The sequence below is a fragment of the Exiguobacterium sp. SH31 genome, from assembly GCF_001816105.1.
Lineage (GTDB): Bacteria > Bacillota > Bacilli > Exiguobacteriales > Exiguobacteriaceae > Exiguobacterium > Exiguobacterium aurantiacum_A.
Genome location: NZ_LYTG01000012.1, coordinates 1 through 56819, shown reverse-complemented (window position 1 = coordinate 56819; position 56819 = coordinate 1). Strand labels below are relative to the sequence as shown.

63 protein-coding genes (1 of these 63 running past the window's edge) are annotated in these 56819 nt (G+C 52.9%); 52 read left to right on the top strand and 11 right to left on the bottom strand.

Annotated features, from left to right (window positions below):
- Together A6395_RS02110 and A6395_RS02105 are read left to right on the top strand one after the other, a co-directional pair.
- On the top strand, positions 1-796 hold the 3' portion of the coding sequence (locus tag A6395_RS02110; RefSeq protein ID WP_071397681.1) for a peptidase U32 family protein. It extends 458 nt beyond the left edge of the window; 796 of the gene's 1254 nt are visible here — the last part of the coding sequence; its start codon lies off the left edge, out of view; its stop codon occupies positions 794-796.
- Between the two features lie 81 nt (positions 797-877).
- Positions 878-2260, top strand: coding sequence for an MATE family efflux transporter (locus A6395_RS02105; RefSeq protein WP_070327091.1), 1383 nt, complete (start codon positions 878-880; stop codon positions 2258-2260).
- Here the strand turns inward: A6395_RS02105 and A6395_RS02100 are convergent.
- Positions 2255-3124 carry a DMT family transporter gene (locus tag A6395_RS02100; protein WP_236633681.1) on the bottom strand — a complete coding sequence of 290 codons (870 nt, stop codon included), beginning with the start codon at positions 3122-3124 and terminating at the stop codon, positions 2255-2257. The two genes, A6395_RS02105 and A6395_RS02100, sit on opposite strands and share 6 nt — an antisense overlap.
- 127 nt (positions 3125-3251) lie before the next feature.
- On the opposite strand from A6395_RS02100, the gene A6395_RS02095 reads away from it, so the two are divergent.
- Positions 3252-5378: a DNA topoisomerase III gene (locus A6395_RS02095; RefSeq protein ID WP_071397680.1), complete on the top strand. Its 2127-nt coding sequence runs from the start codon at positions 3252-3254 to the stop codon at positions 5376-5378.
- A gap of 27 nt (positions 5379-5405) precedes the next feature.
- Here A6395_RS02095 and ytzI read toward each other — a convergent pair whose 3' ends face one another.
- The gene (gene ytzI / locus A6395_RS15850) at positions 5406-5576 is read right to left on the bottom strand and encodes a YtzI protein (RefSeq protein ID WP_141737204.1); all 171 of its coding nucleotides are present in this window, start codon (positions 5574-5576) and stop codon (positions 5406-5408) included.
- 161 nt (positions 5577-5737) lie between these two features.
- On the opposite strand from ytzI, the gene A6395_RS02090 reads away from it, so the two are divergent.
- Positions 5738-6850, top strand: a complete 1113-nt coding sequence (locus A6395_RS02090) for a PP2C family protein-serine/threonine phosphatase (RefSeq protein WP_071397679.1) — start codon at positions 5738-5740, stop codon at positions 6848-6850.
- A 47-nt stretch (positions 6851-6897) separates the two neighbouring features.
- On the opposite strand, the gene A6395_RS02085 is transcribed toward A6395_RS02090, so the two are convergent.
- Positions 6898-7833, bottom strand: a complete 936-nt coding sequence (locus A6395_RS02085; RefSeq protein WP_071397678.1) for a magnesium transporter CorA family protein — start codon at positions 7831-7833, stop codon at positions 6898-6900.
- 140 nt (positions 7834-7973) lie between these two features.
- Here A6395_RS02085 and A6395_RS02080 point away from each other — a divergent pair, with 140 nt between their 5' ends.
- Positions 7974-8351 carry an Hpt domain-containing protein gene (locus tag A6395_RS02080; RefSeq protein WP_071397677.1) on the top strand — a complete coding sequence of 126 codons (378 nt, stop codon included), beginning with the start codon at positions 7974-7976 and terminating at the stop codon, positions 8349-8351.
- A gap of 40 nt (positions 8352-8391) precedes the next feature.
- Here A6395_RS02080 and A6395_RS02075 read toward each other — a convergent pair whose 3' ends face one another.
- Complete coding sequence (locus tag A6395_RS02075; protein ID WP_084812901.1) at positions 8392-9267, bottom strand: chemotaxis protein CheV; 876 nt, start codon at positions 9265-9267, stop codon at positions 8392-8394.
- 228 nt (positions 9268-9495) lie between these two features.
- Here A6395_RS02075 and A6395_RS02070 point away from each other — a divergent pair, with 228 nt between their 5' ends.
- From A6395_RS02070 to A6395_RS02030, 9 genes are all read left to right on the top strand, one after another.
- On the top strand, positions 9496-10932 hold the full coding sequence (locus A6395_RS02070; RefSeq protein ID WP_071397684.1) for an NADP-dependent glyceraldehyde-3-phosphate dehydrogenase: 1437 nt from the start codon (positions 9496-9498) through the stop codon (positions 10930-10932).
- A 101-nt stretch (positions 10933-11033) separates the two neighbouring features.
- Positions 11034-12011, top strand: a complete 978-nt coding sequence (locus A6395_RS02065; protein ID WP_236633373.1) for an MBL fold metallo-hydrolase — start codon at positions 11034-11036, stop codon at positions 12009-12011.
- Positions 12008-12754 (top strand): SDR family NAD(P)-dependent oxidoreductase, encoded by a 747-nt coding sequence (locus A6395_RS02060; protein ID WP_071397674.1) that lies wholly within the window; start codon positions 12008-12010, stop codon positions 12752-12754. The genes A6395_RS02065 and A6395_RS02060 overlap by 4 nt, the downstream gene beginning before the upstream one ends.
- Positions 12755-12773: 19 nt before the next feature.
- Positions 12774-13946 carry an ABC transporter substrate-binding protein gene (locus tag A6395_RS02055; protein WP_071397673.1) on the top strand — a complete coding sequence of 391 codons (1173 nt, stop codon included), beginning with the start codon at positions 12774-12776 and terminating at the stop codon, positions 13944-13946.
- Positions 13933-14709, top strand: a complete 777-nt coding sequence (locus tag A6395_RS02050; protein ID WP_070327101.1) for an ABC transporter permease — start codon at positions 13933-13935, stop codon at positions 14707-14709. Before A6395_RS02055 ends, A6395_RS02050 begins: the two co-directional genes overlap by 14 nt.
- The gene (locus tag A6395_RS02045; RefSeq protein WP_071397672.1) at positions 14706-15407 is read left to right on the top strand and encodes an ABC transporter permease family protein; all 702 of its coding nucleotides are present in this window, start codon (positions 14706-14708) and stop codon (positions 15405-15407) included. The genes A6395_RS02050 and A6395_RS02045 overlap by 4 nt, the downstream gene beginning before the upstream one ends.
- Positions 15404-16288, top strand: coding sequence for an ABC transporter ATP-binding protein (locus tag A6395_RS02040; RefSeq protein ID WP_071397671.1), 885 nt, complete (start codon positions 15404-15406; stop codon positions 16286-16288). Before A6395_RS02045 ends, A6395_RS02040 begins: the two co-directional genes overlap by 4 nt.
- Complete coding sequence (locus tag A6395_RS02035; RefSeq protein ID WP_071397670.1) at positions 16288-16869, top strand: CDP-alcohol phosphatidyltransferase family protein; 582 nt, start codon at positions 16288-16290, stop codon at positions 16867-16869. Before A6395_RS02040 ends, A6395_RS02035 begins: the two co-directional genes overlap by 1 nt.
- Positions 16866-17801: an NAD(P)/FAD-dependent oxidoreductase gene (locus A6395_RS02030; protein ID WP_071397669.1), complete on the top strand. Its 936-nt coding sequence runs from the start codon at positions 16866-16868 to the stop codon at positions 17799-17801. The genes A6395_RS02035 and A6395_RS02030 overlap by 4 nt, the downstream gene beginning before the upstream one ends.
- A gap of 26 nt (positions 17802-17827) precedes the next feature.
- On the opposite strand, the gene A6395_RS02025 is transcribed toward A6395_RS02030, so the two are convergent.
- A complete protein-coding gene (locus A6395_RS02025; protein WP_071397668.1) occupies positions 17828-18142 on the bottom strand; it encodes a thioredoxin family protein in 315 nt (104 codons plus the stop codon).
- Between the two features lie 126 nt (positions 18143-18268).
- Here A6395_RS02025 and A6395_RS02020 point away from each other — a divergent pair, with 126 nt between their 5' ends.
- Positions 18269-18808, top strand: coding sequence for a PadR family transcriptional regulator (locus A6395_RS02020; RefSeq protein ID WP_071397683.1), 540 nt, complete (start codon positions 18269-18271; stop codon positions 18806-18808).
- 3 nt (positions 18809-18811) lie between these two features.
- On the opposite strand, the gene A6395_RS02015 is transcribed toward A6395_RS02020, so the two are convergent.
- On the bottom strand, positions 18812-19642 hold the full coding sequence (locus A6395_RS02015; protein ID WP_233589551.1) for an aldo/keto reductase: 831 nt from the start codon (positions 19640-19642) through the stop codon (positions 18812-18814).
- A gap of 77 nt (positions 19643-19719) precedes the next feature.
- Between A6395_RS02015 and A6395_RS02010 the strand changes: the two genes are divergently transcribed.
- Together A6395_RS02010 and fur are read left to right on the top strand one after the other, a co-directional pair.
- Positions 19720-20250, top strand: coding sequence for an NUDIX domain-containing protein (locus A6395_RS02010; RefSeq protein WP_071397666.1), 531 nt, complete (start codon positions 19720-19722; stop codon positions 20248-20250).
- A 112-nt stretch (positions 20251-20362) separates the two neighbouring features.
- Positions 20363-20842, top strand: coding sequence for a ferric iron uptake transcriptional regulator (gene fur, locus A6395_RS02005; RefSeq protein WP_016509373.1), 480 nt, complete (start codon positions 20363-20365; stop codon positions 20840-20842).
- Positions 20843-20897: 55 nt separating this feature from the next.
- Here the strand turns inward: fur and A6395_RS02000 are convergent, their stop codons facing one another.
- A complete protein-coding gene (locus A6395_RS02000) occupies positions 20898-21278 on the bottom strand; it encodes a VOC family protein (protein WP_071397665.1) in 381 nt (126 codons plus the stop codon).
- 207 nt (positions 21279-21485) lie between these two features.
- On the opposite strand from A6395_RS02000, the gene xerD reads away from it, so the two are divergent.
- From xerD to A6395_RS01970, 6 genes are all read left to right on the top strand, one after another.
- Complete coding sequence (gene xerD / locus A6395_RS01995; RefSeq protein ID WP_016509359.1) at positions 21486-22370, top strand: site-specific tyrosine recombinase XerD; 885 nt, start codon at positions 21486-21488, stop codon at positions 22368-22370.
- 21 nt (positions 22371-22391) lie between these two features.
- The gene (gene deoB, locus A6395_RS01990) at positions 22392-23558 is read left to right on the top strand and encodes a phosphopentomutase (RefSeq protein ID WP_071397664.1); all 1167 of its coding nucleotides are present in this window, start codon (positions 22392-22394) and stop codon (positions 23556-23558) included.
- Between the two features lie 13 nt (positions 23559-23571).
- Positions 23572-24381: a purine-nucleoside phosphorylase gene (locus A6395_RS01985; protein WP_016509380.1), complete on the top strand. Its 810-nt coding sequence runs from the start codon at positions 23572-23574 to the stop codon at positions 24379-24381.
- A 28-nt stretch (positions 24382-24409) separates the two neighbouring features.
- Positions 24410-25711, top strand: a complete 1302-nt coding sequence (locus A6395_RS01980; RefSeq protein WP_071397663.1) for a pyrimidine-nucleoside phosphorylase — start codon at positions 24410-24412, stop codon at positions 25709-25711.
- A 106-nt stretch (positions 25712-25817) separates the two neighbouring features.
- The gene (locus A6395_RS01975; protein WP_035386247.1) at positions 25818-26258 is read left to right on the top strand and encodes a peptidylprolyl isomerase; all 441 of its coding nucleotides are present in this window, start codon (positions 25818-25820) and stop codon (positions 26256-26258) included.
- Positions 26259-26347: 89 nt separating this feature from the next.
- The gene (locus tag A6395_RS01970; protein WP_070327113.1) at positions 26348-26704 is read left to right on the top strand and encodes a GCN5 family acetyltransferase; all 357 of its coding nucleotides are present in this window, start codon (positions 26348-26350) and stop codon (positions 26702-26704) included.
- A gap of 10 nt (positions 26705-26714) precedes the next feature.
- Here the strand turns inward: A6395_RS01970 and A6395_RS01965 are convergent, their stop codons facing one another.
- Complete coding sequence (locus A6395_RS01965; RefSeq protein ID WP_070327114.1) at positions 26715-27185, bottom strand: DUF309 domain-containing protein; 471 nt, start codon at positions 27183-27185, stop codon at positions 26715-26717.
- 79 nt (positions 27186-27264) lie between these two features.
- On the opposite strand from A6395_RS01965, the gene A6395_RS01960 reads away from it, so the two are divergent.
- From A6395_RS01960 to A6395_RS01845, 24 genes are all read left to right on the top strand, one after another.
- Positions 27265-28032 (top strand): segregation and condensation protein A, encoded by a 768-nt coding sequence (locus A6395_RS01960; protein WP_070327115.1) that lies wholly within the window; start codon positions 27265-27267, stop codon positions 28030-28032.
- Positions 28010-28603, top strand: a complete 594-nt coding sequence (scpB, locus tag A6395_RS01955) for an SMC-Scp complex subunit ScpB (protein WP_173647368.1) — start codon at positions 28010-28012, stop codon at positions 28601-28603. The genes A6395_RS01960 and scpB overlap by 23 nt, the downstream gene beginning before the upstream one ends.
- On the top strand, positions 28604-29362 hold the full coding sequence (locus A6395_RS01950) for a pseudouridine synthase (protein WP_071397662.1): 759 nt from the start codon (positions 28604-28606) through the stop codon (positions 29360-29362).
- 136 nt (positions 29363-29498) lie between these two features.
- The gene (locus A6395_RS01945; protein WP_071397661.1) at positions 29499-30080 is read left to right on the top strand and encodes a redoxin domain-containing protein; all 582 of its coding nucleotides are present in this window, start codon (positions 29499-29501) and stop codon (positions 30078-30080) included.
- A 19-nt stretch (positions 30081-30099) separates the two neighbouring features.
- The gene (gene resB, locus A6395_RS01940) at positions 30100-31647 is read left to right on the top strand and encodes a cytochrome c biogenesis protein ResB (RefSeq protein WP_071397660.1); all 1548 of its coding nucleotides are present in this window, start codon (positions 30100-30102) and stop codon (positions 31645-31647) included.
- Complete coding sequence (gene ccsB / locus A6395_RS01935; protein ID WP_071397659.1) at positions 31647-32831, top strand: c-type cytochrome biogenesis protein CcsB; 1185 nt, start codon at positions 31647-31649, stop codon at positions 32829-32831. The genes resB and ccsB overlap by 1 nt, the downstream gene beginning before the upstream one ends.
- A 160-nt stretch (positions 32832-32991) precedes the next feature.
- Entirely contained in the window at positions 32992-33708 is a 717-nt protein-coding gene (locus A6395_RS01930; protein ID WP_070327120.1) for a response regulator transcription factor, read from the top strand.
- Positions 33708-35411, top strand: coding sequence for a HAMP domain-containing sensor histidine kinase (locus tag A6395_RS01925; RefSeq protein ID WP_071397658.1), 1704 nt, complete (start codon positions 33708-33710; stop codon positions 35409-35411). The genes A6395_RS01930 and A6395_RS01925 overlap by 1 nt, the downstream gene beginning before the upstream one ends.
- A 53-nt stretch (positions 35412-35464) precedes the next feature.
- Positions 35465-36016, top strand: coding sequence for a cob(I)yrinic acid a,c-diamide adenosyltransferase (locus tag A6395_RS01920; protein WP_070327122.1), 552 nt, complete (start codon positions 35465-35467; stop codon positions 36014-36016).
- 7 nt (positions 36017-36023) lie between these two features.
- Positions 36024-37262: an EF-P 5-aminopentanol modification-associated protein YfmF gene (gene yfmF / locus A6395_RS01915; protein WP_071397657.1), complete on the top strand. Its 1239-nt coding sequence runs from the start codon at positions 36024-36026 to the stop codon at positions 37260-37262.
- Positions 37259-38518: an EF-P 5-aminopentanol modification-associated protein YfmH gene (gene yfmH / locus A6395_RS01910; protein WP_071397656.1), complete on the top strand. Its 1260-nt coding sequence runs from the start codon at positions 37259-37261 to the stop codon at positions 38516-38518. The genes yfmF and yfmH overlap by 4 nt, the downstream gene beginning before the upstream one ends.
- Positions 38515-39210 (top strand): elongation factor P 5-aminopentanone reductase, encoded by a 696-nt coding sequence (gene ymfI / locus A6395_RS01905; RefSeq protein WP_071397655.1) that lies wholly within the window; start codon positions 38515-38517, stop codon positions 39208-39210. Before yfmH ends, ymfI begins: the two co-directional genes overlap by 4 nt.
- A gap of 99 nt (positions 39211-39309) precedes the next feature.
- The gene (locus A6395_RS01900; RefSeq protein ID WP_071397654.1) at positions 39310-40086 is read left to right on the top strand and encodes a YmfK family protein; all 777 of its coding nucleotides are present in this window, start codon (positions 39310-39312) and stop codon (positions 40084-40086) included.
- Between the two features lie 48 nt (positions 40087-40134).
- On the top strand, positions 40135-40989 hold the full coding sequence (locus tag A6395_RS01895; RefSeq protein WP_233589550.1) for a helix-turn-helix domain-containing protein: 855 nt from the start codon (positions 40135-40137) through the stop codon (positions 40987-40989).
- Between the two features lie 29 nt (positions 40990-41018).
- Positions 41019-41597, top strand: coding sequence for a CDP-diacylglycerol--glycerol-3-phosphate 3-phosphatidyltransferase (gene pgsA / locus A6395_RS01890; RefSeq protein WP_035386389.1), 579 nt, complete (start codon positions 41019-41021; stop codon positions 41595-41597).
- Between the two features lie 62 nt (positions 41598-41659).
- A complete protein-coding gene (locus A6395_RS01885) occupies positions 41660-42886 on the top strand; it encodes a competence/damage-inducible protein A (protein ID WP_071397653.1) in 1227 nt (408 codons plus the stop codon).
- A 76-nt stretch (positions 42887-42962) separates the two neighbouring features.
- Positions 42963-44012, top strand: coding sequence for a recombinase RecA (gene recA / locus A6395_RS01880; RefSeq protein ID WP_071397652.1), 1050 nt, complete (start codon positions 42963-42965; stop codon positions 44010-44012).
- A 188-nt stretch (positions 44013-44200) separates the two neighbouring features.
- On the top strand, positions 44201-45763 hold the full coding sequence (gene rny, locus A6395_RS01875; protein WP_370246299.1) for a ribonuclease Y: 1563 nt from the start codon (positions 44201-44203) through the stop codon (positions 45761-45763).
- Between the two features lie 48 nt (positions 45764-45811).
- The gene (locus A6395_RS01870) at positions 45812-46606 is read left to right on the top strand and encodes a TIGR00282 family metallophosphoesterase (RefSeq protein WP_071397651.1); all 795 of its coding nucleotides are present in this window, start codon (positions 45812-45814) and stop codon (positions 46604-46606) included.
- Positions 46607-46632: 26 nt separating this feature from the next.
- Positions 46633-46893 (top strand): stage V sporulation protein S, encoded by a 261-nt coding sequence (locus A6395_RS01865; RefSeq protein WP_016509762.1) that lies wholly within the window; start codon positions 46633-46635, stop codon positions 46891-46893.
- A gap of 169 nt (positions 46894-47062) precedes the next feature.
- Positions 47063-48139 (top strand): L-threonine 3-dehydrogenase, encoded by a 1077-nt coding sequence (tdh, locus tag A6395_RS01860; protein ID WP_071397650.1) that lies wholly within the window; start codon positions 47063-47065, stop codon positions 48137-48139.
- Between the two features lie 15 nt (positions 48140-48154).
- On the top strand, positions 48155-49336 hold the full coding sequence (locus A6395_RS01855) for a glycine C-acetyltransferase (protein WP_071397649.1): 1182 nt from the start codon (positions 48155-48157) through the stop codon (positions 49334-49336).
- 253 nt (positions 49337-49589) lie between these two features.
- Positions 49590-49862 (top strand): hypothetical protein, encoded by a 273-nt coding sequence (locus tag A6395_RS01850; protein WP_071397648.1) that lies wholly within the window; start codon positions 49590-49592, stop codon positions 49860-49862.
- Between the two features lie 35 nt (positions 49863-49897).
- Complete coding sequence (locus A6395_RS01845; RefSeq protein WP_159429442.1) at positions 49898-50344, top strand: hypothetical protein; 447 nt, start codon at positions 49898-49900, stop codon at positions 50342-50344.
- A 23-nt stretch (positions 50345-50367) separates the two neighbouring features.
- Here A6395_RS01845 and A6395_RS01840 read toward each other — a convergent pair whose 3' ends face one another.
- Positions 50368-50916 (bottom strand): DUF4256 domain-containing protein, encoded by a 549-nt coding sequence (locus tag A6395_RS01840; protein ID WP_071397646.1) that lies wholly within the window; start codon positions 50914-50916, stop codon positions 50368-50370.
- Positions 50917-51003: 87 nt separating this feature from the next.
- On the opposite strand from A6395_RS01840, the gene A6395_RS01835 reads away from it, so the two are divergent.
- Together A6395_RS01835 and A6395_RS01830 are read left to right on the top strand one after the other, a co-directional pair.
- Positions 51004-51819, top strand: a complete 816-nt coding sequence (locus tag A6395_RS01835) for a hypothetical protein (RefSeq protein WP_071397645.1) — start codon at positions 51004-51006, stop codon at positions 51817-51819.
- Positions 51809-52339, top strand: coding sequence for a hypothetical protein (locus A6395_RS01830; RefSeq protein WP_071397644.1), 531 nt, complete (start codon positions 51809-51811; stop codon positions 52337-52339). Before A6395_RS01835 ends, A6395_RS01830 begins: the two co-directional genes overlap by 11 nt.
- A 55-nt stretch (positions 52340-52394) precedes the next feature.
- On the opposite strand, the gene A6395_RS01825 is transcribed toward A6395_RS01830, so the two are convergent.
- Positions 52395-53552 carry an MFS transporter gene (locus tag A6395_RS01825; RefSeq protein ID WP_071397643.1) on the bottom strand — a complete coding sequence of 386 codons (1158 nt, stop codon included), beginning with the start codon at positions 53550-53552 and terminating at the stop codon, positions 52395-52397.
- Positions 53553-53712: 160 nt separating this feature from the next.
- Between A6395_RS01825 and A6395_RS01820 the strand changes: the two genes are divergently transcribed.
- Both A6395_RS01820 and A6395_RS01815 read left to right on the top strand, forming a co-directional pair.
- Positions 53713-54651 carry a zinc-dependent alcohol dehydrogenase gene (locus A6395_RS01820; protein WP_071397642.1) on the top strand — a complete coding sequence of 313 codons (939 nt, stop codon included), beginning with the start codon at positions 53713-53715 and terminating at the stop codon, positions 54649-54651.
- Between the two features lie 43 nt (positions 54652-54694).
- On the top strand, positions 54695-55243 hold the full coding sequence (locus tag A6395_RS01815; RefSeq protein ID WP_071397641.1) for a GNAT family N-acetyltransferase: 549 nt from the start codon (positions 54695-54697) through the stop codon (positions 55241-55243).
- Positions 55244-55281: 38 nt separating this feature from the next.
- Here A6395_RS01815 and A6395_RS01810 read toward each other — a convergent pair whose 3' ends face one another.
- Positions 55282-56277: a tyrosine-type recombinase/integrase gene (locus tag A6395_RS01810; protein ID WP_070327139.1), complete on the bottom strand. Its 996-nt coding sequence runs from the start codon at positions 56275-56277 to the stop codon at positions 55282-55284.
- A 104-nt stretch (positions 56278-56381) separates the two neighbouring features.
- Here A6395_RS01810 and A6395_RS01805 point away from each other — a divergent pair.
- On the top strand, positions 56382-56819 hold a 438-nt coding region (locus tag A6395_RS01805; protein ID WP_483297286.1), incomplete at its 3' end, for an HflX-like GTP-binding protein.

Sequence of the window (56819 nt, the reverse complement as noted above, 5' to 3'; positions counted from 1 at the left end):
GAAGCGTCAAGTCGACGTCGAGATCGAGGCGTTCGTCCATGGCGCGATGTGTATCTCCTACTCGGGACGTTGCACGCTGTCGAACCATATGGCGCTCCGCGATGCGAACCGCGGCGGCTGTGCCCAGTCGTGCCGCTGGAAATACGGCTTCTTCGAGGCGGATGAGTTGTTGACAGACGACATGGCAGCGCGCGATGAGGAACCGTTCTCGATGAGTTCGGTCGATCTTGCGATGGTCCGGCACATACCCGATTTGGTCGATGCCGGCGTCGATAGCTTGAAAGTCGAGGGACGGATGAAGTCGATCCATTACGTGGCGACCGTCTGTAACGTCTATCGTCAAGTCATCGATGCCTACTGCGCGGATCCTGAAGGATTCGTCTTCGACCCAGCATGGGAAGAAGAGATTTGGAAAGCGGCGCAACGGGAGCTCGCGAGCGGGTTCTATTACGGCATCCCGACCGAGAAAGAGCAACTGTTCGGCAAACCGCGTTCCATCCCGCAATATGCGTTCGCAGCGCGCGTCATCTCGTATGAAGCGTCGACAGGCATGGCGATGCTAGAGCAGCGTAACCATTTCCGCCGCGGAGAAGAAGTCGAATTCTTCGGCCCCGGGTTCGTCCGCTTCACGCAACGGATCGACGAGTTATTCGATGAGACCGGGATGCCGCTCGAGACGGCGAACCAGGCGATGATGACGGTACGCGTCAAAGTCGACCAACCTGTCGCGACCGACTTCATCATGCGAAAACGAAAAGTGGCAGCAGTGAAAGTTCCCGCTTCGAGTGCCCGTTGACACATCCGTCAAGGCAACATAGTCGACCGTTCCATCCAATCTTGCTACCCTATTAACATATACGAAAAAGGGGATGGAAGGATGAATCAGAACACGGAGCAACTCCGGACCGATCCGATCGGACGCCTGCTGTTCAAGCTGTCGCTGCCGGCGATGATCGGTATGCTGGTGACGGCGCTCTATAATATAATTGACACGATTTTCGTCTCGCGTGGCATCGGCCCTGCTGCCGTGGCCGCGATCGGGATCGCGTTCCCGATTCAAATGATTCTAATGGCCGTCTCGAGTGCGGTCGGTCTCGGCGGGGCCTCAATCAGTTCGCGGAAACTCGGCAAAGGAGATGACGCCGGTGCCGCCGTCACGTTCATGAACGTGCTCGTGCTCGTAGGCGTGTTCGCCGCGTTCGCGGTCAGTTCGGCCATCTTCATGCTCGACTCGATCTTGACTGTGTTCGGGGCGACGTCGGAGATCATGGAATTGAGTCGTCAATACTTATCGGTCACGCTGATCAGTTCGCCGTTCTTCATGTTCACGCTCGCGGCGAGCGCGATGGTGCGGGCCGAAGGACAAGCACCTTATCAGATGAAAGTGATGCTCACGACCGTCGTCGTCAACTTGGTGACGACGCCGCTGTTCATCTTCACGTTCGGATGGGGTATTTACGGGGCGGCCTGGTCGACGGCGCTCGCTCAAGTCGTCGGATCGGTGCTCATGTTACGCTTCTTCTTCGCAAAAAATCGCCGGACCGAGCTCAACTTCCAATGGCGGAAGTTTCGGCTGCGGTTCGGCGAGTTGAAGGAGATTATGGCAATCGGGTCATCCTCGTTCGTCATGATGGTGTCGCAATCGATCTTGTTCGTCTTCGTCAACATCATGCTCGGGACGTATGGTGGGACCCAAGAATTGGCCACGTTCGCCATTTTGAATAAGTTCATGGCGCTCGTCGGGATGCCGATCATGGGCATCGTACAAGGCATGCAACCGATAGTCGGCTATAACTTCGGGGCGCGACAGTTCGAGCGGATGCGCGAGACGATTTGGACGGCGCTACGGGCCGGAATCGCGATTGCGGTCTTCATCTGGCTGACGCTCCAGCTGTTCCCGGAACCGCTCATGCGCATGTTCACGTCCGACGCGAACTTGATTGCTGGCGGGGTGACGGCGATTCATGTCCTGTTCGCTGTCTCGTTTTTAACGAGCGTCCAAATGCTTGTCAACGGCATCTATCAATCACTCGGGAAAGCCCGGGTCGCGATGTTCTTGTCGTTGTCTCGACAGACGCTCTTTACGATTCCGCTCGTGTTTATCTTACCGAACTTCTTCGGTGTGTTCGGTGTTTGGCTCGCCTTCCCGATCGCCGACGGCTTGACCTTCCTGACAGCGGTCGGCATGGCGATTTGGGACCGGAAACTGCTGTTCCGTCCGTCAGAAGATGAGGTAGAAGCGAAAGCGACCAATTTATGAAACGACGTCCGTTCTTGTTGAACGGGCGTCTTCTTTTAGGAATAAGTAAATCCCACCGAGCAAGACGGCCGCGCCGATCCATTGCATCACGCCGAGCCGTTCCTCGAAGAAGACGAAGCCGAATAGCATGCCCCAGAGCGCTTCACCGAGGATGGTGATGCTGACGACGGTCGCACTGACGCGGGCGAGGGCGTAGTTGAACAAGTTATGGCCGAGGAGCGTCGGGAAGAAGGCGAGAGCGATGAAATACCACCAATTCACCGCTTCGAAGCCGACGAATGTCGTGTCCCGAACGAGCAACATGAAACCGAGAACGAACGTGGCGACGAGATAGACGCTGAACGAGTAGTCGTTCGTCTTCATCTCGGTCCGAATGTGTTGACCGACGAGCCAGTAGCCGGCGATCAGCAAGGCGGCGAGAAGCGCGAGCAAATCCCCGTAGAGCGCGTCGCGACCGATTTGGATATCACCGGCTGCGACGAGCATGCCGCCGAGGACGGCGACGAGCGCAAACGCCAAACCTTTTCGGGTCGGATGTTTTTTAAAGAACAGGGCGTTCCCGATGAGGACGAAAATCGGGCTCGACGTCACGAACAACGTCGAACTCGCGACGGTCGTGTAGTCGAGCGATAAAAACCAGAGCCAGAAATGGAAGGCGAGGAGCGTCCCGCTGAGCAAGATCGCGTAGCGGGTGTTCGAGCGTAACGAGAAGAGCGAGCGGTAATCGAGAAACGGTAACAACATGAGGCTCGAGAACAGCATACGGTAGAATGCGGCCGTCTCCGCCGGTGCGGACGTCCATTTGACGAACAAGACGCTCGTCGACAGGAAAAAGACGGCTGCAAATAAAATTAAATAAGACAACAGGCATCCCCCTTTGGTTTTGTACATATTCCTCTAATGATATAATGAAACATACGAGAAAAAACATTCTTTTTCGAAAGTGTCGTTCCGACGAGATCGTTCGAACGACAACGAAAGTAGGGATCACATGAGATTAATCATTGCGGAGAAACCGTCGCAGGCACAAAAGCTGGCGGCACCGTATCCATCAAAAAAGAGAAAAGACGAGATTGAAATCGCGGCATGCCCTCGTTTCCCGGAAGGTGCCATCGTCGTCTGGGCAGTCGGGCACTTATGTGAACTCCAAGAGCCGTCCCACTACCGCCCGGAGTGGAAGTCTTGGAAGTATGAATCACTTCCGATCGTCCCAGATCGGTTCGACTATCGCATCTCGCAGGGCAAGTCGAAGCCGTTCCAGACAATCAAAAAATGGCTCCACGACCGCTCGATCACGGACGTCATCATCGCTTCTGACGCCGAGCGGGAAGGGGAGGCGATCGTTCGTCTCATCTTGAGGCTCGCGGGCAACAAAAAACCGCTCGAGCGCTTATGGATCTCGAGTTTGACCGAGCAGGCGGTCGATCGCGGTTTCTCCCAGCTGTTGCCTGGTGACCAGACGATTCCGTATTACCACGAGGCGATGAGCCGCGCCTGTGCCGACTGGCTCGTCGGCATGAACGCATCAAGAGCGTATACGACGCTCTTGAAGACGATAGGGATTGAAGACGTATTCTCGCTCGGACGCGTCCAGACGCCGACGCTCGCCTTGATCGTCAATCGGGAGCGTGAAATCAAACAGTTCGTCCCGGAGCTTTATTTCGAGGTCGAAGCGACGCTCCAAAAAGGACGGGGCACGTTCAAAGCGAAATATACGCTCGGCAAGACGACGAAGTTGAAGACGCGTGAACAAGCTGACGCTGTCGTCAACCGAGCGACCGGGACGGCGATTGTAAAATCAATCGATAAAGAAGAGAAAGTGGAACACCCTCCGTTCTGGTTCAGTCTGTCGGGTCTCCAAGCTGAGGCCGGCAAACGCTTTGGTTTCGGGGCGAAGAAGACGCTCGATATCGCCCAGAAGCTGTACACGAAAGGGTGGATCAGTTATCCACGGACAGATTCTAGTTTCGTGACGCCCGACGAGGCAACGCTGTTCCCGCAGACGAAAGCCAGACTGTTGAAGTCTGCCGCTTACGCCGGGCTTGCGGCCGTCTTGACTGAAAATCCGTCCCGGAACAGCCGCTACGTCAACGCGAAAAAAGTGAGCGATCACTATGCGATCATTCCGACCGAAGCGTGCGGCGATGTGGGTCGACTTAGCGGGGATGAGGCGAAGCTGTATGACTTGATCAACCGCCGCTTTCTCGCAGCGTTCGCCCCCCCGGCCAAACTCGAGAAGACGACCGTCGACTTGATGGACGGGGAAGACTTATACCGGGCAAAAGGGACGGTCGTTGTCAGCCCAGGGTACCGTCAAGTCGTCGAGATGAAGTCAAAAGACGTCGAGCTTCCGGTGCTGACAACCGGTGAGCCGTTGACTGAAAAGAAAGTCGAAGTGTTATCGAAACAGACAGAGCCTCCAAAACGGTATACGGAAGGGGCGCTCATCATGGCGATGAAAGTCGCCGGGAAACAGCTCGACGACGAGGAACTGATCCATATCATGAAAGAAGTCGAGGGGCTCGGCACGGAAGCGACTCGGGCGAACATAATCGACGGCTTGAAGAAGCGAGGGTATGTTGAACTTCAAAAGAAAGAGCTCGTTCCGACCGATAAAGGTCGTCTTTTGATCGATGTGCTCGGCGACAGCATTCTCGCCTCGCCGGCCATGACCGCGAAATGGGAGAAGCGGCTCCATGAGATCGGGCAGGCGTCTGCGTCTGCGGCCGAATTCATCGACCAAGCGAAAAAGATGTCGATTCATCTCGTCGAAGAAGCCAAAGCGAGAGTCGCGGCGGCGAATCCGGAAGGCTATACGATTGAACCGAGACGCTTTGGTAAGAAAGCTGCCTCGCGGCCAAAAGCGTCGTTCGGCGTCTGCCCGAGCTGTGGCAAAGGACTTGTCGAGCATCCGAAGTTCATCGGGTGCAGCGGGTATCGTGAGGGCTGCAAGTTTACGATGTCGAAACAAGTGCTCGGCGTCGGACTCGCGAAAGACGAACTGAAACAGATGATCAACGGTGGGCAGTCGAATGTTCATGCGTTCAAAAAAGGCGACAAGACGTTTGATGCCACGCTCTATCTTGAAAAAGGGGCGTTACGCTTCGAGTTCAAATAAAAAAAAGAGTCGCCCGGCTGGACGGCTCTATTTTTTATCGGTCTGATCGTTTTCAGAGATTCGACGATTGATCTCATCGTAATCGAGGACGATGTCGTCTTTGTTGTCTTTGTAGGCGTATCCTTTTTGGATGACGACGACAGAGGCGACCAAGACGAGTAAAATAATCAATCCGCTCACGGCAAATATCCATCCCATAGCGCATTCCTCGCTTTCTTTCTTTTAGTATGACAAAAATCTGAGACGTTCTCCATGTTTGAGTCTCTCACAACTGTTACAGGTTTGAAATGGTTGGTCTCTTGATTAGATATGATACAATAACGTATAGAAGAACACTGACAGAGAAGGTAGGGATGACTATGGCGATTTTGATTGTCGACGACGAACCGGTCAATACGATGGTTCTCGAACAATTATTGCATCAACACGATTATGAGACGGTCTCGGTCTCAAGTGGTGAAGATGCTCTCGCGCTCCTCATGGACCCGCAAGCCCCGTCGCTGTATGACCTCGTCCTGCTCGATGTCGAGATGCCGGGCATCTCAGGGATTGAAACGTGCAAACGGATTCGACAAATGACAGGATATGAAGAACTGCCGGTAATCATGGTGTCGGGCCGGACCGAAGAGAAGCAAATTGCCGAAGGGCTAGACGCTGAAGCGTCCGACTATACGACGAAACCGATCAAGATCACCGAACTCCTCGCCCGGATTCGCTCGGCGCTTCGTTACAAAGCGGCCGTCGATGAACGGAAAAAATATGAGGCGCGTCTCCAATATGACCTGGATTTGGCCCAAAAGATTCAGCAGAGCGCACTGACCCCACCAATCAGTAGCGCGGAAATCGATATGAGGGCGCTGTACCTGCCATCTAAAAAATTGGCGGGTGACATGTACGCCTGGTTCCAAGTCGCGCCTGATCGTTACGGCGTCATCATCTTCGACGTGATGGGTCACGGTGTGTCTTCAGCCTTGATCACGATGGGAATCCGCTCGATCTTGCCGGGCCTTGTCGCCAACGTCCAGTACCCGGTCGACGTCATGACCGAACTGAACCGACAGATGACGTTCCTGTTTTCAGGCGACGATATGCAAAGTTATTTCACGGCCGTCTATTGTTACATCGATACGACGAATCAACGCATCGAGTACGTCAATGCCGGCCATCCGCCTGTGATCGTGACGTCTCCGGAAGGGATGACTCGTCTCGAGACGACTGGAGTGCCGGTCGGCATGTTCGAGGAACCGAACTATGAATCCAAAGAAATCAAGATCACGCCAGGTATGGTCCTGCATATGTATACGGACGGACTGATGGAATGTTACAGCAAAGACATCGATGACGGCATCCGTTGGCTTGAAAAAGACATCGCCACGTACGGCTTAGATTATTCCCGTCACGTTGCCGAACGGCTCGTCCCGAAAATCGAGATTGACGACGACTTGTGCCTCGTCACGGTAAAGCTTACTTAAACGACAAAAGGATGAGACCGTCGCTCGTGACGATTTCATCCTTTTGTCTAGAAATAACGTTTCCGCCATAAAATATAAAAGGCGAGACTCGAAAAACCGACCATCATGGCAAGTGCGAACACGAAACCGATTGATTGTCCTTCCCATGGGACTTGGACGTTCATCCCAAAGATCCCGGAAATCATCGTCGGAATACTGAGCACGATCGTGATCGACGCCAAGAACTTCATGACGAAGTTGACGTTGTTCGAGATGATCGACCCGAACGCATCCATCTTAATGCTGATGATGTCGTTATAAATCGAGGCCATCTCCATCGCCTGACGATGCTCGACGAATACGTCTTCTAACAAGTCTTCGTCTTCTTCATGCTTCTCAAGACTCGGCGTCTTGACGATGCGGTCGAGGACGCTGTCATTCGCTTTGAGCGACGTCATGAAGTAGACGAGCGACTTCTGTAAGTTCATCAACTGGAAAATTTCCTGATTTCGCATCGAACGTTGAAGTTCTTGCTCTAGCTCTTCCATTCGCCGGTCGATCTGGCGGAGGAACCGCAAGTACGTCATGCTGACTCGGTGCAAAATCTGGAAGACGAACCGGCTGCGATAGTTTGTCCGGAACAAGCGGGCTTTGCCGTTAGCGAACAAGTTGAGTACATCGAGGTCACGCGAACAGACGGTGATGAAATGTCGTCCCGTGACGATGATACCGAGTGGGATCGTATTATAGGCACGTCCCGTATCGTCTTCTTCGACGTATGGAACGTCAATGATCATGAGCAGGCCTTCATCATCTTTCTCAAAACGCGGCTTTTCTTCAATATCAAGTGGGTCGTACACGAAGTCTTCAGGAATGCCGGAGGCGGCAATGACTTGATCGGCCTCGTCTTTCGTCGGATTGACGAGTTGGATCCAGCTTCCTTTGTCAAAGTCTTCGATCTCGTGCACACGACCAGATGCGTCGGTACGGTAAATCGTTAGCATAATCTTCCTCCTACCTTAGCTCAACTTTATTATAGGTAGGCGAGTAGGAGAGTGCAATCGCAAAGAAGGAGATTTTTTGTTTTCTCTCGAAAACATACTACAGTGAGTTAGAATGTCAGAAGGAATGAGTAGAAGGAGGGATGGAGGTGACTCAAACACCCCAAAACGCTCTGTTTAACGAAGAGAAATTAGCAGAGCTCCATCAAATCGCAAGTGGAAATAAAGATTTTCTGAAAAAGATTGCAGAGACGTACGTCGCGCAGTTCGAGGCGAAGTTTCCTGAATTAAAGCGCGTAGTCGAGACGAAAGATCATGAACAAATCGAACAACTCGCCCACTTGTTAAAGGGCGCATCTTATTCGGTCGGACTCGACGAGACGGCGTCGCATTTCCAACAACTTGAACTCGCCGGTGAGACGAACGAGGTCGAGAACCTTGAACCGGTGCTTGAAGACATCGAGCGTCAAATGAAACGGTTCGCTGTCGAGTGGGACGCCTATTTCAATCGATTGGTGTAATGAAAGAGGGGCCGCAATTTTGCGGCCCCTCCGTTTGTCATTAGGCTAAAAACTCATCGAGCGTCGCGATCAACATGCCGATCTCAGGCTTCGTGATTTGTGCGTTCGCCCCGACGGCGTCACCTTTATGTTTCAAGTCGTTTGAGATGAGTGACGAGAAAATTACGATCGGTAACGTCGCGTAGCGGTCCATTTCGCGTAGCCGTCTCGTCAAATGTAACCCGTCCATTTGTGGCATCTCGATGTCGGTGATGAGCAGATCGCACTCAACACCATCTTGCTCGAACGCATCAAGCGCTTCTTTCCCGTTGTTGAAGATTGTCGTGTTGAAGTAGCCTGCCTCATCGAGCGTGTCGATGATCAAGGTGCGGAGCATCTCCGAATCTTCTGCGATCCACACTTGTTTGTTCGAGCGTTCCCTTGCACCGAGTCGTTTGACGGATTCACGAGCCATGATGTCTTTTCGTGACAACTCGAGAGCGATGCGCTCATAGTCGAGAAGAATGATCATTTGGTCTCCTGTTTTGACGACGCCGTTCGTGATGCCTTGGACACCGCGGGCGAGATCTGACGGTGTATCGATCTGTTCCCATGAGATGCGCTTGATCTCTGTCACTTGGTCGACTCGGAGCACCGATTTCTCACCGTTAAACTCACAGACGATCAAGCGATCCCCGTCTCCGGCTTCACGAGGATGGCCGATGACCATCGGGAGATCGATGACCGTCATGACTTCACCGCGTAGTTCGATCAACCCCATGATCGCCTCAGGCGTTCCAGGTAACGGGGTGAGTGGAAGCATCGTGATGATCTCGCGAACCTTCATGACGTTAATCCCGAAAATAAACGGGCCTGACTGGAAAATGACGATTTCTAACTCGTTCGTACCTGCTTCAAGTAAAATATTATGATCCATGCTCAATGGTGGTCCCTCCTATATCGCGTTCTCTCTTCCTCTCTATCGGTCAAATCGATCAAAGTCTTCAGTTGAAAAGTGTCAAAGTCAGGTCAAAAATCACGAAAAGTCATGGAGTAACCGTTTACATTACATAAACTGAATCTTTATAGTTGTTCAACGGAATTGATTTTGCATACAATGAGGGTGGCAACGAGATATCACAGCTTACTCAGGAGGCAGATAGAGATTATGAGTATGAACACATATCCATATTTAATTAACGGGCAATGGCAAGAATCAACAACAAATGAGACGATTGAACTCGTTTCACCTTATACAGAAGAAATCGTCGGACACGTCCAAGCGATGTCGCGCGACGAAGTCGACGAGGCGATTCACGGTGCTAAACGTGCACAACAAGAGTGGGCGGCGCTTCCGGTCAACAAGCGCGCCGAGCTGTTGTACGCATGGGCGGACAAACTCGAAGAACGCGTCGATGAGATCGGTCAAATCATCATGCGCGAAGTCGGGAAGAACTTGAGCGACGCGAAGAAAGAAGTCGTCCGCACAGCTGAGATTATTCGTTATACGGCTGAGGAAGGACTTCGTTTCACAGGTGGATTCATGCAAGGTGATTCGTTCCCGGGCGGATCAAAGAATAAAATGGCGATCATCAAAAAAGAGGCACTCGGTGTCGTTCTCGCGATCTCACCATTCAACTATCCGGTCAACTTAGCCGCTGCTAAAATCGCCCCGGCCCTTATTACTGGGAACGCGGTCGTCTTCAAACCGGCGACACAAGGTGCGATCAGTGGTGTCAAAATGGTCGAGGCACTGCAAGACGCCGGTCTTCCGAGCGGATTGTTGAACCTCGTGACGGGTCGCGGTTCGGTCATCGGCGACTACTTGACGTCGCACCCAGGTGTCGACATGATCACATTCACAGGCGGTACAGGAACCGGTCAACATTTGTCACAACAGGCATCGATGGTCCCGGTCGTCTTAGAGCTCGGCGGCAAAGACCCGGCGCTCGTCTTAGAAGACGCGGACATGACGCTTGCGGCGGATCAAATCGTCAGCGGTGCATTCTCTTACTCGGGTCAGCGTTGCACGGCGATCAAACGCGTCTTCGTGCTCGAAGATCAAGCGGACGAACTCGTCGCCATGTTGAAACAGCGTGTCGAGAAGCTCACGGTTGGTTCGCCAGTTGACAACAGCTTCATCGTCCCGCTCATCGACAAAAAGTCGGCTGACTACGTTCAAGGCTTGATTGACGACGCCGTCAACAAGCATGCGACGGTCGTCCACGGTAACGAACGTGACGGCAACCTGCTCCACCCGACGCTGCTCGACCATGTCACGCGTGAGATGCGTGTCGCTTGGGAAGAGCCGTTCGGACCAGTTCTTCCGATCATTCGTGTCAGTTCGCTCGACGAGATGATCGAACTGACGAACGAGTCAGAGTTCGGTCTTCAAGCGAGCGTGTTCACACAAAACGTGAACAGTGCGTTCACGGTCGCCGACAAGCTCGAAGTCGGCACGGTCCAAGTCAACGGACGGACGGAACGCGGTCCTGACCACTTCCCGTTCATCGGTGTGAAACAATCAGGTCTAGGTGTACAAGGGATTGGACGCAGTCTTGAAACGATGACACGCGATAAAGTGACCGTCATTAACTTATAAACGATTGGAGGGGAGAAATCCCCTCCTTTTTTTGTGCCATTGAAATCCCTTCTTTCTGACAGGTATAATGAATGAAGATAGGTGGAAGGGGTTGTGTGGACGTGGCGAACTGGATTTCAAGCCAACTGGCAAGACTCGATATTCCGACACCGTTTGAGGTCGGTAACGTGAACGTATACATCGTAGAGCATGGGGGCCGGTTTTTCATGGTCGACTGTGGCCCGGATACGGAAGAGGCATGGGCGTCCTTGAACGGCGAATTGGCTGAACTCGAACTGACGCTAGCGGATATCGATTTTCTATTTTTAACGCACCATCATGCCGACCATGCCGGTCAAGCTTGGCGGCTGCGGGACGCCTCGATTCCAGTCTACGGTCACGAGAAGCTCGTTCGTTATTTGGAACAGACACCGAACTTTATTAAAAAAGGCAATCACTTCTTATATGAACTGGCTCATTGGTTCGGGGCACCGGAGTCGATCATCAACAAGTTACCCGACTACCGGGAGGCGCTACGTTGGATCGGTCCGACGACCGTCACGATGACGTTCGAAGAGGGACAAGACGTGACGAGCGACGGGGCATGGAAGACGATTCATCTGCCGGGACACGCGAGCGATCAACTCGGACTTCTCGGACCGGGCGGCGTCTTGATTGCCGGTGATCATTTGATCGATGCGGTCGAACCGAACCCGTTGATCGAACAGCCGTATGAGGACGAAGGGTTTGCGTCACCGGTCTTACTATATCTCGACTCGCTTAGAAAGTTACAGGAGCTTGATATTAAGCTCGTCGTGAGCGGACATGGCAATCCGATTCAGCATCCGCGGGTACTCATCGAATCAAGGATCAGTCAACGCTATGAACGGAGCGAGCAGCTGCTGAACGACTGGGCCGACGGCTTGAGTGTGTTCGATTGGTCGATGCGGCTGTACGGGCGGAAGATGCGCCGGGCGATGCCGCTTGTCTTCAGCGAAGTGTTCGCGCGGTTGACATTGCTCGAGGAGCGCGGTCATGTCGTCAAGCAGTTAGCCGATGGCAAATGGATTTATGTGAGAGTGGAGGAAGCAATGGAATGAGACATATTGTGATCACGGGTGCGTCGAGCGGCTTTGGTGCCGCTTTGGCGCATTCTTTTTCGGCAGCGGGCTATAAGCTGACGTTAATTGCCAGAAACGAGACGCGCCTTCGAGAGCTCGGGACGAAACTATCTGCAGACTGGATGGTCACGGATGTTTTGACAAGTTATGAGACGCTCGTCGACGATGTCGTACAGAAATATGGACCAATCGACGGTTGGGTCAACAACGCCGGCGTCGGTGAGTTTGACCGGGTCGTTGATCAAACGACGGACGTCATCGAAGAGACGATGCGCTTGAACGCGATCGCGCCGATGGTGATGTCGCGTGACTGTGGGCGCCGGATGAAGCGAGGCGGGACGATCATAAACGTTTGCTCGCAAGCTGCCAAAGTGCCGACCCCGAAGTCGGCCGTGTACGCCGGATCGAAAGCGGCGTTGCTCCAGTTTTCAAACGCGCTCCGGCTCGAGCTGAAGCCGGCAGGTGTCCATGTACTGACAGTCAATCCTGGTCCGATCAACACGCCGTTCTTTGATCGGGCTGATAAGACGGGTCGCTATGAACAGAGTGTGCGTCGTATCATGCTCGACCCAGATCAGTTGGCACAGCGGGTCGTCTCAGCGTTTGAACAGTCGAAACGTGAAGTCAACGCCCCGTGGTGGATGGACTTAGGCGGAAAACTGTACGCAATGTGCCCGATTTGGTTCGAACGGTTGGCAAAACGGGGATTTGACAAAAAGTAGTAGAGAGAGGGGAAGTACGATGCGACGAATACGACAATTTGGGCTGCTGTTTGCGCTTGTTTTCCTCAGCGCCTGTGGGACGATGGGAGCAGACTTGGCCCCGACGTTTGACGAGGCGGTTCAAGAGGCTGAGCAAACGACGGTCAACTTTTACTTGTGGGGTGGGGACGACGGCATCAACCGTTACATCGATGACTACGTCGCACCGCGCCTGAAAGAAACATACGATATCGAGTTGAATCGCGTCCCGATGGACACGGCCGAATTTATTCGCCAACTATCACTCGATAAACGTTCGAACCGAGAGGCGGGCACGATCGACCTCATGTGGATCAATGGCGATAATTTTAGAAACGCGGCCGAGGCGGAGCTTCTACAAGGCGACCTGCTCGATAAAATCCCGAACGCAGCACTTTTGAACGAGACCGCGCAAGCGACCGACGCCGGGACGCCGACCGACGGACTCGAGGTGGCGTGGGGTAACGTTCAGTTCGTGCTGCACTATGATGCCGACAAAGTGACGAATCCTCCGGCGACGTTCGAAGAATTACATCGTTGGACCGAAGCAAATCCGGGTCGTTTCACGTATCCTGAAGTGACAGACTTCACCGGTAACGCGTTCGTCCGCCATCTGCTCTATGCCGAGTACGGGGAAACGATCCGGAGCGATCAAACGATCCCGGATGCATTTTGGGATGAACTCGCGACGTGGTCACCGAATCTGTGGAAACAAGGGGCGACGTATCCGAAGTCGCTCGCCCAACTCGATCAACTTTATGCGAAAGGTGACGTGTGGATGACGATGGGATTCAATGAGCGTCGTGCTGAGGCCGAGCGAAACGACGGCGTGTTTCCAGACGAGACGCGTGCACTCGTCCTCGACCATTCAATCGCCTCGACGCATTTTCTCGCGGTCCCGTTCAACGCAAGCAATCCGAACGGTGCCCTCGTCGTGATCAATGAATTGTTGTCACCGGAAGCTCAACTCGCCAAACAAGATGCGACGTATTGGGGAGACGGGACGTCGCTCGATTTGACGAAGCTTGAACGAGCGGACCGGGAAGCCTTCCTCAAGCTGGACACGGGCGTCACGTATCCAGACCCTGAACAACTTGCCGAACGTTCGATTGCCGACTTCGGACCGAGCGTGATCGATCAAGTTCGTGAGGGATGGTCCCGTGTCGCGAGGTAGCGTCGGCTTGAGCGTCATCGTCTTGTTGCTACCGCTCGCCGGTCTGGCGTTTCTAGCCGGTGAGACCGCTTCATTCGAATGGACGTCACTTTGGCGCGATGCGGCGTGGCGGGCGAGTTTAGCCGTCACGCTTTACGTGACGCTCGTCTCGACGACGATTTCGCTACTCATCGGGACGTGGTTGGCACGAACGGTCCGGATTCGAGAGGCGGTTTGGCTTTCAGCGCTGCTCAAATTGCCGATGTTCGTGCCGCATGTCGCAGGTGCGTATTTATTTTTGTTGTTGTTCTCGGGCGGTTTTCCGTTTTACGGGCTTGTGGAAGCGAACGAGCGCCATCACTTTGTCGTCATATTGACGTATGTGTGGAAAGAAGTGCCGTTCGTCTTTTTGATGATGCTCGGCACATACGGGCAACTGAATCGCGGCTATCTCGATATGGCGAAGACGCTCCAACTCACACGGTTCGAGCAGTTCAAAGTCGCGGAGTGGCCGTTTTTACTGAAGCCGCTCTTGGACTCGTTTTGGATTTTAGTGGCGTTCATCTCGTTCGCTTACGAGGTACCGGCCCTGCTCGGGGTCACATTCCCGGAGCTGCTCGGGGTGCTCGCATACGAACGGCTGACGACAGGGTTGTTTTTAAACGCGAATGAATCCTACGCGGTCGCACTCGTTTGGACACTATTGATCTCAGTCGGGGCTTTTGTATCGTATCTCGTTACGGCCAAACGAAGACGCCGGATTGAAAAAGGGGTGAGGCGATGAGTCGGGTCCTGATCATCAGTTTCATCTTGTTCCCGTTTCTCGGCTTACTCTTCGGTTTGCCTTCTCCGATCCGATTGGATGAAGTGCTCATGAACACGGTGTTCTACGTCATCAGTTTGGCCGTCATCAATGTCTGGCTCGGTCTTGGGACAGCGTGGTGGCTGATTTTTACAGAGTCGAGGTGGCGGACACTCGTCGAATGGCTCGTCTTTATCCCGTTGTTCATTCCGGTCATGGCGAGTATGTTCGGTATGTACATCGTGCTCGCGAACGTCGGGCTCGTCGGGACTTATGCCGGTGTCTTGCTCGTCTTGCTCGTCTCGACGCTCCCGTACTCGATCCGGCTCGCCTACAATGCGATGTATGTGATCGGACGCCCGCTCCTTGAGCAGACGATGACACTGCCGCCGCTGCCTCGATTTAGCATGGTGCTGTTTCCTTTGTTGGCGGCGACGATGCGGACGATCGTCTTGTTCTCGACGGTCATCGTTCTCGGTCAGTTCGTGCTCGTGCAATTGATCGGTGCAGGGCTCATCCCGACCGTCACGACACAACTGTATCAATCGTATGCGGGAAATGACGTTTCATTGGCACTACAAAACACGTGGGTCCTCATCTTGTTGCCGGTCTTGTTGTATATCGGTCTCGGAGGATTGTTTCGCGTATCGGTACGAATTATGAAGGAGCGGTTAAGATGAGTTTAGTCGTTACGGGAATACAAAAAAACTTTAAACAACGCGACGTGTTGAACGGGGTCGACCTGATCGTTGACAAGAAAGAGATCCATGCGCTTGTCGGGGTGAGCGGGTCCGGGAAGTCGACGTTGCTACGGATTATCGCTGGACTTGAGACGGCAGACACGGGGACGGTGACGTGGGACGGAGAGCCGCTCCTCGGGACGCCTCCTCACAAGCGGCGCATCACGATGCTGTCACAATCACCGCTTCTGTTCCCGCATCTGTCGGTCGGGGAGAACGTGACGCTCGCGACTCAAAATCGGTCCCGGGAGCAGGCAGAGGCGTGGCTTGACCGCGTCCGCCTTCCGGGCCGATATGACGATGACATCCACGAACTTTCCGGAGGCGAGCAACAGCGTGTCAGTTTTGCCCGTGCCCTTGCGGCCGAGCCGCGGCTCATTTTATTAGATGAGCCGTTCACGAATCTCGATCCGGATTTGAAGTACGAGTTGCAGCGGCTGATCCGGGACCTCGTCCAACAACTCGAGTTGACGGCGTTGCTCGTGACCCACGATCGGGAAGAAGCGATGCTCGTCGCCGATCGGGTGACGTTGCTCGAGGACGGCTTAGTCCTAGCGACGGGGACGCCAGGCGAACTATACGAGACTGAGCCGGCGTTTGGAGACTTTATCGAGCTTTCGGGTTCGTCTTATCCGGCGACGATGATGGAAGTGACGGAAGAAGTAGGCGAACCTGTCGTACTCGTCCGACAGTTGAATCGCTTCGGCAATCAGCTAGGCGAGTATCGCCTCGCGACGGGTACGTACATCATTCTCCCCCGGGATGAAGCGTTTCAGGTCGGGGAGACCTACTATTTGCGGAAGAAAAAAGGAGTGGTTTGATGCTAGACACGTACGGAAGCCGTTGGGTTCGTCCCATCGTTGAACGAGGGGCCGATCGGCTTCTAAAATGGAATTTCACACCGAATGAAGTGACAATCCTTGGAGGCGTCATTGGGATCTCGGTCGGGTTCTTTATTTATAATGACATGCTTTGGACAGCGGTCGCCCTGCTTTGGTTGTCGGGTCTTCTCGATGTCATTGACGGGACGATGGCGCGCCGCTCTCGGAAGACGGGGTTTGGCACAGTGCTCGACCTCGTCTTCGATCGCATCGTCGAGATCTCGGTCGTCGTCGCGCTGGCGCTTCGTTACCCTGAGCACATGCCGGTCTTTCTCTTCTTGCTCGGATCCTTCGTCGTTGCGATGACGCTGTTTCTCGCCGTCGGAGCCAGCAGTTCAAAACGTTCTGAGAAATCATTTTATTATCAACCGGGCCTCCTTGAACGGACGGAGTGCTTCATCTTGTTCACGCTCATGATTTTGTTCCCGTCGTGGATCGGGGTCGTCGCGACGCTGTTCCTCATCCTCGAAGTGTTCACGATCAGCCAACGCCTGTTGGAAGCACGGCGGATTTTACGATGAAGCCGCGGCTCGTCCTAGTCGGGCTCGGTCACGGACAACTTGAAATTTTAGCGCGGATCGAACAGTTGCGAGAACGGTACGAGGTCGGTTATGTCGGACTTGACGAAACGATTTATACCGGGGCGTTCCCCCAAGTGATCGCAAATGAGATGGCTTCGGCAGTCGTCAACTTGCGGCCGGACGTCACACCGGTCGCGAGCAGACTCGTCTCGCTCGACCCGGTCAAGCGAATCATCGAGACCGATCAAGGTATGATCGCTTACGATCATCTCGTGCTCGCGACAGGTGCGAAGAGCCGAGGGATCGGAACGGGATTGAAACCGATGACGGACGTAGCGATCGAACACATTCAAGCGAGCCGTGCGGTCACGATCGTCGGAGGGGGCAAAGCTGGTGTCGAGCTCGCTTTCGCTTGCGTGAGGTCGAAGCAACACGTCACGCTCTATGCGAAGCAGATTTTGCCCGACTTGCCGAAACGGGTCGGTCGTCACATTGCCCGTCGTCTCGTTGCAAGCGGGGTGACGCTGATCGCGCTACAGTATGAGGGTGGGGACGCACCAGACGGTCTTGTCCTTGACGCGACTGGAGTCGTGCCGGTCGAGTGGTGGCACCGCTCAGGCCTTGCCGAGGAAGGGTCGTTTATTCCGACCGACGCTTATTTGCGTCACACGACGTATCAAGATATTTACATCACCGGGGACATGGCAATGGGCTTGAACGGAGGCGTCGATGCGGTCCGATCGGGCCGTCACGTCGCGTCAGCGCTCCTCGGTGACGAAAAGCCATACAAACAGCGGACATCACTCAATATTTTATTGACGACCCCGGGACACGCCTTACTCACGTTTGGGCGCTTGACGTGGCACGGCCGGTGTTCGTACTGGATCAAGCGCCAAATCGACAGGCGCTACATGCAGAAATTCACGCACTAAAAAAGACGACCGCGGTCGTCTTTTGATTAGGCGTTCAACGTGTCGAGGAACGACCGAATTTGCATTTCCGTCTTCGCATGCGCCGAATGAAGGTGTTCTTGTTTGACGCCTTCTTTATAGAAGAGCAGTGACGGGATGCCACGGACTTCCTGCGTGTCAGACAGTTCAGGCAGTTCGTCGCGATCGACGACGTACCAGTTGAATTGCGGGTAGTCTTTGACGAGTTCGTCGACGTACATGTCGAGGCGGCGGCAGTCCGGGCACCACGACGTCGTGAAGATGACCATTCCTTTATCTTGAATGGCAGTTTGGAATTGTTGTTCAGATTGTATTGGTTTCATGATTGATCACTCCTTTATCTCATTGTCTGTGTCTTCGGTGCGCCCGTCAACCGATTGACATTCTCGGACTTACAAGAGATTGTGCTACACTTAAAAAAACTGAACTGCAAGGGAATGGTGATGGTTATGGCGTTACGTCATGCACTACTCGGGTTGTTGACCCATCAGCCTGCGACCGGCTACGCCTTGAACGCGACGTTCAAAGCGCAAATGATTCACTTTTGGCACGCCCATCATACACAGATTTATCGGGAGCTGTTAAAGATGGAAGACGAGCACCTCGTTTCGTCAGAGCATGTGACCCAACATGATCTTCCCGATAAGAAGATCTATTCGATCACAGCGACGGGACGTCAAGAGTTGATTGACTGGCTCAGACAACCGACGTCGTTTCAGCCGAAGATGAAAGATGAGAACCTGCTGCGCGTCAGCCTGCTGCAACTGCTCCCGCTCGACGAGGCGATCCGTTACGTCGAGGAGACGAAAACGCATCATGAACAAGTCGCACATCAAATTCGTGCGTTCCAAGCAGCCCATCAATCGGAAGCGGACACGCTCGGGTACTTATTGACGAGTGAATATGCGATCCGCATGATGGAAAACTATGCCGATTGGGCCGATTGGGCGATCGAACAAATGAAACAGCGCGATAAACATACGACCTGACGTTCAGGTCGTATGTTTTGTATACGGATGAATCGGTAGACGAGCCAGTAGTTTATCGAGTGCACGCTCATTGATGTCGTCATGATACGCGTCAATCGTCTGCTGCAACTGCTCAACAGAAGAAGCGCCAGGCAAGACGACGGCACACGTCCGTTTCGCGGCAGCGAGCGCATACGCTTGAATCGGGTGTGGCAACGTCGACAGGAGGTTGCGTAACTCGGGTTCGCTCCACGACTCGAAGCCCTTAGCGCTCAAGCGCTCGGACCATGCATCGGTCAACAGCCCTTTAGCGAGCGGTCCTCGACCGACGAGCGGAACGTCTTGCCCGAGTGATTCGATGCGGCGGTCGAGCAGTGAGTACGGTGTCATCAAGACATCGAGCTCCCCGTGCTCAAGCCAGTAGCGGATCACGTTCGGGCGAATCGAGGAGAGCCCGATTTGGCGGATGACCCCGGCCTGTTTTTGTCGGCGCATGAAATCGATCGTCGCGTCAAGGTCGTCTTCCATCGTTCCACCATGTACGTAATATAAGTCTAAGTAATCCGTCTGTAGTCGTTCGAGAGAACCGTGAAGCGCCTGTTCTAAATAGGAAGGGGCTGGGTTCCAGCGCATTCCGTCCTCGGTCCATTCATTCCCGCCTTTGCTCGTCAAAAACAAGTCGTCCCGCCGACCGGCGAACGTCTCACCGACGAGCCGTTCGACGTCGTGACGGTCATAGACGTCAGCCGTGTCAAAATGACGGATCCCTGACGTGTAAGCCGCCTCGAGAATCCGTCGGCCCTCATCGTCACCTTGTTTTAAAATCGACATCGTTCCTAGTCCGAGTTCTGCCATCGATAATTCCTCCTTGTTCCGTCGATTGATTTGACTCATAATTACAGTATATAAGAAAACGTGAGGAGTACATAACCATGGAAGAGAAAACGATTGAACGGGAAGTCATCTATCAAGGGAAGATTTTCGATGTCGAGAAGCATGTCGTCGCGCTCCCGAACGGAGGAACGTCGGTCCGAGAGCTTGTGTATCATAATGGGGCCGTCGCGATATTGTTGATCGATGAGGACGACAAAATTGTTCTCGTCGAGCAATACCGGAAAGCGTTCGAATCGATGTCACTCGAGATTCCGGCCGGGAAACTTGAAATCGGAGAAGAGCCGCTCGCGAGTGCGAAGCGTGAACTCGAGGAAGAGACCGGTTATAAAGCCGAGTCGCTTGAAAAGATGTTCTCGTTTTACGGGGCACCTGGATTTTGTAGTGAGCGCGTTGACGTGTTCGTCGCCAAAGGTTTGACGGCGGGAGCGATGAACCTAGACGAGGACGAATTTTTACAAGTCGAACGTTATACGTTCGAAGAAGCGGGCGAACTTTTAGCGAGTGGCCGGATCACCGATGCCAAGACGATTATGGCGATTCAATGGTGGCAATTATCTAAATTGAAATAATTCTAATCTGTAGTAGGTTGTGATAGACTTACATAGTAATGATTTTAATTTGAAAAATCGACGGAACTTCGGTATGCTTTGAATAGTGAATTATGTAAAGAGGGGGCGCCTTATGGAAACGCGAATTGAACGGATCAAACAGCAATTGAGCGCCAAAGGATATAAATTGACACCGCAACGAGAATCAACGGTCCGTATCTTGCTTGAGAATGAGACAGACCATCTAAGTGCAGAGAACGTGTTCATGCTCGTCAAGAGCATCGCACCCGAAATCGGTCTCGCGACCGTGTACCGGACACTCGAACTGTTGACCGAGCTCGGCGTCGTCGACAAAGTCAACTTCGGTGACGGTGTCGCCCGGTTCGACCTCAGACCAGAAGGGGCGAACCATTCGCACCATCACCTCGTCTGTGTCGAGTGCGGATCAGTCGAAGAGATCATGGAAGACCTGCTCGTCGACGTCGAGAAGAAAGTCGAGAGCAAGTATGAATTTTTAATCAAAGACCATCGTTTGACGTTCCATGGCATCTGTAAAGTGTGCCAAGCGAAAGGCGTCACGCTCGAAGGGCATAAAGCCGTCATTAACGGTTGACGAAACAAGGGAGGACAAGCCGAGCGGCTTGTCCTCCCTTATGTTCATCGTGCCGTCAAATCGTCAGTTCGATTTTGTTTCGTTCTGGATCGTGGACGACGCTCTCATAATAGCCGTCCCCGGTCAGACGCGGTCCATCGACGAGTTCATAGCCATCAGCCTGCAAGCGCGCCGTCAATTCGTCGACGGCCTCGGCGCTGCCTAATGCGAAGGCGACATGCGCCCAGCCGAGTGTCGGCATCGCTTCGCCTTGGATGTCCGACCGCGACATCAGCTCGAGGCGGCACGCTGATTCCGGAAACGTTAAAAAATACGATGCGAACTGTTTGTGCCGGTTCGTATATTTGTCGTTGGCGCTAGCACCAAAGTATGTCTCGTAAAAGCGACGCATCCGTTCGAGGTCATGGACCCATACGGCAACGTGTTCGATGTTCATCGTCATCACTCCTTTTCAACTACGTTCATCTTACCAGTGATACAGCGGGATTGTCAGTCGATTTCCTGGAGAAAACGGGCGTGAAATCGATGACAAAAAACTGTCAAAAAAACTTACAAAAAAATGAGGTCAGACGTCTTCACAACGGTTTACATAAGTGATATGATGTAAGCGTATTCAGGTGTAGCGAGGAAGGAGGGGGATGTCATGCGTTCGCAAGTCGAGTCGTTTTTACAATATATGACGGTTGAAAAAAGAATGTCCACCAACACGAGACAAGCCTATGCGAGCGATTTGACCCAGTACTTATCGACACTAACCCAACTTGGGGTGACCGAGTGGAATGAAGTCACGCGCTCACATATCGTCAAGCATTTAGAGGAACTGTCGCAAGCGGGTCGGGCCGCCTCGTCACTGCGACGAGCCGTCAGTTCGATTCGTACGTTTCATCATCATCTGAAGATGAGCGGCGGCGCCTCGACCGATCCGGCACTTTACTTAGAGACGCCGAAAGCGGAGCGGCATCTGCCGGACACGTGGTCGCAAGACGAAGTCGAGCGCTTGCTCGATAGCGTCCCGACGAACGATCCGCTCGCACTTCGGGATCGTGCCATGCTCGAACTGCTCTACGGGACAGGCATGCGCGTCAGCGAACTTCTCGGTCTTGATTTGGATGATTTACAGTTTGAACTGGGGTATTTACAGTGTGAAGGCAAAGGCGAGAGCGCCCGAATCATTCCGGTGTCGTCGGTCGCCCAAAATTTTGTCGAACGCTATATCCAGCAAGCGCGAAACGGCCTCGGTGGTCGGGAGACCGAAGCGTTGTTCTTGAACGGACGTGGCGGTCGGCTTAGCCGCCAAGGGTTTTGGAAAATCATCAAGCGACGGGCGAAAGACGCCGGCATCCCAAAAGAGATCACACCGCACGTGCTGCGTCACTCGTTCGCGACGCACTTGCTCGAGAATGGTGCCGATCTGCGCGCCATCCAGCAAATGCTCGGCCATGCCGATCTCTCCACCACTCAAATCTACACACATGTCAACAAGGCGCGGCTCCACGATGTGTACCGTAAGCATCACCCGCGGGCTTAGACGCTTAAAGGAGGAACTTTTGTGAAGAAATTTAAACGTATATTCTTAGTCGTCATGGACTCAGTCGGGATCGGGGAAGCCCCAGATGCCGACCAGTTCGGAGACGTCGGTTCAGACACGTTAGGTCACATCGCTCGTGAGCATGGCGGCTTGAACATGCCGAACATGGGCAAGCTCGGGTTAGCGAACATTAAACCGATCGAAGGCATCGAACCGTCAAGCGCGCCGAGCGCGTTCGGGCGGATGGAAGAAATTTCGGCCGGGAAAGATACGATGACTGGTCATTGGGAGATCATGGGTCTCCACATCGATACGCCGTTCCGTGTGTTCGAGGAATTCCCGGACGATTTAATCAACCGGCTCAAAGAGTTCAGTGGACGCGACATCATCGGCAACAAGCCGGCGTCAGGAACAGAAATTTTAGACGAGCTCGGTGAAGAGCATGTCACGACAGGCGCGTTGATCGTCTATACGTCGGCCGACTCGGTGCTACAAATCGCGGCCCACGAAGAAGTCGTCCCGCTCGAAGAACTGTACCGCATCTGTGAATATGCGCGCGACATCACGCGTGAAGATCCGTACATGCTCGGACGGATCATTGCCCGGCCGTTCCTCGGAACGCCTGGGGCTTGGGTCCGGACGTCAAACCGTCACGACTATGCGCTCAAACCGTTCGGCAAGACGGTCATGAACACGCTCGAAACAGCTGGCAAAGACGTGATTGCTCTCGGGAAGATCAGTGATATCTATGACGGAGAAGGCGTGACGAAAGCGGTCCGTACGAAGTCAAACATGGACGGGATGGACAAACTCGTCGCTTCGCTTGATGAGGAGTTCGAAGGGCTCTGCTTCTTGAACCTCGTCGACTTTGACGCATTGTTCGGCCATCGCCGGGATCCGGAAGGATATGCGGTCGCGCTCGAAGAGTATGACGCCCGTCTTCCTGAAGTGTTTGCTCGCTTGCGTGAAGATGACTTGCTGATCATCACGGCCGACCACGGTAACGATCCGACGGCACCAGGGACGGACCATACGCGGGAATATGTCCCGCTCATCGTTCATCACCACGGTTCGACTGCGGTCGACCTCGGCGTTCGCGCTACGTTCGCCGATATCGGCGCCACGGTGGCGGATAACTTTGATGTTGACGCACCAGCAATCGGAAACAGTTTCTTAAACGAAATTTGAGGAGGCACTACACATGGTAAATTGGAACGAAACAAAAGCATTTTTACAGGAACGCATGAACGGAACACCAGAAATCGGACTCATTCTCGGATCAGGTCTTGGCGTGCTCGCCGACGAGATTGAAAATCCGGTCGCGATTCCTTACGAAGATATTCCGCACTTCCCGGTCTCGACAGTCGAAGGTCATGCCGGACAGCTCGTCTTTGGTGACCTTGAAGGGAAACGTGTCGTTGCGATGCAAGGACGGTTCCATTTCTATGAAGGATATTCGATGGAACAAGTCACGTTCCCAGTCCGTGTCCTCAAATTGATCGGTGTCGAGACGCTCATCGTCACGAACGCCGCTGGTGCTTGCAACGAGGCGTTCAACCCGGGTGACTTGATGGTCATCACAGATCATATCAATTTCTTCGGCACGAGCCCGCTCATCGGCAAGAACGCGAGCGACTTCGGGACACGCTTCCCGGATATGTCAGAGGCGTACGACAAACAACTCGTCGCGTTGACAGAGCGGGTCGCGTCAGACCTCGGTCTCAAGATTCAAAAAGGCGTCTACTTCGGTAACACCGGTCCGACATATGAGACACCGGCCGAAGTCAAGATGGCCCGTCTGCTCGGCGGCGACGTCGTCGGCATGTCGACCGTACCGGAAGTCATCGTGGCTCGTCACTCAGACATGCGTGTCCTCGGAATTTCGTGCGTCTCGAACATGGCCGCAGGTATCCTTGACCAACCGCTCAACCATGAAGAAGTCATCGAGACGACAGAGCGCGTCCGTCAAGACTTCCTTTCACTCGTACGTGGCACGATTAAAAGCATGTAACTAAAACAATTCTAGGAGGACGAAACTTATGCGTATGGTCGACTTGATTTTGAAAAAACGTAACGGTGGAGAATTAAACGAACAGGAGATCCGTTACGTCGTGGAAGGCTTCACGAATGAGACGATTCCAGACTATCAAATGTCTGCTTTGTCGATGGCGATTTATTTCAATGGCATGACCGAGAAAGAGACGGCAGCGTTGACGATGGAAATGGTCAAGTCAGGTGACGTCATCGACCTTTCTAAAATTGAAGGGAAAAAAGTCGATAAGCACTCAACGGGTGGCGTAGGTGACAAGATCAGTTTGATCGTCGCCCCACTCGTCGCCTCGATCGGTATCCCGGTCGCTAAAATGAGCGGGCGCGGGCTCGGTCATACAGGTGGGACGATCGACAAGCTCGAATCATTCCCAGGGTTCAACGTCGAGTTGACAGAAGCTCAGTTCACGAAGCAAGTGAACGACATCAAGATGTCGATCATCGGGCAGACGGGCAACTTGACGCCGGCCGACAAACGTCTTTACGCGCTCCGCGACGTGACGGCGACGGTCGAGTCGATCCCGCTCATCGCGAGCTCGATCATGTCGAAGAAGATCGCGGCCGGTGCCGACAGCATCGTCCTTGACGTCAAGACAGGGTCTGGTGCGTTCATGAAGTCGTTCGACGACGCGAAAGCACTCGCTGAAGAGATGGTCGCCATCGGGAAGAACGTCGGTCGCAAGACGATCGCCGTCATCACCGATATGGACCAACCGCTCGGCTTTGAGATCGGGAACGCGAACGAAGTGAAAGAGGCGATTGAAGTATTGTCTGGGAAAGACGTCAAAGACTTGAAAACGATCGCACTCACGATTGCCGGTCATATGGCCGTCCTCGGTGAATTTTATAAGACGTTTGACGAAGCATACGCCGACCTTGAACGCCGGATGGCCGACGGTCACGCGCTTGAAGTATTCCGTCAGTTCGTCGCGGCACAAGGTGGGGACGCCTCACTCGTCGATGATGTGACTAAATTCCCGCAAGCGCAATTTGAGACGACGTTCGTCGCGAAGACAGCCGGTTACGTCGAATCGATCATCGCGGACGAGGTCGGTGTCGCAGCGATGCTCCTCGGAGCGGGACGGGCAACGAAGGACGACTTGATCGACTTCGCGGCCGGTATCACGCTCGAGAAGAAAGTCGGCGACAAAGTCGAGGCGGGTGACGTCATCGCGGTCCTTCGTTCAAACATCGAAGACATGTCTTCGGCACTTGAACGCATGGATCATGCTTACACGATTGGCGCCACTCAACCAGAGGCACGTCCGCTCGTCCACGCGGTCATCCAGTAAGTCAGAACGTCTGTTTCCACAAAACAGTGGAGGCAGACGTCTTTTTTTGATAAGATGGGTAATGTGAGTGATTATTGACTATATGAACATAAAGGGGTATTTCCATATGAAAAAAGGATCAATGAAATTAGAGAACGGTGAAATGATTGAATTTGATTTATTCCATGACGCAGCACCGATCACGGTCGACAACTTCGAAGAGCTCGCGAACCGCGGCTTCTACGACGGATTGACGTTCCACCGTGTCATCCCAGGCTTCGTCAGTCAAGGCGGATGCCCGGACGGAACAGGTATGGGCGGTTCAGGTAAAACGATCCCTTGTGAGACGTCGACTTCGTTCCCGTACAAACATGAAGCCGGCTCGCTTTCGATGGCACACGCTGGGCGCAACACGGGCTCATCACAGTTCTTTATCGTCCATGCGCCACAACCGCACCTTGATGGGGTTCATACTGTGTTCGGTAAAGTGACGTCAGGCCTTGAACACGCGGTCAAACTTCGCCAAGGCACGAAGATGGCTGAAGTCAAAGTTTGGGATGAGAATTGATTTCTGCCTAAACGTTATGGCACAATGAGCCATGTCTCTCACGTGTTCACTTCGTGAAACATGTCTGACTAAAGGTGGTGAGACCAGCCATGCTGGTGAAGTATAAACAATCGCACGAGAAGACGGCGATGGGGCTGCTCGCATTTTCATGTAGCGACAAGTCTCCGCTCGCCCTTCTCGAACTCGTACGGTCTTACGAGGAAGATGCTTCGAAGTTCCTCTACTTGTGGAAAGTCGAAGAAGACTTCGTCGGAATCATCGGGATGGAACAGCTTGAGACGACGATGTGCATCCATCATATCGCCTTGTCGCCTTCGTTCCGTGGCGAAAAACGTTCATATGAACTGCTCGATGAGACGCGGAACTTGTTACCGCTCGATTTGACGCTTGTCGGTCACGGGAAGACGAGTGACTTGCTCGATAAATGGAATCAAGTCTCGATATAAAAAGCTAGGCTCAGCGCCTAGCTTTTTGTCGTTGTTCTAGCGCGAGCAGACGCTCTTCAACGACGGGCGTCCGGTCACGGTGGATATGTTTATGGACGAGCTCGTCGAAAGTCAGGGAGGTCGGTTCGAACGTGGGTTTCAACCGGTCGATTTGTCGGCGTGTCGGCTCGTCTAGCGGGAGTGTGTCCGAGAGCGGCCAACGTTCCAAGTCGCGTGTGAACGCCTCCATGTCGATGCCGAGCGGTTCAAGAGCGCTTTTGGCCAAAGGAAGCTTTTGCTTCAATGCAGCGACGCTCTTGACGGCCCCGGCCGTATTGCCCCGGCGGAAGTGGTAGTGGGCGACGGCGTACTGGATCAAGACGGCATAGCCGAGATGTTCACGGTTCCCATCCTGCCACGCCTCTTCGAGCACCTCGTGGCACTCGAAATAATCGGCATGACATTCAAACAGCAATGTATACTGATAAAAAGGGGTAAGCATCAATTTTCTCCTTTCGTGGTCACTGTACTACAAAACATGTTATACTAAAGCGCAAAAATGTTAAATGGCAGGTGTCTCTATGGAAGCGTATAACGTCAAAATCGATACGTTCGAAGGCCCGCTCGACTTGTTGCTCCACTTGATCGGCAAGATGGAGCTCGATATCGCCGACATCTCTGTTTCCGAAGTCACGGACCAGTATGTCGCCTTTATCCGGACGATGCAAAAGTTTGAGCTCGATGTGGCCAGTGAATATTTGGTCATGGCGGCGACGTTGCTCCAATTAAAGAGCAAACAACTGTTGCCACCGGTCCCGATCGAGGACGATGAGATTCCGGATTTCGGCGAAGAGCCGACTCGGGAAGGGTTGATTCGACAGTTGATTGAATACAAAGCTTATAAAGAAGCGGTCGTCTTCATGCGCGAGCAAGAAGAGCAACGGCTCGAACTATATAGCCGTCCCGGCGAAGATTTGACACGGTACATGTCTGAACTGGTCCAACCTTACGATGGACCGCTCAACTTTTCAGATTTGTTGCACGCCTATTCAAAGATGGTCGAGCGGAAGCGTTGGAAAGAACGGCGTAAAAAGACGATCAAGCGGGAAGAGCGGACGCTCGAACAGCAGATGACCCGTTTGCATGAACATGTGTCGGCGAACCGGAACACGTCGTTCTTTGCATTCTTCGAAGAACGGCCGGACGTGTCCGACCTCGTCGTCACGTTCATGGCGCTGCTTGAGTTGATTAAGTTACGAGTCGTCACGACAAAGCAAGTCGACCGAGATATTCACATTTCGTTTGTCGAAGCGTCAAAGGAAAGGGATGAAGCCGTTGTTGTCTTATGAAACGATCATTGAAAGCCTATTGTTTGTCGTCGGAGAAGAGGGCATGGAAGTCCGGGCGCTAGCAGATACGCTCGATATTTCTGAGGCCGCTGCCCGCGAACAATTGAATAAGCTAGGAGCGTCGTTCACGGATTCGGGGCGTCCGTTTCAATTGATCGAATCGGGCGGCGTGTACAAGCTTGTGACGATCCCGGACGTGTCCGAGTACATTCAACGGTATGTCGGGACGATGGCCGAACAGGCGCTGTCTCGTGCGGCCATGGAGACGCTCGTCATCATCGCCTACAAGCAGCCGGTCACACGGGCCGATATCGAGGAAGTCCGCGGTGTCAAAGTCGAACGCGTCATTCATACGTTGTTGTCAAAAGGGCTGATTGAATCAGCCGGCCGGGCGAAGACGATCGGGCGCGCGAAACTGTACCGGACGACCGAGCATTTCCTTGACCATTTCGGATTCAATTCACTCGAGGAGTTGCCACCATTAACGTTTGTTGACGAGTTGGCAGACGAAGGCGATCTGTTCTTCGGCCAGCCAACTTCGATTACGGAAGATAGATTGGAGAATGATTAAATGGAACGTTTACAAAAAGTGATTGCCCAAGCGGGTATCGCCTCACGACGCAAAGCCGAAGAAATGATTTTAGACGGACGGGTTCGCATTAACGGCAAAGTCGTTCGTGAACTCGGGACGAAAGTCGGACCGAAGTCGGAGATTGAAGTCGACGGCGTCAAAATCGAACAGGAAGAACACGTCTACTACGTGCTCTACAAACCGAGCGGCTACGTGTCGACGGTCGACGATGATAAAGGACGCAAAGTCGTTACCGATCTCGTCCCACCAGGGTCACGTGTCTTCCCGGTCGGTCGTCTCGATTACAATACGACGGGACTCATCATCTTGACGAACGACGGAGAATTCTCGAACATGATGACTCATCCGAAGTTCAAAATCCCGAAACGTTACGTCGCGAAAGTGAAAAACATCCCTTCGTATATCGCCATCAAGCAGCTCGAGTCAGGCTTAGAGCTCGATGACGGTTATAAGACGGGCAGCGCGAAAGTCAGAATGAAGACAGTCGACCATAAGAAGAACTCGGCGATTCTCGAAATCGTCATTTCGGAAGGGCACAACCGTCAGATTCGACGCATGCTCGAAGCAGTCGGTTCGGAAGTCATCAAACTGAAACGCGAACAGTTCGGTTTCTTGACGCTCGACGGACTCACGACAGGCGACTGGCGCGAGTTGTCACGCAAGGAAGTGAGCAAGCTCCGTGAGCTCGCGAACCCGGTCGTGCCAAATGAACCACGAGGCAAGAAAAAGAAAAAATAACAAGTTAAAAATCGTCCTTACACAGGATGATTTTTTCTTTTGTGGAGATTCTGTGACAAAAAGATGAAAAAAGTCTGTTAATGTGCGTTATCGTTGTTTTTTCAGTACAATAGCAACTGAAGGATGGTGTGAAATCATGACGAAAGAGACGAAACAAGGCGATCGGATGAATCAAGCGATGGCCCATAAGAAAAAGCGGTCATTTTGGCGACTCATGATTATGACGATGGTGCTGTTTGCCGGTGCGGTCGTCATCATGCAATTGATCGAGCAGGCCGGGAACGATGGCCGGGTCGAGGCCGGAGACGACGCGCCGAACTTTAAACTTGTCAGTCTTGACGGTGCGACGATGGTCGAGCGCGAAACGTATGATGGGAAAGGGATGCTGTTAAATTTCTGGGGTACGTTCTGTGAACCGTGCGAGAAAGAGATGCCGGTCGTACAAGACAACTATGCCACGCTTCAAAATATGGGCGTGGATTTTTGGGCCGTGAACGTCGGTGAGACGCCGCTGCGGGTCGACAACTTTATCAATGACCTCGGCGTCGAACTCGACTATCCGATCTTGATGGATACACGTAGCGAAGTCGAGAAGGCGTACGGCATTTATAACTTACCGGTGACGTTCGTCATCGATGCCGACGGAAAAGTCATTGAAAAGTATGAAGGCGAACTCACGAAAGAGAAACTGTTAGAGTTAGCCGAGAAGTCATTGTAAGCGAACGGGGGGCGCACACATGCTAGATATGAAATACGACGGCGCCGATTTACGGTCGAAGCGTCGTCCGAGATCTTGGATTGACCGTGTCTGGAGTTTCTTTGCATCGGTCAAAGTCGGTCTTTGGTTGATTGGACTCATTATCGTCGGCTCTGCGGTCGGGACGACATTTCCGCAAGAGATGTATATTCCGCAACAATTGCCGGCAAGTCAATACTATACCGAAGAATATGGCACGCCAGGAACGATTTATTACACGTTAGGATTCCATAACTTATATACGTCGTGGTGGTACATCACGTTGATCGTGATGCTGACGTTGTCACTGATCGTCGTCTCGATCGATCGATTCTTTCCGTTGTATAAAGCGTTGAAATATCAACCGGTCCGACGCACCGACCGCTTCATGCGCGGGCAACGCCTGATCGGTGAAGGTAAAGGGACGGACGAACAGATCGACGCGCTCGGTGAGGCGTTGAAGTCTAAGCGTTATCATGTAAAACGCGACGGCGATGCGCTACTCGCCGAGAAGTATCGGTTTGGTCGTTGGGGCCCATACATCAACCACATCGGGCTTGTCATCTTCTTTATGGGGGCGATGCTCCGTGTCTTCCCGGCATTTCACACCGATACGCTCGAATGGGTGAGAGAAGGGGACACGGTCGCGCTCGAGGCGACCGATGACACGTATTACATTCGTAACGATCAGTTCATCCTCGAGATGTATGATCCAGAAAATAATGCGGAGGACGCCAAGTTCGCCGAAGCGATTGAAAAAGCCGGTGCTGTCCCGAAAAACTATGAGACGGAACTGACACTGTTCAAGAAGACCGGAACGAACGAGGACGGATCGCCGCAACTCGAGGAAGTCGAAACCGGTTCGACGAAAGTGAACCATCCGTTCAAATTTGATAAGTACGAAGTGTATCAGGAACAGTATTCAAGCCGACCGGAGTTTTTGTCGATGTCGTTTAACGTCGGTGACAAACAGACAGGTGACATATACGGACCGTTCACGGTTGACTTGACGGACCCTGAGACGACATACGATCTCGGCGAGGTGACGGTGACGCTCAACGACTTGTATCCGGACTTTGAAGTTCGAAACGGACAGCCGGATACGAAATCACCACGGGCGTTGAACCCTGCTTTCTTCTTAGCGGTCGAGAACCCGGATGGGACGACCGAATCGAACTTGATCGGGATTCGATTGAACGTTGCCGATGAAGACAATCGTTACGCGATCCAGTTCGCAGGAACGGAAATGGCGAGTACGAGCGGACTTCGGGTCAAGAGCGACTCGACGTATCCGATTTTAATTGTCGGTGGGACGATCTTCATGATCGGGATCATTATGGGGATGTATTGGCCGCACCGCCGGGTCTGGATCCGACGTCATAACGAGACGGACGTGCTCGTGGCTGGATTCACGAACAAGAACCCGTCGTCGCTTCACCGCGAGATCACACCGCTCCTAGAAAAAAATGGGCTGCCGATTTGGGAAGACCAGGCTCGGTTCGAAAAAAAGGCAGACATCGACTCAACTAAAGAAAGAGGGGAATCATAATGGAGTGGATTCAGTGGAGCAGCCGCCTGCTCTTGATCGCGTTCATTCTTTACGCCGTGGCGACCGTGTTGTTCACAATCGCGGTCAGCGGCATGCGCAAAGACCGAAACGTCAACCGGATCGCTTACGGTAAGTATGCGTTCACGCTAGCCGTCATCGGCTTTGTCGCCCAAATGGGATATTTTATCATGCGTTGGATCGGGGTCGGCTACGCGCCGGTCTCTAACCTTTACGAGTATACGACATTCTTCGGAATGATGATGGTGCTCGGTTTTCTCGTCGTCTACGGGATATATAAAAACGATGTGCTCGGCTTGTTCGCCATGCCGGTGGCGCTTCTTGTCATCGCGTTCGCATCGATGTTCTCAAGCGAAGTGGCACCGCTCATTCCGGCATTGAACAGTGTCTGGTTGAAAATTCACGTCACGACGGCCGCGCTCGGTCAAGGGATTCTCGCCATCAGTTTCGCCTCGGGCTTGATCTTCTTGCTCAACGAGACGTCGATGCGCGAACAATCGAAATCGCGCACATGGCTAGAAGTGACGATGTTCGTCCTCATGTGCACGCTCGGCTTCATCCTCGTATCGATGCTGTTTAAAGCAATCGGTGCCGGCGGTGTCGTCGAATTTACGAATGACCGCGGTACGCAAGAGTCGTACGAATACTTCATGCCGATCTTGTTCGTACCGGAAGGCGCACAACTGTTATCAGGTGCGAGTGGACTATCGCTCGAATTGCCGACGTTCATCAATACGTTGAAGTTGAACACGTTGCTCTGGTCGGTTATCGCTGGCGCCGTCATTTACCTCGTGCTCCGGTTCGTCGTCTTACGCAAACGTATTGCGGAAGCGTTGCAACCGCTCGCGAAGAAAGTCGATCTTGACCTCGCGGACGAGATCAGCTACCGTTCGATCGCGATCGGGTTGCCGGTCTTCATCCTCGGGGGGCTCATCTTCGCCATGATTTGGGCGCAGATTGCCTGGAACCGTTTCTGGGGCTGGGACCCGAAAGAAGTATGGGCGCTCATCACGATGCTCATCTATATTTATTACTTGCATATGCGCATCCAGCGGGGCTGGACGGGGACGAAAGCAGCATGGCTCTGTGTCGGCGGATTCGCCGTCATCATGTTCAACTTAGTGTTCGTCAACCTCGTCATCGCCGGATTACATTCATACGCTTGATGAAAAAGAAGTCACTTCGGTGGCTTCTTTTTCGTAAGGGCATACAACTCACCGTTGTTAAGCGAAATAATAGAGTGGTATAGTTATGAAAGAGAGCGAAATGTTCACAATTGTGCAACATTCGCTACATCTTGTAATGGTTCTCTGGGAGGTTTAGTTGATGGCTGATAAAACAAAAATTCTAGTAGTCGACGACGAAGAAAGAATTCGCCGACTGTTAAAAATGTATCTAGAACGGGAGCAATACGTGATCGAAGAAGCGACGAACGGTGAAGAAGCGCTTCAACTCGCACTTGAAGGCGACTTTGACGTCATCTTGCTCGACTTGATGATGCCGAAGATGGACGGGGTCGAGGTGTGTACCGAACTCCGTAAAACGAAAGCGACACCTGTCATCATGCTGACGGCGAAAGGTGAGGAAATCGACCGAGTTCAAGGGTTCGAGGTCGGCGCGGACGACTACATCGTCAAACCGTTCAGTCCTCGTGAAGTCGTCTTGCGCGTCAAAGCGCTACTCCGTCGCTCAGGTTCGACAAAGTTTTTGCAAACGGCCGAAAAGTCGAAAGATTTGATCGTGTTCCCGCATTTGACGATCGACAATGACGCACACCGTGTCACGGTCGACGGAGAAGAAATCGCCCTCACGCCGAAAGAGTATGAGTTATTATTCTTCCTGGCCAAACAAGTCGATAAAGTGTTCTCGCGGGAGCAACTGTTAAAAGAAGTATGGAACTACGAATTTTTCGGAGACCTTCGAACGGTCGACACGCACGTGAAACGGCTTCGTGAGAAATTGAACCGTGTCTCTCCATCCGCGGCCCAAATGATCACGACGGTATGGGGTGTCGGATACAAGTTTGAAGTCGTCAGTGAGTGATGATCCGCCGCAATAGTATTGTCACGAAGCTGTGGCTGACGATCCTCGTGTTGGTCAGCCTGATTTTGTTCATCGTATCCGTCCTGATGCTCGAGTTCTTCAACTCGTTCCATATTGATCAGGAACGTGGGCATTTAGCGAAACTCGGTGGGCAAGTCCAGTCAGTCTTGCTAGAGGAAGGCGATTCGTCACGGACGGTCGATCAAATCATCGAAGTATACGGAGCGAACTATATTTTAGAGAACGGGTCGGTCCGTTCGAACTTCGGCACGGAAGTCGATGGCTTGATGACCGAACTCGGACGTCAGTCATGGGGTCCTTATCAAGCTGTAGGGGAGACGGCGATCGGGAACTTCTCGTCGTTCGATGACCAGGCTGCCTTGGCGTATCGGACGACGTTCTCTCTTGAGACGGGTGAGTATACGCTCTATTTGATTGAGCCGCTCAACGCGATCTCAAGCGCGAATGAAGGGGCGCGGACGATCATCTTTTGGACGGTCGCCTCGGCGATCATCGTCACGACCGTGTTTGCTTTCTTCTTATCGACCCGGATCACGGCCCCGCTGCGTGAGATGAGGGACGCCGTCAATAAGACGGGTGAAGGACAGTTCGATCTGCGGCTCGTCCAGAAGACGAACGACGAAATCGGTGAACTTGCCGGCTCATTCAATGCGATGAGCAGCCAGCTGTCGACATACGTGAACGCGCTCGACCGCGAACGGCTGCAGCTCGCTTCGATTCTGCGTTCGATGGCAGACGGTGTCATCACGCTCGACCGCCATGCGAACGTGATCGTGACGAACCCGCAGGCACAGCCGTTATTGCACGACGATCAACCGCACGAAGTCGTGCTCGCGCTCTACGAAGACGTCGTCGGCGGTGCGCCTGAGAAGACGATTGAAGTGAAGCAAGACGATCACTACTACACGTTGACGGTCACACCGCTCCTCGGGGAGGAAGATTTCGAGGGAGCGGTCGTCGTCATCCGTGATACGACCGAAAGTCACCGTCTCGATAAGATGCGGACCGACTTCGTCGCCAACATCAGCCACGAGCTGCGAACACCGCTCGTGACGCTCCAAGGCTATTCCGAGGCGATCATCGACGGCATGACCGAAAGTGACGAGGCGACGAAAGAATTCGCTTCGATCATTTACGACGAGTCGTTACGGCTTGCCCGGCTCGTCAACGATTTACTCGATTTGGCGAGAATCGAATCAGGGAAAGAGACGATGCAGTTCGCGGCGTTCGATTTCGGCGAATTTTTACCGCGGGTGATGCGCAAGTTTAACCAGATGGCGAACGAGAAAGGGATCACGTTGTCGACCGTGGCTCCGAAGCGGATGATTGAAGCAGATGGGGACCGGTTAGAACAAGTGTTCACGAACTTGATCGGCAACGCCATCGCCCACACCGAGAGCGGAGCGATTCGGCTCGAGGCGACCGAAGAAGCGGACGGCTTCTTGATCTGTTTGACCGATACCGGCAGCGGGATCCCGAAAGAGGACTTGCCGTTTGTATTCGAGCGGTTCTATAAAGCTGACAAGGCCCGGACGAGCGGCGGGAAGACCGGAACAGGCATCGGACTCGCCATCGTCAAGAACGTCATCGACGCCCATCATGGCACGGTCGACGTCACGAGCGTGTACGGCGAAGGGACGACGTTCACGATTCGGCTCCCTTACGACCAACCGCAATCATAACGACAATGGTGACTCCTATGGGTCACCATTTGTGGCATAGAGGAGGAAATGACATGAAGCGATATACACGTGGAGGCGACAAGGGTGAAACGTCATTGATCGGCGGACGCGTCTTGAAAGTACATCCGCAAATCGAGGCGATGGGATTGTTAGATGAATTGAACAGTCACATCGGTCTCGCGCTCGCGCACCAGACGGACGCGACGTTACGGCATCAACTGACGAAAATCCAACACGATCTGTTCGACCTCGGTTCAGAACTGATGTACAAACAAGACCCACCGCAGCAAGTCGACTTAGCGATCGTCACCGAGCTCGAGACGTGGATCGATGAACTAGAAACGAAGTGTCCGGAACTCGTCCGCTTCATTTTGCCGGGGGGCAGCGTGGCCTCGGCGAGTCTGCACGTCGCCCGGACGGTCTGTCGCCGCGTCGAACGCGAGCTCGTCAACATCGATGCGGCCGTTCGTCAATTGTCTTACTATAACCGCTTAAGCGATTACTTGTTCACGGCCGCCCGTTATGCCAACGTGGTGGCGGGCGTACCCGATCAAGAGTATGCGCGCGGTGCGTCCGTGTTCCAACCGAAAACGAAAAAGGAGTAGATGATTCATGAAAGGGATCGAACAATTCCGTAACCAGCTCCACTACTCGGTCTATCCGACCGATAAATTTAAAACGACGACGTGTCTCGTCTCGTTCGCGGCGCCGTTGTCTGCAGAGACGATTGCCGACCGGGCGCTACTGCCGTACGTCATGGAAAAAGCGACGGCGGCGTATCCGTCGATTGAACTGTTTCATACACCGCTCGAGCAATTATATGATGCCAGCCTATTCGCCGGTGCGTCAAAAGTCGGGAAAGAGCATGTCATCCAGTTTCAACTAGAAGTTGTGAACGATCGGCTCGTCGGGGAACCGGTCCTGTCTCAAGCGATCAAGCTACTAGAAGAAGTGTTGCTCCGCCCGAACGTTTACGACGGCGCGTTCCAACCGCTTATCGTCGAACAAGAATCCCGTCTGCAGCGTCAACGCATCGAGTCGGTATACGATGATAAAATGCGCTTCGCCCAGCAGCGATTGCAAGAACTGCTCGGCGGAGAACTCGCGATCCCGTCGCTCGGGACACTCGAACAACTTGACCAGGTGACGCCGCGATCGCTCTATGAAGCGTACACATCCATGATCAAACACGACCGCATCGACGTCTACGTCGTCGGGGACGTCACGCGCGACCAAGTGACCGAGGCGTTTTTGCCACTCGAGACGCTCGGCTCACCGCTCGTCCGAGAGTATCCTGAACCGGTCGACCGAGAGTTTCAACGACTTGAGGAACAGCAGGACGTGAAGCAGAGTAAACTTCACCTCGCCTATGAGGCCAACGTTGACCCGCGCAGCGAGGACGCGATCAAGATGCAAGTCGTCAACGGCTTGTTCGGTGGGTTCCCACACTCGAAACTGTTCATGAACGTCCGTGAAAAGGAGAGCTTGGCGTACTATGCGGCGTCGCAATACAGTTCGCTCAGCCGGATGTTGTTCGTCTACGCCGGGATCGATGCCTTGAACCAAGTAAAAACAGAACAAATCATTGCCGACCAACTTGCCGACCTGCAAGCAGGAGAGTTCGATGACATGACGCTTGAGCAGACGAAAGAGATGTTGTTCCATCAACGGCGCCAACTCGGTGACAGTCCGCGTCAACTGATCGCCTGGATGAGTGGCTCGGACATCCGTCCGTTCTCACTCGAAGAAGAGATGGCCATCCTTGCCCGGACCACGCGAGAAGACGTGGCCGCGCTCTCGAGTCAAATCAAACTGAAGGCGATTTATTGTTTAAAGGGGGGGACAGCATGAAACTAGATTTTCCAAACGTCGGTGAGACAATTCATCACGTCGTTCTCGATAACGGGTTGACGGTCTACTTGCTGAAGAAAGCTGGATATGAAAAGACGTACGCCACATTCACGACAAAATACGGTTCGATCGACCGCCGCTTCAAAACGGACGACTGGATCGAAGTACCCGACGGCATTGCCCATTTCCTTGAACATAAAATGTTCGAAAAAGAGGACGGCGATGTGTTCCAGAAGTTCGGACAGCTCGGGGCGTCGGCGAACGCCTTCACGTCATTCACCCGGACCGCCTATTTGTTCGGTGCCACGTCAAACGTCGAGGCAAACTTAAAGACGTTGATTGATTTCGTCCAAGATCCGTACTTTACGGAGGCTTCGGTCGAGAAAGAGAAAGGCATCATTGGCCAGGAGATTCAAATGTATCAAGACAACGCAGGGTGGCGTCTTTATTTCGGTTTGATCGAGGCGATGTATGAAGCGCATCCGGTCAAGATCGATATCGCCGGAACAATCGAGTCGATCAGCGCGATCACGGCCGCTGACCTTTATGCGTGTCATCAAGCGTTCTATCATCCGAGTAACATGACGCTGTTCGTCGTCGGTAACATCGACCCTGACATCGTGCTCGAACAGATCCGTTCGAATCAGGCCGCGAAAACGTTCGAACCGCCCGTACTCACTGAACGCGAACACGTGCAAGAGCCGAGAACGGTCCGCTTAGCCACGCGTGTCATCGAGATGGACGTATCAGTCCCGAAAGTCATGATCGGCTACAAGGACACGCCGCGCGCCGGGGAAGACGGGATGAAACAAGAACTGGCCGTCGAACTGCTCATGCACGCCTTGTTTGACACGACGGCGCCGCTCTATGCAGAGCTTTACGCCGAAGGGTTGATCGATGATGCCTTTTCGTTCGACTATACGTCGGAAGAATCGTTCGCCTTCGCCGTGTTGTCGATGGAGACACCGCATGTCGATGCGTTCGTCGCCCGCATCACCGAGGTGCTCGAGCGTCCGCTCGACATCGGAAATGAGACACTCGACCGTAAGAAGCGGATGATGAAAGGGCAGTTTTTGAAGGCGCTCAACTCACCCGAGTTCATCGCCAATCAATTTTCACGCTACGCGCTAACGGGCGGAAACATGTTCGATTTGCCTGAGCTGCTAGACGCGGTCACGCTTGAAGAACTATACGACACGTATGACCGATTGTTCAAACCGGATCAACGGACCGTCTGTGTCGTCAAAAAACCATGACGACACTCATCACCGGGGCGAGTGGGGCGATCGGTCGTGCCGTCGCCCTTTCCTTTCGCGATGATGAGCTCATCTTACATGCGTACGCGAACACGGAAGCGCTCGAAGCGTTCGTGAAGACAGAGGGTTTGTCAGGACAAGTCGTCACGTGCGACCTCGGCGACGAACAGGCGCTAGACGCCTGGCTCGCTACGGTCGGCGCGGTCGATCGGATTATTCACGTCGCCGGGAACCACGCCTACGGGCTGCTCGTCGACGCGGACATCACTGAACTCGATCGTCTCTATCGTGTTCATGTGCGCGCGATGGTTCGACTCGTTCAACACGTCGTCGGACAAAAAGCTTACGATCGCCCGCTCGACATCGTCATCGTCTCGAGCGTCTGGGGGGAAGTCGGAGCGGCAGGAGAAGTGATGTACTCGACCGTCAAAGCGGCCCAGCTCGGCTTCGTCAAAGCGTTCGCGCGCGAGGCCGGCCCGTTCAATGTTCGTATCAATGCCATCACGCCGGGGTGGATTGAGACGCCGATGAATGATACGGTAGAAGAGACGAAACAAGACGTTCGAGATGAGATTCCGCTCGGCCGTCTCGGTCATGTTACAGAAGTTGCCGAGACGATCCGTTTCCTCTGTTCACCGTCCGCGTCCTACGTGACCGGCACGGTGTTACGGGTCGATGGCGGTTGGCAGTGAAAACTTTGTCGCCTCGGTTGAAACGAGTTCTTTTCAATTCTTCTAAAATAATTTAGAATGAACAAGGTAGCGAGCCTACATTCGGAAAGGGTGGACGAGATGGATCATAAGTTCGAAGAATGGTATCTCGAATATGAACTTTGCCAAAATCGCCCCGGTATCCTCGGCGATATCGCCTCGCTGATGGGGATGCTCCAAATCTCGATCGTGACCATCAACGGGGTCGATCTGCAACGTCGTGGGATGTTGCTCAAGGCACCGGCCGCCGATCACGTCCATCGGCTCGAGCATATTTTGCGGAAGATGGAAGCGATCGTCGTCATCAAACTCCGCCGCCCGAAACTGAGGGACCGGATTGCGATCCGTCACGGCCGCTATATCGAACACGACAACGACGACAAAAAGACGTTTCGCTTCGTGCGTGGAGATTTAGGGGTACTCGTCGATTTTGTCGCTGAACTGATGAAAGAAGAACGACATCTGTTGATCGGTGTCCGGGGCAACCCGCGCGTCGGCAAGACAGAGTCGATCGTCGCGGCGAGCGTCTGCGCAAACAAGCGTTGGCTGTTTCTCTCGTCGACACTCATGAAACAGACGGTCCGGACGTCACTGTTTGAAGAAGAACGAGAAGGCGATCACGTCTACATAATCGACGGCGCCGTTTCGACGCGGACGATGGACGAACGTCATCGTCAGTTGATCCGGGAAGTCATGCGCCTGCCTGCCGTCAAAGTGATCGAGCATCCCGATCTTTACGTCCGCAATACCGATTGCGTGTTTGAGGACTTTGACTATATTATCGAACTGCGAAACAACCAAGATGAAATCATCATCATTCCGCAAGAAACGAATCGTGAAGCAGAATGGTTTGAATAATTAATTGAATGGAAGGTGTGGACCCCTTTGACAGAACTAGGGACTTTTTTGAAACAAAGGCGTGAGGCGAGCGGTCTGACGCTTGACCAAATTCAGCAGACGACGAAGATTCAAAAACGCTATATCATCGCGATCGAGGAAGGTGATTATAAAAATCTCCCTGGTTCGTTTTATGCACGGGCGTTCATCAAAACGTATGCGGAATCGCTCGGTCTTGATGTCGATGAGCTTTACGAGACATATGCAAAAGATTTACCGAAAATCGAACCGCAACCGACCGCTCAATTATCACGTAAGCAAACTTATTCAAAAGCTTCCGAGACGTCGAGCCGCGTCTCGAGATGGGTGCCGAAAATCATGCTCGTGCTTGTCGCCTTCTTGCTTGTGACAGCGGTCTACTACGTCGTTAGAAATCTCGATTTTGGAGGCGGACAGGACGCGACACCGGCTGAACCACCGGCTTCAGGCGTGACGATCAATCAAAATGAAGACGTTCCTGAAGAAGAGCCGACGGAAGAAGCGCCGGTCGAAGAAACACCGGCCGAGGAAGAGCCGCCAGAAGAAACCGGACCGATCGCGGTGACGGAAACGAACGGGGCCGACCTCACGTATGAGATCGCAACAGCTGACAAGCTGACGACCGAGATTCACGTCAAAGAATCACCGGCGACTTATGTCGGCGTTCGCGATACATCGCTTGAAGGAGCGTTCCTTGCACCGGAATATCCGAACCAATCGAAACAAAACCCGATCGTCATCGAAGGTGCCGAAACAGATACGCTTCGGATTCGGATTGGTTTGATCGGTGGCGTCGAGAAGATTGTCGTCAACGGCCGTGAGCTTGAGCTTGCTGATTCTCCGGTCACACAAAATATATTTGTGAAGAGAGTCGACGCTGAATAAGTCGACGTCTTCTAGAGGAGGAGTTCTCGATGAACCTACCTAACCGCCTGACGATGTTGCGGGTTTTGCTCATCCCCGTATTCGTCGTCTTGCTCGCTGTAGATTTTAACTGGGGAGACATCGCTTTCCTCGGGGCGGAAGTACCGCTCCATCAATTCATCGCCGCGGTCGTGTTTACGATCGCAGCGATTACGGATTGGCTTGACGGGCACTTGGCCCGTAAGCACAACTTGGTCACGAACTTCGGCAAGTTCATGGATCCGCTCGCTGACAAGTTACTCGTCACGGCGGCGCTCGTCTTGCTCGTCGAGATGGACCTCGTCGCGGCATGGGTCGTCGTCGTCATCTTGTCACGTGAGTTCGCGGTGACGGGGCTTCGTCTCGTCGCGGCTGATGAAGGAATTGTCGTGGCGGCCGGTAAGTCGGGTAAAGCGAAGACATGGGTCCAGCTCTTTGCCATCATCTTCTTATTGTTCGGCAACCCGATTTTCAACTATATCGGCATCCCGTTCGGGGAGTGGGCGATGTGGCTAGCACTCGTCTTGACGATTTATTCTGGGGCCGAGTATTTCGCACAAAACTATAAGATCATTGTAAAATCGATGTAAATCGACGACAGGCGAGTTGTGGGAGCAACTCGTCTTTTTTTTGAATCAAAGGAGGAACTTCGATGAAACGGACCGAAATCATTGCGGTAGGTTCTGAACTACTCTTAGGGGAAATTTCGAACACGAACGCCCGTTACTTATCAGAGCAGTTGTCGAAATATGGGCTGTCCGTGCTGTATCATGTAGTGGTCGGGGATAACTTCGATCGCTTGAGAGAAACGTTCGAGCAAGCGAAGCGACGGAGCGAACTCGTAATCGTCACCGGGGGACTCGGTCCGACGAATGACGACATCACGAAACAAGTGCTCGCTGACTTGCTCGGCCGTCCGCTCGTTCGGGACGAAGCATCTTTAGACACGATCCGACGCTTTGTCGCCTCGCGGGGACGAGCCATGAACGACGGGGACGCCAGACAAGCTGATGTTTTATCAGGAGCTGAAGTGCTCCACAATCCGGTCGGTCTCGCTCCCGGCATGTGGGTCGAGGACGAGACGACGTGGCTGCTCTTGCCCGGGGTGCCACGCGAGATGACAGCGATCGTCGAAGCGACGTTTCCGAGCAAGTTTTCGGGTGCGACGATCGTTTCTGAATCACTACGTTTTTATGAGATCGGTGAGTCGGCGCTCGACGAGGCGGTATCCGATCTAATGGACGGGGTGAACCCGACTGTCGCCCCGTACGCGGAGTCAGGGGAAGCGCGACTTCGTGTCAGCGCGAAAGCGGAGACCGAGGACGCGGCCCGGCAGATGATCGACCGCGTCAAACGAGACATTCTGTCCCGAGTCGGCGCCTATTATTTCGGTTCGGACGAGGATACGCTGGCTACGCATTTGATTCACGAGCTAAGACGGCGCCACGCGACGCTATCGATCGCCGAATCGTTGACCGGGGGACAAGTCCAAGCGATGCTGACGGCGGTCCCAGGGGCGTCAGAAGTCTTTCTAGGAGGCGTCGTCACGTACTCGGACAAGCTAAAAAATAGGTTTTTAGGGGTATCCCTTGCTACAATTGAGTCACAGTCGGTCGTCTCAAAACAAGTTGCTTTAGAAATGATCCAAGGGCTCGTTGATCAAACGAATTCGGATTACGGATTGTCCTTCACCGGTGAGGCCGGACCCGTCTCAAATTCTGGTCGACCGGTCGGCACCGTGTTCATCGGGGTGAAGACGCCGTCAGGCATGGAAGTGATCGAACGCGTCTATCCGCACCAACAGCGGAACGTCATCCAGGCGCGGGCGGCCAAAGATGGGTTATGGGCATTATGGCAACGAATGAAAAAAGGCGAATAAACGTTCGTAAAAACCTTGTGTAAAAGGTTGGGTTCGTTTATAATAAAGATACAAATCAAAGGAGGCTCATTAATCTATGAGTGATCGTAAACAAGCGTTAGAAATGGCATTACGTCAAATTGAGAAACAATTCGGTAAAGGCTCAATCATGCGCCTCGGTGAAAATACAGATCAACAAGTATCCGTCACTCCGTCAGGATCGATCGCCCTCGACATCGCGCTCGGCGCAGGCGGCTATCCACGTGGTCGTGTCATCGAAGTGTACGGACCGGAATCTTCAGGTAAGACGACAGTGGCGCTCCATGCGATCGCGGAAGTCCAAAAACGCGGTGGCCAAGCAGCGTTCGTCGATGCGGAGCACGCGCTCGATCCGAAGTACGCGCACAACCTCGGTGTCAACATCGATGAACTGCTCTTGTCACAGCCGGACACAGGGGAGCAAGCGCTCGAAATCGCAGAAGCGCTCGTTCGTTCTGGTGCCGTCGACATCCTCGTCGTCGACTCGGTAGCGGCACTCGTACCAAAAGCTGAAATCGAAGGTGAGATGGGTGACTCACACATGGGACTTCAAGCCCGTCTCATGAGCCAAGCGCTCCGTAAGTTGTCGGGTGCGACGAACAAATCGAAGACGATCGTCATCTTCATCAACCAGATTCGTGAAAAAATCGGTGTCATGTTCGGGAACCCGGAAACAACTCCAGGTGGACGTGCCTTGAAATTCTATTCGTCGGTTCGTTTAGAAGTCCGTCGTGCAGAGACGTTGAAGCAAGGCCAAGAAATGGTCGGTAACCGGACGAAGATCAAAGTCGTCAAGAACAAGGTCGCCCCACCATTTAAAACAGCTGAAGTCGACATCATGTACGGTCTAGGGATCTCACGTGAAGGTGAACTCATCGATATCGGTGCCGATCTTGATATCGTTCAAAAAAGCGGTGCTTGGTATTCGTACAACGAAGAACGCGTTGGACAAGGTCGTGAAAATGCGAAGCAGTTCATGAAAGAAAATCCACAAATCGCCGCAGCGATCGAACAACAAATTCGTGATCACTACGGTCTCAACGGTGAGAAGACGGTCACGGTCGAAGCCGACAGTGATGATGTGCTCTCACTCATCGAAGAAGATTAAGCAAGCGACCCGCCGGATGCGTCTGAGCGGGTTTTTTATATATCACAATATTTTTTAAGGAATTGGGAGTTCTATCCTGTCCTTGCATTGCATTCTAACAGGTAAATAAGTACAATAAAGCTATGCGCGGGTCTACCCGTGTCATTCAATCTTAAAAAATAAAATAACCTTGCGAAAGGGAGGTGAACATGATGGAATGGCTAAATTGGCTTATTCTGATCCTCCTTTTGCCGATAGCTTTTGTTGCAGGTTTTTTTGTGCGTAAATCGATCGCCGAAGCGAAGATTCAAGGTGCTGAGACGGAAGCGACCAAGATTGTGGAGCAAGCGAAACAACAATCGGAAGCGATGCAAAAAGAGGCACGGCTTGAAGTAAAAGAAGAGATGATTCAACTTCGCAATGAGACGGAACAAGAGTTACGCGAACGTCGCGAAGAGCAGAAAGTGAAAGAGAATCGCTTCGTTCAAAAAGAAGAGCTTCTTGACCGGAAAGCAGACATGCTCGAACGAAAAGAAGATGCTTTGGATGAACGCGAGGCGGGCATTGCGAAACGGAAACGTGAAGCAGAGACGCTCGAAAGCAAAGTGGAGGAATTATACGAGGAAGCCCGTCAAGAACTTGTGCGCGTGGCGGCCTTGTCAAAAGAAGAAGCACGAACCATCATCATGGACGAAGCGAAGCAGGAAGCGCTTCACGATGCTGCTCTCCTTCAAAAAGACATCGAGCAAAAAGCAAAACTTGAAGCTGATAAAAAAGCGAAACACTTGTTGTCTCTCACGATGCAACGTTATGCGGCTGAACATGTCGCTGAGACGACGGTATCCGTCGTCAACTTGCCGAGTGACGAGATGAAAGGGCGCATCATCGGTCGTGAAGGACGTAACATTCGCACGCTCGAGACGCTCACTGGGATCGATCTCATCATCGATGACACGCCTGAGGCGGTCATCTTGTCCGGATTTGACCCGGTCCGTCGTGAGATCGCCAAGATGACGCTAGAAAAACTCGTGCAAGACGGACGGATCCATCCGGCCCGGATCGAAGAGATGGTCGAGAAGTCACGCCGCGAAGTCGATGAGCGCATCCGTGAATACGGTGAGGAAGCGACGTTCGAGGCTGGTATCCACGGGGTACATCCTGACCTTATTAAAACACTCGGACGCATGCGTTACCGGACGAGTTACGGTCAAAACGTACTCGCCCATTCGGTCGAAGTGGCCCACCTCGCAGGCATGATGGCCGCCGAGCTCGGGGAAGACGTGACGCTCGCCAAGCGAGCGGGACTCCTCCACGATATCGGGAAAGCGATCGACCATGAAGTCGAGGGCAGCCACGTCGAGATCGGCGTCGAGCTGGCCACGAAGTATAAAGAACATCCGGTCGTCATCAACTCGATCGCCTCGCACCATGGAGACGTCGAAGCGACATCGACGATTGCTGTTCTCGTCGCAGCGGCAGACGCATTGTCTGCGGCACGGCCGGGCGCTCGTCAAGAGACGCTCGAGAGTTACATTCGCCGCTTAGAACGCCTCGAGTCAATTTGTGAGTCGTTCGAAGGTGTCGAGAAATCATATGCGATCCAAGCAGGACGCGAAGTCCGCATCATCGTCCGCCCAGACGTCGTCGACGACGTCGTGGCGAACAAGATGGCCCGCGATATTTGCAAACGGATTGAAGATGAACTGGATTATCCAGGACAAATTAAAGTGACGGTCATTCGTGAAACGCGTGCCGTCGATTATGCGAAGTAAAAAGCGGAGACATTCTCCGCTTTTTCTGTTTTGAAGGAGGAAATATTTATGAAAATTTTATTTATCGGTGACGTCGTCGGGAAACCGGGTCGTGACATCTTGTCAGCACAAATCGGGCGCTTGAAAAGCAAATATAGTCCGACGTTCATGCTCGTCAACGGTGAGAACGCAGCCAACGGACGCGGTATCACAAAAAAAATATACCAACAATTTCTCGAACTTGGATTCCATGGCGTGACGATGGGGAACCATACTTGGGACAACCGCGAAATCTTTGATTGGATCGACGACGCCGAGCGTATCGTCCGTCCGGCCAACTATCCGGACGGAACGCCCGGTGTCGGCATGATGGTGCTCAAGCAGAACGGGAAGAAGCTTGCCGTCATCAACGTCATGGGGACGGTGTTCTTGCCGTCGCTCGATTGTCCGTTCCGCAAAGTCGACGCCCTCGTCGATGAGGTGCGGGACGACGTCGATGCCATCTTCGTCGACATGCACGCCGAGGCGACGAGTGAGAAGATCGCGATGGGGTATCACCTAGACGGCCGTGTCCAAGCCGTCGTCGGGACGCACACCCATGTCCAAACCGCTGATGAGCGCGTGCTCAAAAACGGGACGGCGTATATCACTGATGTCGGGATGACCGGTCCGCTCGACGGCGTCCTCGGCATGGACGCGTCTGTCGTGTTGAAAAAGTTTGTGACACAACTCCCGGTCCGGTTTGAAGTTGCCGAGGGACGGGAACAACTTAATGGAGTTTTAATCACGATCGACGACCAGTCGAAACGAGCGACCAAGATCGAACGCATACACCTAGATGATCAGACCGTCTGGTTTGATTGAACAACCTACCCGAGGGGGAAACAAGAATGGACGTACTCAGAGTTTCAGCAAAATCGAATCCCAACTCCGTTGCGGGTGCATTAGCTGGCGTTCTTCGTGAAAAAGGAACGTGTGAGATTCAAGCGATCGGCGCCGGTGCGCTCAATCAATCCATCAAAGCTGTCGCCATCGCCCGCGGTTTCGTCGCGCCGAGCGGTCTTGATTTGATCTGTATTCCAGCGTTCACGGATATTCTAATTGACGGGGAAGAACGAACTGCCATCAAGCTCATCATCGAACCTAGATGAGCTTGTGCGGTCGGGACATAGGTCCTATTCTTGTGAAGAGAAGCCATCGGAGCGGATGGCTTCTCTTTTTTGTTGAAAAATGAGGTTCTATCTTCTCAGTTTCGTCATTTTATGACAAGATGAAAGAGAACGTGAAGTTCGACAAACAGACAAGAGGGGGACGTTTTCGATGGAACAGCTCGTGTCAACGACAGAGAAGGAAGCAACGACACCTGTTATGAAAGCGATTCAAAAACACACGGCCGGATTTGGGGCAAAGCTGGTCGAGGTGCCGATTCCGACACCGGGTGCAGGTGAAGTATTGATCAAAGTGAAAGCGACATCGATTTGCGGGACCGACGTCCATATTTATGAATGGGACGACTGGGCGAAGAGCCGGGTCAAACCGCCTTACGTGTTCGGGCATGAGTTTTCAGGGGAAGTCGTGGCGCTCGGGGAAGGCGCGAAGCGCATCAAAGTCGGTCAGACCGTGTCGGCTGAGACACACATCGTCTGCCATCAGTGTAAACAATGTTTGCGTGGCCAGTATCATATCTGTAAAAATACGAAAATCATCGGGGTCGACACACAAGGCTGTTTCGCCGAGTATGTCGTCATGCCGGAAGAGAACTTATGGGTCAATCCGGAGACGATGCCGTCGAAGCTCGCGTCGATTCAAGAACCGCTCGGGAACGCGGTCCATACCGTGCTCGCAAGTGACGTAACGGCACAATCTGTCGCCATCGTCGGCTGCGGCCCGATCGGTCTCATGGCCGTCGGCGTCGCCAAGGCGGCCGGTGCGAGCCGCGTGTATGCGATTGACATCAATCCGTACCGGTTGAAGCTCGCAGAACAGATGGGAGCGGACGTCGTCATCAACAGCATGGACCAAAATCCGCTCGACCTGATCATGGCTGAGACGGACGGGGACGGGATCGACGTCGTCTGTGAGATGAGCGGGCATCCGGTCGCGATCGACCAGGCGTTCAAGATGGTGACGGCGGGCGGTGACGTCAACGTCTTGTCACTTCCGGCACGACCGGTCGCGCTCGATTTGACGCGTGACGTCGTCTTCAAAGGAATCCGGGTCCAAGGCATAACCGGTCGTAAAATGTACGAGACGTGGGGCCAAGTGTCGACAATGCTCGCGTCCGGCCAATTGAACATCGAACCGATCATCACCCACGTCTTCAAGCTCGAGGAGTTCGAGCAAGGTTTCGAGCTCATGCGGGCCGGGAAATGCGGGAAAGTCGTCTTAATACCATAAACAGGGGGGATCAATATGGCATTTGAACATATTACAGAAGCAGTCAATGAAATGAAGCAAGCGGGTACGTTCCGCTCGCTCGTGCCGCTCGAATCGGCGCAAGGGAACGAGGTCATGATCGATGGTAAGTCGCTCGTCCAATTATCGTCGAACAACTATCTCGGACTTGCCAACCACCCACGCTTAAAACAAGCCGCGATCGAAGCGGTCGAAGCGTTCGGGGCCGGGACGGGGTCGGTCCGGACGATCGCCGGAACGTTCGAGATGCACGAGGCGTTCGAGCGCGAGCTCGCCGAGTTCAAGCATACGGAAGCGGCACTCGTGTTCCAATCGGGATTCGCGACGAACCTCGGCGTCTTGTCGGCGCTGCTCGGATCGGAAGACGTCGTCATCAGTGACGCGCTCAACCACGCCTCGATCATCGACGGCATCCGTCTGACGAAAGCGGCCCGTCGCATCTACAAGCATACCGACCTTGAAGACTTAGAGGCGGCCTTGAAAGAGACGCAAGACTACCGGACGCGTCTCGTCGTCACGGACGGCGTCTTCTCGATGGACGGCAACATCGCACCACTCCCGGAGATCGTCGAGCTCGCCGAGAAGTATGATGCTGCGGTCATGGTCGACGACGCGCACGCGTCGGGCGTCCTCGGTCAGAATGGGCGCGGGACGGTCAACCATTTCGGTCTCGACGGACGGGTCGCCCTCCAAGTAGGGACGTTGTCGAAAGCGATCGGCGTTCTCGGCGGCTACGTCGCCTGCTCGAACGACGTCCGTGACTTCTTAATCCAAAAAGGGCGTCCGTTCTTGTTCTCGACGTCACACCCGCCAGCGGTCGTCGCGGCGAACCGTGAGGCGATCCGGGTCATGAAAGAAGAAGAAGAGCTGTTCGACAAGTTATGGGCGAACACCGAGTTCTTCAAATCGGGTCTCCGTGACCTCGGCTTTGACATCGGCCACGCGACGACGCCGATCACGCCGGTCATGCTCGGTGAAGAGACGCTCGCGCACACGTTCTCGGACAAGCTGAAAGACCACGGCGTGTTCGCGCAAAGCATCGCCTTCCCGACGGTTGAAAAGGGCAAGGCCCGCATCCGGACGATCGTGACGGCGGAACATACCCGTGACGACCTCGAACGCGCGCTCGCCGCTTTCAAGGCGGTCGCCGAAGAGTTGAACGTCACGCTTCACGCGTAAGATTGGACTGCAGACGATTTGTCTGCAGTTTTTTATGTGTCAAAACGTCTATACTATCCTCTTCAATCTATGAATATATCGTGTCAACTTAATCAACCGTGGAGTAAGAGATGACCTATTTGAACAAGTTATACTGGTTCGTCTTGAAAATTTTGGTAGACATTTGAGGGTGCAGACTCTAAAATTTGAAAAAGAATAATTTAGAATTTAATTTTATTTCAAATACTGAATTTAGAATTAAGGAGTTCAAAGAATGTCATTATGGATTGATGTTATCGGAATCGCCTGTATGAGTGTACTTTTTTCGACAGCGGGCATTTATCTATTGATTAAACCGGGAAAAGCGATCACGGATAGTTCAGGGAGCGTGGATGGCATCATCGCTACGATTGTGATTCACGTTGTCCTTATATTTATGACGACAAAACATTTGGGGGCAATCTTGTTACTTATCGGCATCGGCTTGGGGATGGGCGAACTGTATGACGCATTGTTACCGCACGTGAAAGCGATGAGGATGCGTTGATGGACCAACATTCAAGTTTAGTTTTAGGGTCGTTTATGACAGCGGAAGAATTCTCTATTCTGACGATTTCACCGCTGTTCATTATTAACGTTGTGATTGGGATCGGGATTTTGGTCGTCGTGTTCTCTATCGACGTGGAGTCATGGAAAGACTTTTTCTTGTTTTTAGGGATGACGATTTGGGCCTCGGTTTTCGTTTCGGTTTATGCGATGGCATGGTACGTCCGAATTAAGTACGATACGTCGCCGGATTTTTCGGCAACGTTTGGTCTGGATTCCTTTCCGGGATGGGGGACGTTAGTAAGTAAATGGATGCACGAACCTCATGTTACACAGAACGCTTTGATTAATGGCATCGTGTTGATTATGATGCGTAAAGAGAATGCCTGGTACATCTGGTTGTTGAAAGCACCGTCGCTCTTCTTCGTGAGTCTATTTTTCATCAAATACATTCCGGTCATCTTCCAGTGGCTCTTCACGTAAAAAAGCAAGGCACTTGGCCTTGCTCAAATCTTGAACATCCCGCGGAATCCTCGGGCCGCGTAATACGAGTCGGCACCGTTGTGATAAACAAAGGTATGGTCATAGCGGCGGTCGCAGAACAAGGCGCCGCCTTTTTGGCGAATCGTCTCTGGCGTTACAATCCAACTCGACGTCTTCAAGTCGAACGCGCCGAGCGTCTGCAAATGGCGATACGTCGCTTCGTCGAGTAGTTCAAGTCCCATCTGTTCAGCCAAGGCGACGGTGCTCCCGTCCGGCTTGTTCTTCTTCCGCGCCGCTAACGCCTGCTCATCGTAACAAAGGCTACGGCGTCCGCTCGGACTTTCCGGTGAGCAGTCACAAAAGGCGAGATCACCTTTCGGAAGTCGAATCACGTCAGGTTCGCCGCCGGTCCGTTCCATTTCAGAGAGTGTTAGGAGCTGGTCCGGATTCGTCTCAAGCTTCGTTAACACGTCTGACCAGACGATATCCGGGTGTCGCTCCATGTGGGTTTGAAAGCGCGATTTGAGCGTGTTTAACAAGTCGATTGTTTCTTCGTTTGAGAGGTTGGGCATGTTTCTCACTCCATTTCAGCAGTTTCTCTTAGTATAAGATATTTTTCGTCATCATTTATAATTCATTGAGCGAAAGGAGAACGCACGATGAACTTCGATAACATAAATGTTCAGCAACTACACGCAAAGACGTTCCAGACAATTAATTTGTTTCAACTCAAAACGATTTGGTCAGGTTGTCTGCCGCATGCGTCTTACCGGGTGACAGACTTTTCAGAGCTGAACTTACATGTGACGAAGCCACAATTGATTCAGCTTCGATGGATTGATTTGACGTTACCGTTCGGCATCTATTCAAATGAAAAACTGGTTTTTTTGTATGATCCGTACGCTCGCGAGCTACATACGGAAGAAGGGGGTATACTCGAGCAAAACCACCCTAACGTATCGATTGTCGATTTTTTAATCGCGCACGGGCAAACGTTTCATGATCCGGATTCATATTCTTTGAAAATGGAGGATGCTTATGGTTTGTCACCGGATAGCCATTGGGGACAGTTCGGTTTACCGAAAGTGAAGGCCCCTGCGGCATTCATTGCGAACTTATTAACCACATTCGGTGTTATCTCATTCCAAGTCGTCTTATACAAAAATAAATTATTATCAGATATTGAGTCATGGGCGAAGCGGACGGGAAGCAATTATACAGTTGAATCTAGTGGAAAATGGGTGTGGCCGAAAACGTATAAGGTGAGCTGTGATGTCTCTCAACAATCGGAACAAGCTATCCATCAACTTGTGTCAATTCTGGATCACTATGAAGAGTGGGAAGGCAATCGATTCCTAATCCCGACCGAGACAGAAACCGTCTCATTGTTCATTGGAGGCAATTTGACACAAGGATATGGCTACGGTGTGTTTCAGTATGAACATCCTGGAGAGGTGGTTTCCAATGAGATTTGAAGATTTGTTACTGTATGACGGGACGATTGAGGTGTTCGCTTTCAATTATGACATAGGCCCCAACAAAAGCCTGACGTTCAATCTACAGCTGTACGACCATCCTAGGAAGCGGAACGCCTCCTTCCGTGAGCGGCTCGAGGCGAATGGAATTTCTCCGCAAAGCGAGGTGGTGAACGTGAAGCTCTGCTTTGAAGACATCATCTACATGGAAGTCATCGATGAATCGTATGCCGATGGGGTGGTGATGACGCCTCACGACCAATATGACGGAAATCAAATCGTTCGTTATACAAGGTCGGGATATCTCGAACAGCTACAAGAAACGCGTTTCCAGTTGTGGGAAGACATCAAACCGGATTTTGTTACATTTTGCCACTATCGGATTTGCGGATTGGATACGGTCCTCGAAATCATCACGATGTCGGACCCGACTGTCGAGGCGGCGATTGGATTGAATTGTATCCGTCGCGGCAGCCCGACCATCTATTTTGGCGGGAGGCATTACTACGAGAAATCGTAAGAAGTACGCATAACAGCAAGAAGGCGCCCTCTCCGACTGAGAAGGCGCCTTCTTATTATGCAGATTGGATTATATTATCCACCTGATCGATTTGTCGACCGAGCCAGACGAGCGGAACGGTCAAGCCGGCGCCCATCAAATAGACGAGCGCAATCGGCAATCCGTCCGCAAGCATTCCGAACGTCAGGCTGCCGATGCTGAAGGCGAGGGTGTAGGCCGTCTGTTGGACGCTATACACGTACGGAAGTTGAGAGGGTGGTGTCGTTTCTTGGAGCACTGTGTTCGTCTGGATGATGCGGAGCTGGGTGGCGTATCCTTGAATCGCGAGCGCGATGAGTGCGAACATGATATGAGACGTCAGCCCGAACAACAAGGCTGCCCCGACAGACAAGACAGAACTGACCGCGAGCGAACTGTTGCGCTTTGTGCGATACAGGTAAGCGCTGGCCACAATCATGCTGACCAAGTAGCTCGCGTTCATCGTTCCCCACCAGCCCGTATCGATGTGGAGGTGTCGCTCCAGATAGACGAGCAAGAGCGCCGAGATCCAGAGCGTACTGACGAACGACTCGAACGTGACGAACACCGTGATCAATCGAGCGAAAGGCGCCGTGCGCACGAAGGAGAGACTGTCTTTCAAGGAAATGTCTGATTCAGGCTCTGCTTCTGTCACGTCGTGGTCGAGCGAACGGACGAAGCGGAACGTCACGACTGTCGAGAGCATGAACAAGATTAAAGCGACGATTAGAGCAATCTTGCTTGACAACGAAGCGACAAGAATCGTCCCGAGCGGCCACATCGCCAGCTGGATGAATTGGTTTGACCCTTGGACGAGACTGTTCGCTTGTTGGCGATTCGTCGTCAGCCGTGGGATGAACGACGCCTGGACGGGTCGGGCGAACCCGTCCAAGAAGGCGATGAGCACGACGAGTCCGAGGACGAGAATCGACTCCGACCAGATGACGGCCCCGAGCAAGACTGTTTTCAACAGTTGCGTGACGAGCAACGTCTGAACGAAGGTGAACCGAGACAAGACACGGGCAAAGAACAGACCGCTCACGGTCATGCCGATCGTGACGGCAATCGGGAAACTGGCCGCAGCCAGGGCGGAACCGGTCTGTTGATATAACAAAGCAATCAAGGCGACGATATAAAGCACGTCACCGATGTTGGCCAGCCATTGACTGACCAAGAGCGTGTAAAATGACTTCATCACAAATCTCCTCCAGGATTATTCAATTTTGGATGGGATGGATGAAGCTAGATTACATACTTTCACCGCTTTCTACATAATGTTAAAATAATTATACAAAAACTGATTATTTATGTAAATTGAATATATGGGAAAAATTGTGATGTGTTAGGAGGAGCAGATGATTCAAGATTCTTTAAAATTAACAGGGAAGAAGCGACTGCGTTGGGATTCACGTCAGCTACCGACTTTAGCACCGGATGAAGTGTTGATTGAGACGATTACGACGTCGGTCAGCATAGGTGCCGAGCTCCCACAATATGAAGCGAACGATTTGACTGACCCTACGCCTGACTATCCGAGAAAAGTAGGTTACGAGAGCTATGGGGTCGTCATCAAGACAGGAATAGACGTAACATCGCTTCACGTCGGAGATCGGGTACTCGCGTTTTATGGTCAACAGTCATATGGTGTCGTTTCTGCACATAAAGCGTTTTACGTACCGGCAGAAATCGACGACAAATCAGCCCTATTGGCCATTTTATCGTGTGATGCCGCCAAAGGGGTGAGAAAGTTGAATCCCTCGCCAAGCGATTCGGTCATCGTCGCTGGTATGGGCACAATGGGTTTGCTAGCCGTTTACTATTTGAAGGCTTTTTATGGAGTTGCGAAGGTGGATGCGATTGAGCTGGACCCGGGCCGAAGAGAACTTGCTAAATCGTTCGGGGTCGGAGTGGTATACACACCAAACGAAGTGGAATTCGATTGTTATGATTATGGTATCGAATGTTCTGCACGCAATGTTGCATTTGCCTTACTTCAGCAAGCCGTGAAACCGGGACGATCGATTTGTGTATTATCGGACGGGAACAAAGAAACGCTCGTTCTTCAACCTGAATTCTATGAAAAAGAGTTACAGATTATGGGGTCGAGTGACGGCTGGGACTATCCGGAACACTTTCAGTGGTATTTCGAATCTGTTCAACGAGCCGAATATGTCAAACAAATTTTTGATATGGAAATTCAACGAGACGATTTGATTCAAACGTTTAGCGAGTTGAGCGAACGTATAATCAATCCATTGAAAATTGTTGTCGCGTATCCACAGACAGAGAATTGAATCGTTGCGCCAATATTTGAAACAGAGAAAGGACGGGGGTAACATGCTTGACTATAAAGTAAATGAGGATTTATCGTTACGGATGTTTACCGTCGACGACGCTGAGGCGTTGTTCGAACTGACGATGGCATCGAAGCCATATCTTCGCGAGTGGCTCGGCTGGCTCGATTACACGGAGACGGTCGAGGATTCGCGGCAGAACATCGAAGGGCGAATCAAAGGATTGATTGAGACGGGCGGCTATCCGAAATCGTTTGCGATTGTTTATCAAGGCAAGCTCGCCGGGACGATCGGCTTCAACGATATCGATTGTGGCATCAAGTGCGGGACAATCGGCTATTGGCTCGGCCAAGACTTTCAAGGGCAGGGCATCATAAGCCAAGCACTTGAAACGATCATCGAGTACGGATTTAAGGAACTCCGCTTACATAAGATTGAGATCCGTGTCGCGACCGGGAACGTGAAGAGCCGGGCGCTGCCGGAACGGCTCGGCTTCAAACAAGAAGGCGTGCTTCGAGACGCCGAATGGCTGTACGACCGGTACGTCGACCATGTCGTCTACGGGTTACTAGAAGATGAATGGGCCCATTGATCGACAAAGCAAAACCCGTCCTCGGAAAAGGGCGGGTTTTAGTTCGTCACATTTTCACCGAACAGCTCGGCACCGAACTCGGCATACGCCTGCTCATAACGGCGGAGCGACGACTCTTTATGCATGCACGTCACGTTCATCCGCTCGAGAGAGGTCATGTCGGTCGCATACGTCTTCAAGACGTGGGCGTTCCGTAGCATCGACGGGGTGACCGAGCGGGTGACGCCGCTGCGCTCGTTCAACTGCCGCATCATCTTCGTGATCATGACGATCGTAAGCTGTTTAGGCTGGTTTTTGGCGTACACCCAGCGGAACGTCATCCGGGCAAAGTCGAACGAGACGAAGACGGGATCTTCCGAGTACCAGCGCGGGCGCACCGGCGTCGGGATGTCGGCGAGATAGTTCATGAGGAGTGATTGGTCCTCAGGCGTCAGCTTCAGCGTGAATTTGTTACCGAGCCGGTCATAGACATCGAACTCGTAGCTCGCCAAGTGTAGGTCGTTCATTTTCAGACGGATGATATGATGAACGCGCAAACCGTATTTGTAGAACAGTGTGACGATGAGCGCGTTGCGGTTGACGAGATACGGATGAGCCTGAAGCTGGTTCTCGCTCAATCCCCGCGGCGACCGGATCGTCCGGACGAGCTTGTCGAACTCGGACTGTAACGCGATCTGGTCGATGGTGAGCGTGTGCGCCGGTTGCGAATAGGCGAGCATCTTTTTGCGGAGCGGGTTCAAAAACTGGGTCAAGCTGTTGATGACGGTGACGATGCGGGCGACCGTCGCCTGTTGGTACTGTTTCTCTTCGATCAAAAAATCGTTGATGAACGTCTTCCATGACTCGAGCGGGACGGCGAGCCATTCCTCGGGGGTGACGAGTTCGACGTTATGGTCGCTGAAGTATTTGTGCACGTCGATCAAGTCGTAGCGATAGCGTTTCAGCGTCGATGGCTGGCGGCCGCTCGCACCGAGATGATATAAATACGTTTCGATATACTCGGGGAGCGAGTACTCTTTTCTGCGTTTCGTCATGGGACGTCCCTCCTTCTCTTCATATCGTACCACAAACGGACGTTCTCCATTCATGGATTCGTGGTAAGATGGAGAATGAGACTTATTAGGAATGAGGGATGTATATGGAACGAGAGAAAGTGATCATCGTCGGGTGTCAGCTACCGACCGTCGACGATTGGACATATGAACAATCGATGGGTGAACTCGTCGAATTGGTCGATACAGCAAAAGGTGAGGTCGTCGCAAGACTCGACCAGAAACGGCAACAAGTCGACCGCCGGACGTTTATCGGGAAAGGGAAAGTCGAGGAGCTCGCCGTACTCATCGAACAGTTCGAGCCGGATATTGTCATCTTCAACGCTGAGCTGTCACCTGCCCAATCGAAAAACATTCGGATCTCGTTGAACGACCCGGACGAGATGAAATTGATCGACCGGACGCAACTCATCTTGGACATCTTCGCCGGACGGGCCCAGTCGAAGGAAGGGAAGCTCCAAGTCGAGCTCGCCCAGATGAACTACTTGCTCCCACGCCTGATCGGGCAAGGCACACAGGGGATA

Coding starts and splice junctions, on each gene's coding strand:
- A6395_RS02105 (WP_070327091.1), top strand. CDS start 878: ATGAATCAGAACACGGAGCAACTCCGGACCGATCCGATCGGACGCCTG.
- A6395_RS02095 (WP_071397680.1), top strand. CDS start 3,252: ATGAGATTAATCATTGCGGAGAAACCGTCGCAGGCACAAAAGCTGGCG.
- ytzI (WP_141737204.1), bottom strand. CDS start 5,576: ATGGGATGGATATTTGCCGTGAGCGGATTGATTATTTTACTCGTCTTG.
- A6395_RS02090 (WP_071397679.1), top strand. CDS start 5,738: ATGGCGATTTTGATTGTCGACGACGAACCGGTCAATACGATGGTTCTC.
- A6395_RS02085 (WP_071397678.1), bottom strand. CDS start 7,833: ATGCTAACGATTTACCGTACCGACGCATCTGGTCGTGTGCACGAGATC.
- A6395_RS02080 (WP_071397677.1), top strand. CDS start 7,974: ATGGAGGTGACTCAAACACCCCAAAACGCTCTGTTTAACGAAGAGAAA.
- A6395_RS02075 (WP_084812901.1), bottom strand. CDS start 9,267: ATGGATCATAATATTTTACTTGAAGCAGGTACGAACGAGTTAGAAATC.
- A6395_RS02060 (WP_071397674.1), top strand. CDS start 12,008: ATGAGACATATTGTGATCACGGGTGCGTCGAGCGGCTTTGGTGCCGCT.
- A6395_RS02055 (WP_071397673.1), top strand. CDS start 12,774: ATGCGACGAATACGACAATTTGGGCTGCTGTTTGCGCTTGTTTTCCTC.
- A6395_RS02045 (WP_071397672.1), top strand. CDS start 14,706: ATGAGTCGGGTCCTGATCATCAGTTTCATCTTGTTCCCGTTTCTCGGC.
- A6395_RS02040 (WP_071397671.1), top strand. CDS start 15,404: ATGAGTTTAGTCGTTACGGGAATACAAAAAAACTTTAAACAACGCGAC.
- A6395_RS02035 (WP_071397670.1), top strand. CDS start 16,288: ATGCTAGACACGTACGGAAGCCGTTGGGTTCGTCCCATCGTTGAACGA.
- A6395_RS02030 (WP_071397669.1), top strand. CDS start 16,866: ATGAAGCCGCGGCTCGTCCTAGTCGGGCTCGGTCACGGACAACTTGAA.
- A6395_RS02025 (WP_071397668.1), bottom strand. CDS start 18,142: ATGAAACCAATACAATCTGAACAACAATTCCAAACTGCCATTCAAGAT.
- A6395_RS02020 (WP_071397683.1), top strand. CDS start 18,269: ATGGCGTTACGTCATGCACTACTCGGGTTGTTGACCCATCAGCCTGCG.
- A6395_RS02015 (WP_233589551.1), bottom strand. CDS start 19,642: ATGGCAGAACTCGGACTAGGAACGATGTCGATTTTAAAACAAGGTGAC.
- A6395_RS02010 (WP_071397666.1), top strand. CDS start 19,720: ATGGAAGAGAAAACGATTGAACGGGAAGTCATCTATCAAGGGAAGATT.
- fur (WP_016509373.1), top strand. CDS start 20,363: ATGGAAACGCGAATTGAACGGATCAAACAGCAATTGAGCGCCAAAGGA.
- A6395_RS02000 (WP_071397665.1), bottom strand. CDS start 21,278: ATGAACATCGAACACGTTGCCGTATGGGTCCATGACCTCGAACGGATG.
- xerD (WP_016509359.1), top strand. CDS start 21,486: ATGCGTTCGCAAGTCGAGTCGTTTTTACAATATATGACGGTTGAAAAA.
- A6395_RS01985 (WP_016509380.1), top strand. CDS start 23,572: ATGGTAAATTGGAACGAAACAAAAGCATTTTTACAGGAACGCATGAAC.
- A6395_RS01980 (WP_071397663.1), top strand. CDS start 24,410: ATGCGTATGGTCGACTTGATTTTGAAAAAACGTAACGGTGGAGAATTA.
- A6395_RS01975 (WP_035386247.1), top strand. CDS start 25,818: ATGAAAAAAGGATCAATGAAATTAGAGAACGGTGAAATGATTGAATTT.
- A6395_RS01970 (WP_070327113.1), top strand. CDS start 26,348: ATGCTGGTGAAGTATAAACAATCGCACGAGAAGACGGCGATGGGGCTG.
- A6395_RS01965 (WP_070327114.1), bottom strand. CDS start 27,185: ATGCTTACCCCTTTTTATCAGTATACATTGCTGTTTGAATGTCATGCC.
- A6395_RS01960 (WP_070327115.1), top strand. CDS start 27,265: ATGGAAGCGTATAACGTCAAAATCGATACGTTCGAAGGCCCGCTCGAC.
- scpB (WP_173647368.1), top strand. CDS start 28,010: ATGAAGCCGTTGTTGTCTTATGAAACGATCATTGAAAGCCTATTGTTT.
- A6395_RS01950 (WP_071397662.1), top strand. CDS start 28,604: ATGGAACGTTTACAAAAAGTGATTGCCCAAGCGGGTATCGCCTCACGA.
- A6395_RS01945 (WP_071397661.1), top strand. CDS start 29,499: ATGACGAAAGAGACGAAACAAGGCGATCGGATGAATCAAGCGATGGCC.
- resB (WP_071397660.1), top strand. CDS start 30,100: ATGCTAGATATGAAATACGACGGCGCCGATTTACGGTCGAAGCGTCGT.
- ccsB (WP_071397659.1), top strand. CDS start 31,647: ATGGAGTGGATTCAGTGGAGCAGCCGCCTGCTCTTGATCGCGTTCATT.
- A6395_RS01930 (WP_070327120.1), top strand. CDS start 32,992: ATGGCTGATAAAACAAAAATTCTAGTAGTCGACGACGAAGAAAGAATT.
- A6395_RS01925 (WP_071397658.1), top strand. CDS start 33,708: ATGATCCGCCGCAATAGTATTGTCACGAAGCTGTGGCTGACGATCCTC.
- A6395_RS01920 (WP_070327122.1), top strand. CDS start 35,465: ATGAAGCGATATACACGTGGAGGCGACAAGGGTGAAACGTCATTGATC.
- yfmF (WP_071397657.1), top strand. CDS start 36,024: ATGAAAGGGATCGAACAATTCCGTAACCAGCTCCACTACTCGGTCTAT.
- yfmH (WP_071397656.1), top strand. CDS start 37,259: ATGAAACTAGATTTTCCAAACGTCGGTGAGACAATTCATCACGTCGTT.
- ymfI (WP_071397655.1), top strand. CDS start 38,515: ATGACGACACTCATCACCGGGGCGAGTGGGGCGATCGGTCGTGCCGTC.
- A6395_RS01900 (WP_071397654.1), top strand. CDS start 39,310: ATGGATCATAAGTTCGAAGAATGGTATCTCGAATATGAACTTTGCCAA.
- pgsA (WP_035386389.1), top strand. CDS start 41,019: ATGAACCTACCTAACCGCCTGACGATGTTGCGGGTTTTGCTCATCCCC.
- A6395_RS01885 (WP_071397653.1), top strand. CDS start 41,660: ATGAAACGGACCGAAATCATTGCGGTAGGTTCTGAACTACTCTTAGGG.
- recA (WP_071397652.1), top strand. CDS start 42,963: ATGAGTGATCGTAAACAAGCGTTAGAAATGGCATTACGTCAAATTGAG.
- rny (WP_370246299.1), top strand. CDS start 44,201: ATGATGGAATGGCTAAATTGGCTTATTCTGATCCTCCTTTTGCCGATA.
- A6395_RS01870 (WP_071397651.1), top strand. CDS start 45,812: ATGAAAATTTTATTTATCGGTGACGTCGTCGGGAAACCGGGTCGTGAC.
- A6395_RS01865 (WP_016509762.1), top strand. CDS start 46,633: ATGGACGTACTCAGAGTTTCAGCAAAATCGAATCCCAACTCCGTTGCG.
- tdh (WP_071397650.1), top strand. CDS start 47,063: ATGGAACAGCTCGTGTCAACGACAGAGAAGGAAGCAACGACACCTGTT.
- A6395_RS01855 (WP_071397649.1), top strand. CDS start 48,155: ATGGCATTTGAACATATTACAGAAGCAGTCAATGAAATGAAGCAAGCG.
- A6395_RS01850 (WP_071397648.1), top strand. CDS start 49,590: ATGTCATTATGGATTGATGTTATCGGAATCGCCTGTATGAGTGTACTT.
- A6395_RS01845 (WP_159429442.1), top strand. CDS start 49,898: ATGACAGCGGAAGAATTCTCTATTCTGACGATTTCACCGCTGTTCATT.
- A6395_RS01840 (WP_071397646.1), bottom strand. CDS start 50,916: ATGCCCAACCTCTCAAACGAAGAAACAATCGACTTGTTAAACACGCTC.
- A6395_RS01835 (WP_071397645.1), top strand. CDS start 51,004: ATGAACTTCGATAACATAAATGTTCAGCAACTACACGCAAAGACGTTC.
- A6395_RS01830 (WP_071397644.1), top strand. CDS start 51,809: ATGAGATTTGAAGATTTGTTACTGTATGACGGGACGATTGAGGTGTTC.
- A6395_RS01825 (WP_071397643.1), bottom strand. CDS start 53,552: ATGAAGTCATTTTACACGCTCTTGGTCAGTCAATGGCTGGCCAACATC.
- A6395_RS01820 (WP_071397642.1), top strand. CDS start 53,713: ATGATTCAAGATTCTTTAAAATTAACAGGGAAGAAGCGACTGCGTTGG.
- A6395_RS01815 (WP_071397641.1), top strand. CDS start 54,695: ATGCTTGACTATAAAGTAAATGAGGATTTATCGTTACGGATGTTTACC.
- A6395_RS01810 (WP_070327139.1), bottom strand. CDS start 56,277: ATGACGAAACGCAGAAAAGAGTACTCGCTCCCCGAGTATATCGAAACG.